The sequence below is a fragment of the Blautia sp. An81 genome (genome assembly GCF_002161285.1).
GTDB lineage: Bacteria > Bacillota > Clostridia > Lachnospirales > Lachnospiraceae > Blautia > Blautia ornithocaccae.
In genome coordinates this window covers 114,481-172,151 of sequence record NZ_NFHH01000002.1, presented here as the reverse complement: position 1 = coordinate 172,151, position 57,671 = coordinate 114,481, and the positions used below count along the sequence as shown (strand labels likewise).

Here is a 57,671-nt window from a genome sequence, read left to right as displayed (position 1 = left end):
AATGTTTCTCCCTCATATTCTACCGATTTATCCTCATTCACCACAGCCACGGGCAATTTGTCCATATTGCCGTAAGGGTCCCACATGGATCCCAGAAAAAGGGTGGTATAAATGGTAGGAATTGCAATAATCGCAACAATAACTACCAACATGAGTTTATTACTCAGCAGCTTTTTCCACTCTAGTTTCAGCATTCTCCTGTCTCCTTTCTGTCTGCGCAACTAGTTATTGTTTAATAGATATTATGTTGATTATTTACACATACCGCATTATACTAGGGTTATAAATACCTTACAACCGACAATAATCCTTCGTCATGTCTATTAATAGACAAAATGTCTATCTAGTGTCTATGGTTTATAATTTTTTTATATTTTCGAAAGGAGAAATCTATGAAAGAAAAAACTGACCGGAGAATCCGCAAAACAAAAGCCCAGCTTCGAGCCGGGCTTGCAAAACTTATGCAGGAAAAAAGTATTAAAGAAATTACTGTAAAAGAACTGGTAGAGGAAGTGGATATCAACCGTTCTACTTTCTATCTCCATTATACGGATATTTTCAATATGCTTTCCACCATTGAAGAAGAACTGCTGGAAGAGATCCGCCAGACCATTCAGAATCATCCGGTCAGTCCCTTTAACGAATCCAGCTTTCCTTTTATTGAGGATATTTTTCATATCCTGGCAGAAAACAAAGATATCTGCAGCGCCTTGCTGGGGCCAAACGGGGATATCGCGTTTATCCATCGCATTGAAAATCTGATTTCCACCCACAGTCTTAACGTACTGCGCCGGACTTTTCCGGACACTATTGAAGACCTGAAATATTCCTATTCTTTCTGTCTTTCCGGCTGCATCGGTCTGGTGAAAACCTGGCTGACCTCCGATACCGATGAAACGCCTCAATATATGGCCCAGCTCACCTTCCGGCTGATCATGAACGCCCTCCGTCATATGTATCCTGATAACACGCCCTCACAGACACCTCTGTCAGGTTCCAAAAGCCCTCTGCCGGAATAGATCCGGCAGACACTTCTTCAGGATCTGTGTCTGACCGGGATTTTTATTGCTTTTCCAGAGCTTTCTGGTACTCTTCCTTCAGTTCTTTGATTTTTTCCTCCTTTTCCCTGTCATAAAGCTGATTGTCCTCTTCAATAACTCTCCTTTCTCCCTTGTCGGGTAGTAATCAGCGCCGGATACGGCGCATAAGCTTTGTTACTTTCGTCGAAAGTAACGCAAAAGCACTTTCGACAGCCGTTCCGTCCGTCAAAAGCTGCCTTTGCGCCCTGCCGGGAGCTTATCCGTCCTACGGACGGAGCGGCTGCCCCAGCCGCCTTGCTTCCGCCGCTATCGCTTTTCGTATTGCGGGCACCACATTTGCCACTGTGCTTTCCCCCCCATCCCGCAAGCCATACCAGCGTCCGCATTTCTCCTTTTGTCAGTTCTACCTCTCCAAAAATTTCATTGAGCATAGCAATCTGTCTCGTCTCCATCTCATAAAATTTTTCATTAACATTCCGTGTTCCACGTTCCGGCTGGATAATCATAAAATCCCTCCTTCCGCCTTGTCCGCTATCACAGGAGCGTGACACGCTCCTGTCTTATATCATCAAAGAAAACTTTACCAGCGGAAACTGTTCGGTATCCCCCGCCTGTCCAAATATTCCTGCCGGGCTTTCTCCCGTTCTTCCTCTGTCAGAGCAGTCTTAGACTTCCCATATAACTCACGTAACACCAGTGCATCCAGTTTCTTCTCCAATCCTATCCTTATCTCACCCTCATGGTTGTCGTCCTCCATCAGATGATAATGAATCAGTTGCACAAACAATTTCTGCGGTATCTGTACCTGTTTCATCCAAATCTCCTTTCAAGGTGGCAACATTACCTGTTCCTAAAGAAATGGTAATCTTGCCATGTTGATTTATTGTTCCGGCAATACCCACGACCAGTGTCCGCCGGGTTTTATCGACTGGACGCCAAGAGCCTTCTTCGCATTCCAGAGTGTCTTCCCTTTAATCCCACGGTTTTCCGCCTCTTTAAGGATTACATTCTGTTCAACTGCCCCGTCTGCCAATATCTCAAGCAGGAACTCTTTCGCCTCTTTTATCTTCTGTCCACGGTTATTGCCACTCAGCAGATCATCCGCACTGATGTCATATTCCCCGATCCATTCAAATCCGTTCTCTTTATCCAAGCGAAAAGCGATTGATTTTCCCTCTGGTGCAAGGGAGCTTTTTACATGGCAAACTACTCTTGTTTCCGGCTCGTTCTTCACACGCCCTACGATCAGAACGCTCCTTGCAGCTGCCTGAAAGTCAATAGAGCCAAGCCCCCTATATGAAGATTTTCCGGTGCTGTTCTTGTTCATATGACCGATCAGGACAACCGCACAGTGATATTTTTCCGCCAGCACAGACACCCGTTTCATCAGTGGACGGATTTCATTTGCCCGGTGCATATCTACTTCCGCCCCAAGGAAACTCTGGATCGGATCTAAAACTACAAGACGGGCGTTTGTCTGCCGGATTGCCTGTTCCAGACGTTCATCTAACATAGTCAACGGCTGTTCACTGTCATCAATGACAAGCACTTTAGAACAGTCTGCCCCTGCCGCCAGAAGACGGGGCTTTATAGTATCTCCCAGCCCGTCTTCTGCGGTCTGGTAAATCACATTGACTGGCTCGTCTGCCTTTTCTGTGGGTTCTTCTTCTCCGTCCTTTACCGGCAGCACAGGCTCGCCTTTTGTCAGCTTTGCTATGATCTGCAGCACCATTGTTGTTTTCCCCTCTCCGGGATCGCCCTGTATGATTGTGACTTTCCCATATGGGATAAACGGATAGAGCAGCCATTCTACCTGCTCCACCGCAACATTCTCCATATTGATCAGCCGGAGTCCCGGCTCTGCTTTTCTGTTTTTCAAATTTACCTCCATTTCTGGTTGAAAGCATTATGGGACTCTGGTAGAATACAGATAGATTGATTTTGGTATTTTACCAAGTCCTTGCCTTTAGGTGTTTGCCGACACTTAAAGGCTTTTTTCATCTTTCATACCCTGCATTGTCTTTGTAATCAGTTCAATTGTATCTAATAAATCTCTGGAAACGCCGGCGCCTGCCTCTATGCGTTCCAACTGCTCCAATACCTTTTCCAGTTCATTTTTCAAAGCCTTGTACACTCTTGGATTTCCCACCACTACAATCTCTTTTTCCTGCAGGCGGCGGACAATATAATCCTGCTTTGTTAATCCCGATAACCTTACAGCTATCTCAAGCTGCTCGTCTTCTTCCGGCGATACCCGGAACGCTACAATCTTATTTCTCCAGCGCCCTTGCCTGTCCAAAACCTTTACTGACATAATTTGTTTTCTCCTTTCTCTGTCTCACTTCTAATCCTTTCAATATTGAGCTTGTCTGCCATTTCTGTCTGCTTTGAAGGAAACAGGTGTGCATATCGGTAAGTAATCTTTTCGCTTTCATGCCCCACCCGATCTCCAATCGCCAGTGCAGTAAAACCCATATCTATCAACAAGGAAACATGGCTGTGACGAAGGTCATGGATTCTGATCCGTTTTACCCCGGCAGCTTTGCATCCCCTGTCCATCTCATGAGATAAATAGTGTTTTGTAACCGGAAACAATCGATCTGTGGGTTTCAAACTGTAATACAATTTCATACAGTCCTCCATTTCCTCCGAGAGAAACTGGGGCATTTTTATTATTCGATTACTTTTCTTTGTTTTTGGACTGGTAATTACATCCCTGCCCTTTAATCGCTGATAGGATTTATTGATCGTGACTGTCTGGTTATCAAAATCGAAGTCCGCTGGTGTCAATGCCAACAGTTCCCCCTCCCTGATGCCACACCAATACAACATTTCAAATGCATAGTAGGAAAGAGGTTTATCCATCATCTCTTCAGCAAATTTCAGATATTCTTCTTTCGTCCAGAACAACATTTCTTTGTTTTCTTCCGCTCCCATGGTTCCTGCCTTTCTCGCCGGATTGATATTCAGATCATAGTAGCGGATCGCATGGTTGAAAATAGAACTCAACTGTCCGTGGATTGTTTTCAGATAGGTGGGAGATACGGGCTTACCTGTTTTCCCTTTCTGGCTCCGCATTTCATTCTGCCAGTCGATCACATCTTTTGCCGTGATCTCAGACATTTTTCTCTGCCCCAGATAAGGAAGAATTTTGCTTTGAATAATGCTTTCCTTAGTAAGCCATGTGTTTTCTTTCAATCGTGGACGCACATCTGCCTCATACAACTTGCAGAAACTCTCTAACGTCATATCCATATTTGCCTGTTTCTGCAACTGAAACTGCCGTTCCCACTCCTGCGCCTCCCGCTTAGTAGCAAACCCACGCTGGCATTTCTGCTTACGCTCCCCTTTCCAGTCTTTATAGCGCACCATTGCATACCAAGTTCCATTTTTCTCAGTTTTGTATACCGGCACTTCTAATTCCTCCCTTCGTATGACTGTGTACCGTAAAACTGTTCATAAAAAAACTTGCGGTCAATCCTGCCGGGAATTGTAACACACCCTGTCTTTTCCAGTTCTTTGTTGAGTTTTCGGATCAATTTGTAAGCATAAGACTCGGAAACATCCAGCGCCTCCATGACTTCGCTCACTCGCATAAACATTTTCTCCATAAGCTACCTCTCTTTCTTATTTATTCTATACATTTTTGTATAGTCACATATTACTATACTTTTCTGTATTGGTCAAGTGGTTTTACAGAAATTTCTATACTTTTTTGTATTGGTTTTTCTTGATTGTTCCTATACTTTTATGTTATACTCAACCTATCAAAAGACTTCAGATAGGAGAATGGTTATGGCTATTGGCGAAAGAATCCATTATTTCCGGCTGCTCCGTGGCTTTACACAGAAATATCTGGGCAAACTTCTGGGTTTTAGCGACTCTCAGGCAGACGTCCGTATCGCCCAGTATGAAAAAGGCGCACGCAGCCCGAAAGAGAAATATTTAAACGCACTGGCACAGATTTTTGAGGTATCGCCTCACGCTTTGAATGTTCCCGATATTGACACGGATATTGGACTTATGCACACTCTCTTTACACTGGAAGATACCCGTGGTCTGAAAATCGGAAAACTGGACGGCGAACTCTGCCTCCGACTGGACAAAGACACCGGAATGACCTACCACAGTATGTGGGATATGTTTAACGCATGGTATCAGCAGGCAGAAAAACTGGAGTCCGGCGAGATCACCAAAGAAGAATACGATCAGTGGCGTTATACCTATCCTAAAATGGAGGCTGAACAAACCCGCCAGGAATTGGACGCTCTGCGTGAAAAGCGAAAAGCTGAAAACAATACAGATTAAAAAAAGCCAACAAAAAAGGTCTTGCCAAATTGATTTCACTCAATTCAGTAAGACCTTTTCTATCGGTTTCAGTTGGATTTACCTGATAACCTCTGACGAAAAGTGAATAAATGCTTTTCATCCAGTGTTATCATTTTGTTATCAAATAGACCCCTAATGCGTCGCAAACGCCCTGTTTATGCGGGTTCTCAGATTTCTTTACTTACTCAAACTCAATCGTCGCCGGTGGTTTCCCCGTACAATCATACAGTACTCTGTTAATGTGCTTCACTTCATTAACGATCCTGCTGGTTGTCCGTCCGATTACTTCCCATGGGATCTCTGCGCTCTCTGCTGTCATAAAGTCTGTTGTGGTCACTGCTCTCAGTGCAATGGCATAGTCATAGGTTCTTTCATCTCCCATAACGCCCACAGACTGCATATTGGTCAGGGCTGCGAAATACTGGCCGATTTCCCGGTCAATGCCGGCTTTAGCGATCTCTTCTCTCCAGATAGCATCGGCGTCCTGTACCATCTGTACTTTCTCAGCAGTTACTTCGCCGATGATACGGATACCAAGTCCCGGGCCTGGGAATGGCTGTCTGAAAACAAGGTATTCTGGTATTCCCAGCTCCAGGCCTGCCTGGCGGACCTCGTCTTTGAACAGGTCACGGAGAGGCTCGATGATTTCTTTGAAATCAACGTAATCCGGCAGTCCTCCTACATTGTGGTGGGACTTAATTACGGTGGATTCTCCGCCTACGCCGCTTTCTACTACGTCGGGATAAATAGTTCCCTGTACCAGGAAGTCCACGGTGCCGATCTTCTTTGCTTCTTCTTCAAATACACGGATAAATTCTTCACCGATGATCTTACGTTTCTTCTCCGGTTCTGTTACCCCTTTTAATTTTCCATAGAATCTTTCCTGAGCATTTACACGGATAAAGTTCAGGTCATAGGGGCCTTCCGGACCGAATACAGCCTCAACCTCATCGCCCTCATTTTTACGAAGAAGGCCATGGTCTACAAACACACAGGTAAGCTGGTTCCCTACTGCCTTAGAAAGAAGGACTGCTGCCACAGAGGAATCTACGCCGCCGGAAAGAGCACACAGGACTTTTCCATTGCCCACTTTCTCACGGATAGCTTTGATGGTCTCCTCCACAAAGGAATCCATTTTCCAGTCGCCGGCACACTGACATACATTATAGACAAAGTTGGAAAGCATCTTTTTGCCTTCTTTTGTATGCAGAACTTCTGGGTGGAACTGAGTTGCGTAAAGGTTCTTTTCTGTATTCTCCACAGCCGCTACAGGACAGTCATCTGTATGAGCGATGATCTCAAATCCCGGAGCTGGTTTGGAGATGTAGTCGTTATGGCTCATCCAGCAGATGGTTTTCTCAGACACATTCTCAAAGAGTTTTGATTTCTGGTCTACAGTAACCTCAATCTTTCCGTATTCTCTTACAGGAGCCTTTTCTACTTTTCCTCCCAGAAGATGCATCATAAGCTGAGAGCCGTAGCAGATTCCCAGGATGGGAACACCCAGCTCAAAGATTTCCTTTGAATAAGTAGGAGAATCCGGCAGATACGCACTGTTGGGGCCGCCGGTAAAGATAATACCTTTGGGCTGGATCTCCTTTATCTTTTCAATATCTGTTTTATAAGAATAGATTTCGCAGTAAACATTACATTCACGTACACGTCTTGCGATCAGCTGATTATACTGGCCGCCAAAGTCAAGTACAATAACGGTTTCTCTCTTCAAGAAAGTGTCCTCCTGTTCTTCTTTATCTTCATTTAAAAACATTTTATCCAGCTTCCTTAGATATCAGCCTGGATTGTATACTTCATTATAGATTATCCCTATCCATTTTACAAGGAAAAAATCCCTGGGGCTTGGAATGCAGAAATCCTCCAAACCAAATGCCGTACTCTTCCTGCCTTATAGTCTGCTGTGCCTGCTGCTGAACTGCATCAGTCTGCCCTCTATATTCTCATCTATCCAGCTCATCCACATATATGATTATTTCTCCAGCTCTTTTATCACAATTCCCAGTCTTTTTGCCAGGACAATGGCCTGTTCCAGATTTACGATCACTTCCCTCAGTTCGTCCTTTGCATCAGAGATCACAATGCCTGTAATATCACACTCTGTAAAGTCAATATCCTTCAGCCAGGTCTTAAAGAAGCTGGCATTTTTAAAGCAGTCGTCCTTCCAGTCTACATTGGTGATATTACATTTGCTGAAGCTGGCGTCGGTAAAATCTGAATGGTAGATTTTCACATAGCTCATACGTACCGCATCCATGCCTGCATCTCTGAAATTGCAGTTTTCAATGGAGATATGGCGGATATTGCTTCCGTAAAAATCTGTTCCCAAAGCTTTACAGTTTTCAAAAGCACAGCTTTTAAAGCAGACATCATTCATACTGGAATTGGAAAAATCACAGCCTATAAATTTCACATCTGTGAAGCTGGCTCTGTCAAAAGAGCAGCCTAAGAATTTACAGTTCCGGAACACTACCTGCTGAAAAGAAATATGATTTCCGTCAATTCTGGACAGAAAAGTCCCTGTAAACTGTCTTCTGAAGATTTCCCCTTCTTCTTCCCTGGCTGTCCGGATAAGCTCTGCTCCATCCTTTACCTCTGTCAGTTCTTCGGGAATCTTTGGTTCTTTAAATACTTTTTTGTTCATACTTTTTTCTCGTCCTATACCAGTGCCGCATGTTTCCATTTTCCTCTTATGTATCTTGTAACGAAACATATAGACCGGAACAGCCAGTCAATAGTCATGGCCACCCAAACTCCGAATACTCCCATATCCAAATATACTCCCAGCACCACGCTGAATCCTATCCGGAATATCCACATAGAAAGGATGGACATTCCCATCGTAAACTTTACGTCTGCCGCCGCTCTCAGGGTATTTGGCAGGGAAAAAGACAGAGGCCAGATAGTCACTACACAGGCAGAATGGTAAAACAAAATCTGTCGCGCATAGCTGCTGGCTTCTTCTGAAAGTCCGTAAATACTCACCACAAAAGGCACAGCCAGTACCACAAGAATATTAATTGCCAGGGCGGAAATATAAATGATCCTGATCAGCTTTTTGGTGTAATATTTTACCTGTTCAAAGTCCCCGGCTCCCACACATTGAGACACCACGGTAAGCATGGCAAAGCCAATAGCCATTCCCGGAAGAGTCGCAAAAGTAGCCACATTGTTGGAAACCGCATTCGCTGCAATAGAAGCAGTTCCGAATCCAGTCACAATGCTCAGCACCATGATCTTACCCAGCTGGAACATACTGTTCTCCAGGCCATTGGGGATTCCGATATACAGGATCTTTTTCAGCAGAGACCAGTCTGTTTTAAAGGAAAAGGGATGATAAATGTGAACCATATGCTTCTGATTGTTCAGCATAAACAGCATCACAATACAGGCTACGGTTCTGGAAACTAAAGTGGGGATGGCAACTCCCTCCACTCCTCTGTGGAACCCATAGATCAAAACGGCATTCCCGCAGATATTAATGGCATTCATCAGCAGAGAAGTCTTCATAGCAATCGAGGAATTTCCCATTGCCCGGAAAGCCGCTGCCCCTGCATTATACAGGGCGATCATAGGAATGGAGGCAAAGACGATCATCATATAGACATTACAGTTATAAAGAACGTCTGCCTCAATATTGCCGAAGATCACATGTGTGATCAGATTCCGTCCCAGATATCCCAGGATCATCACTGCCAGAGAAGCTTTAAGGGTAAAAGCCAAAAGCTGGTTTGTGGCTTTGCAGGCCATTTCTGTCTTTTTCTTGCCCAGGAACTGGCCGGCGATGACTGCTCCGCCTGTGGCAAGGGCCGTAAAGATATTGATGATCAGAACCATCACCGTATCAATGAGAGAAACCCCCGATACTGCAGCTTCCCCTACGCTGGACACCATGACAGAATCTGCCAGTCCCACAAAGGCCTGAAGGAACTGATCCACCACCAGAGGAAGGATCAGTTTCCGTAGGTCTGTATTGGAAAAAAAGAGCTTTTTCCTGTCCATTTTTCTTTTTTCTCCTCCGTATCTTTTTGATATCCCACATTATACGCTCCCGGTTTCTGGTGTACAAGAGAGATTCTCAACTTTTTCTCTTCCACATAAAAAGACGGAAGCCTTCTCTGTCAAAAGACTTCCATTAGTACATCGTCCCCTAAACAATCGGACCGATCACCCAGGATATTTTTTCGAGATGATATACTTGGCAGCTATGTGAGGATAAGGGCCTCACAGATAAGGATCCCCAGGAAAACAAGGTTCCACACCGTAAAGACTGCCATAAATCTTCCCTTTCTCTGTGGATATTCCACTGTATAAAATTTAAAGGAGATCAGACTTGCCAGTGAAGCCACCAGGGTTCCCAGGCCGCCCAGATTAACCGCTGTAAGGAGAAGTGAAAAATTTCCTGCAAATCCCGACAGCAGGATGGCCGCAGGCACATTGCTGATGATCTGGCTGGTGAGGATCCCTGCCCACAATTCTTTTCCCTGGACAAGAGAAGCCAGCGTATTGCTGATCTCCGGGATCCGCTTCATATTTCCAATGAAAATGAAGAAACACAAAAAAGTCAGCAGCAAAAAATAGTCTACTTTTCCAAATAATCTCCGGTTCACTGCCAGCACAGCTGCCGCCACACAGATCAGCACCGGAATATATGGAAAGACCCGAAATACTACCAGCAGGCATAATAAAAGCAAGGCCGCAAATGCCAAAAGCTGGAACAGGTTTTTTCCTATCTGGACCTCTTTCTGCCCCTTTACTGCAATACTCTTTAAAGCTTCATTTTTTTCTGTAAAAAGGATACATACCAGAAGGATCAGGGAAAGGCCGGCATAGGGCCAAACTGCCTGTGCAAACTCTCCCAGAGTAACTCCCGACATAGAATATAAATAAAGATTCTGGGGATTTCCTATAGGAGTAGCCATACTTCCCAGGTTGGCGGCAATGGTCTCCAGCACCACGATCCTCAGGATCCTGTCTTCCCGCCCTACCATCTGATATACCAATATGGTAAATGGTACAAAAGTGATCAGGGTCACGTCGTTTGTGATGATCATACTTGAGAAAAAGCACAAAAGCACCATAAGCACAGACAAGTTCCGCAGGCTGCTGGCCTTCTTCAGCAGGGTCTCTCCCAAAAGGGAAAATATCCCCAGCCATTGAAATCCGGCTACAATGATCATAAAACAAAACAACAGGGCAAGCGTCCGGTAATCCGGATAAGTCAGATAGGCCGGATCCGGTCTCACCACCGCTGCCGAAATAAGAGCAAGAAGAAAAGAGACGCAGAAAACCGTCTCTTTTCTAAAAAATTCTTTCAGAGTTTTCATGTAATGGTCTCCCTGCACATCATGCGAAATTTTTGCGCTGTCCTTGCCGAAAATCCCGGGGTCACGGGCCTGGACTTGGACAAACAGCCCTATTATACATCTTGTTTTTCTGATATGCAATCATAACCCTGGCAAAAATTTCCCCTTCTTTTCATCCACAGGGCAGCTATGTCTCAGACTGTTTCAGGCCAGCTCTTTTACATAAACTCCATTTACTTTTTCAAATCCCATTGTCTGCAGATAAGATTCATGAGGACCCGGCGTTCCTGTAAAGATCATTTTGCGGATTCCATGATCTTTTAATTTTGAATAGAGATAATTTCCCACGGAACAGTCTCTGTATGCCGGCACAGAGTAGTCCAGAAGGACCTCCAGATCACCCTTTTCCCCTTTCTTTCCAAGAAACAGCCCGGCAGGTGAAGCATCCTTGCAGACTACGTATGCAGTATCACATTCCGGCTGTTTTTCTTTAAATATTGGAAAGTATTTCTGGATATCTGTGTGATAAAAATCCATCATATACTGAACCATAGACTCTCCCGGCTTTCCTTCAATAAAATCATAATTTCTATCTGATTTCCGGAGGCGGACCAGATAATAAATATTAATCCCTACCAGGCAGAAATTCATAAGGGCTGTAGGATAGGATTGAATGATCATGGCGTAAACTGCAAAAATCGTTCCTCCCACTGCATTGATAATCCGAAGTTTTACTACGGAAGTCATAAGAAATGAGATCAGCACCAGTATGGAGCCAATATATCCCACCAGCTCCACCATCATATGTGTACTCACACCGTCTCCCCCTTAGTATCCATTCCCGGCATCCGGGCTGTTTTTCATGATCTTCACCAGCCTGCTTGTACCAAGTCTTTCAGCTCCCAGGCGGATAAATTCTTCTGCGTCGTCAAAGGAAGAAATGCCTCCGGCAGCCTTTACCTTCACTTCTTTTCCCACATGTTTTTTCATCAGTTCCACATCTGCAAAGGTGGCTCCTCCGGTAGAAAATCCTGTAGATGTTTTAATATATTCTGCTCCTGCCTTTGTGACGATCTCGCACATTTTTATCTTTTCATCCTCAGTAAGAAGGCATGTCTCGATAATAACCTTCAGGATCCTGCCGCCGCAGGCCTGGTGGATCTGGCGAATCTCCTCTTCGATTTCTTCGTACTTCTTATCTTTCAGCTTTCCGATATTGATGACCATGTCGATCTCGGAAGCTCCATTTGCAACAGCGTCCTTTGTCTCAAATACCTTAGTGGCTGTGGTGCTGTAGCCGTTTGGAAAACCGATAACCGTGCAGATTGGAAGCTTTTCCTCTACATATTCGGCAGCCTGCTTTACATAGGAAGCCGGAATACATGCAGAGGCTGTTCCATATTTTATGGCGTCATCCAGAATCTGACGGATCTCCTCCCAGGCTGCAGTCTGTGTCAGTAAAGTATGGTCTACATATTTCAAAATTTCTTTTTTATCCATCTTAAATTCCTTTCCATTTCTTCTCAAAGATTTCTCTGATTTTCGGGTTAAAGGCTGTATCAGCAGCATTTTGCAGCAGGGTAAAGATCAGTTCTTCATCCCGGCCATACTGTTCGTAAACCCGTATCAGCTCTTTTGTCATAGTAGTACCGCTGACAGTCCGGTTATCCGTATTTACGGAAACCTTAATTCCTTCCTCCAAAAACTGACGGAGAGGATAATCCTGCCAGCTTTGCGCTGCCTTAGTCTGGAAGTTGCTTGTAGGACACATTTCCACGCCGATCCCTGCTCTGGCATATGTTTTCATCAACTCCGGGTCTTTTTTCAGTGCAATTCCATGACCGATCCTGGCCGCTCCCAGTTCCCAGGCCTCCCGGACATTTTCCAGGCTTCCGGTTTCCCCGGAGTGAATAGTATAGGGCATGCCAAGTCTTTTTGCCTCCTGAAAAATGTTCCGGTACTGGGCCGTAGGAAAGGCGGACTCATCTCCGGCCAGGTCCAGGGCGCATACCCCTTCTCCCAGATATTCTCTGGCACATTTCAGCATGGCCAGGTTCTGTTCCTCACTGTGGTTTCTCATAGCGCACACTATGATTCCATAATGCACATGGAAATCTTCTTTTCCCCGTTCCATACCTCGCCTCACCGCTTCGATCACCTGTCTGCAGCTTAAACCTTCATGTACGGAAAGCATAGGGGCGAATCGTACTTCAATATACTCTACCTTGTCTTTTGCGATTTCTTCCACAAAGGTATAGGCGCCTTCTTCCAGTCCTTTCTCGTCCTGAAGACACTGAAGAGGCAGGTCAAATTTCTCCAGATATTCCGTAAGGCTTTTGCAGTCCTGAGATACGGTCAGAGCCTCCCTGGTCACTTCTTTCCCCAGATGTTTCTCTATCATAGACTTTGTAAGAGAACCGTCCAGATGACAGTGGAGGTCAAGTTTTGGAAGCTGTTCTATATCCATATAATCACACCTTTTCTATAATTTTAGTAACCAGTTCTTTGAACTGCACGGAAACTCTGTCCGCAGTTTCCTGCACTTCTTTGTGATCCAGTTTTTTGTCTGACAGTCCTGCGGCCAGGTTAGTGATACAGGAGATTCCTCCAATCTCCATTCCCATATGGCGGGCAGCCATAGCCTCGCAGGCAGTACTCATTCCCACAGCGTCTCCTCCCCAGATCCGGCACATCCGGACTTCTGCAGGAGTCTCATAATTTGGTCCGGTAAGCTGTACATAGACCCCTTCCTGGAGATGGATTCCGCATTCTTCGGCAGATTTCCGGATTACCTCCCGGATTCTTTTGCTGTAGACTTCGCTCATATCCGGGAACCGGTCTCCAAGCTCCTCCAGGTTTGGTCCTATCAGGGGGCTGGGGACGCCTGTTGCGATCTGGTCAGTGATCATCATAAAATCTCCCGGCTGGAAGTTCTCATTGATTCCTCCTGCTGCATTGGTAAGGATCAGTTTTTTTGCTCCTAAAAGGCCCATTAACCTTGTGGGCAGCACCACATCAGACATATAGTATCCTTCATAATAATGAACTCTTCCCTGCATGATCACCACCGGGACATTTCCTACATATCCGAAAACAAAACGTCCTTTGTGTCCTTTTACTGTAGACACGGGAAATCCTTCAATATTTGAGTAATCCACAGTAGTTTCTATCTTAATACCTTCCGCATAGTCTCCCAGTCCGCTTCCCAGGATCAGGGCAACTTCTGGTTTGAAATCTGTTTTTTCTCTGATACTTGCCAGGCAAGTCTTTAATTTATTTTCCATATTTCCACTCCTCTCATAAATCTTCCGCCAGGATTTCCGATATCATTTTTTCCATCCGGCAGTACTGTTCATAGTTAATGAGAATATAGCTTCCCTGGGTGGTGATCAACCCGCTTTCTTTAAATTTCTTAATGGAACGAGTGATGGTCTTTACACACAATCCCGTAAAATCCGACAGTTCCTGCCGGTCTCCTTTCATCTTCATGACCCCATTCTCGGCATATTTCCGATACCGTTTCATTAGAAGAAAGGCCACCCGGTCTGCCCCCTGGAGGAATAAAAGCATCCGGCTGTCCCGGGCCTGCTCCAGAAGGTATTCTCCCATCAGTCTGCTTTCCTGCTGAAGGGCTACAATGTCGGAATCCAGCCATTTTTTAAAGCCTTCTTTGGGAATTTTCAACACTGTACATTTTGTCACTGTCTGAAGAGTTGTCTGGTATTTGTCCAGATTAATGATCACTTCCATCCCGCCGAAAGCATAGACTTTGTCGAAAACTGTAAAGTCATAGTTAATACCGTAAATTCTGTAATCTGTGGCTTTGATAAGACCCTTTCCTATCAGGTAGATCATGTCCGCAGGCTCACCCTCCTGGACAAATATGGTTCCTTTTTCCAGTTCTTCCACCACAAAGGTGTCCATCAGCCACATGGGAGCTGTCCGAAAATACCCTTCAAACTGCTCTCTTCTCTCCTTTTCTATTTCGTTTAAAAAAGGCAGGATCTTTGCCAGATATTTGTTTTCCATCTTTCGTCACCTATAGTCCTTTTATATAGGAAGCACCTGTTTTCCTTTGATATATTTTGCTTGGATCTGTCTGTCCTCTGCCAGGTAGATCAGCCGCTCCAGCCGCTCTTTTGGAGAAAGTTTCCGGGCGTGGCGGAGCATTCCGTCATCAATGACTACTGCGTCAAATTCATAGCCAGGCTCCAGACTTCCCACCTTTCCGAAGAATTCTCCTCCCCCTTTTGTAGCAAGGTAGAATACTTCCTCTACAGTCAGAGGAGCAAGGCTTTCATCCTGTATCCTCCACCGGAGCTTTGAGCACTGAATGGCTGCAGCCATGGCCCGGAACATGGAAAGGGAAGTGCCTGCAGCTACATCTGTGCCCAGTCCCATCTTCAGTCCCTGATCTAAATATTTCCTGGCCGGTGCGATTCCCGACGCCAGATTTGCATTAGACTCCGGACAGTGAGCAATAAACACTCCCTGCTCTTTCATCATCTGGATTTCCTCTGCATTGCTGTAAACACAGTGAGCCATGACAGTTGGACAGTCTCCCCCGAAGAGACCGTGAAGCCGGTAAGCATCGCCATAGCATGTAGCTTCAGGACAGAGCTCCCTCACCCATTCTATCTCACTGAGATTTTCTGAAAGGTGAGACTGGGCTGGCAGCCGGTATTTTTTCTGGAGTTCAGAAAGTCTCTCCATCAACTCCTCTGAGCATGTGGGGATAAATCTTGGAGTCAGAATCGGCCTGACATTGGAAAGACCTGCCGATGCCAGGAGCCACTCTTCCGTGTCCTTTGCTGACCTTTCAGCGTTTTTCTCACAGAGTCCTTCCGGGCTGTTCCTATCCATATTTACCTTACCCACATATCCTGCCAGTCCTGCTTCCTCCATCTTTTCCATCAGCCATAAGGTAGCCTCCTTATGGCAGGTGGCAAAGACACAGGCCCTTGTAGTGGAGCTGTGAAGGAGGTCGTCTATGAATATCGAATACGCCTTTTGGGCATATTCTGTATTCTGATATTTCTCCTCTTCCGGAAAAGTATGGGTATTCAGCCAGTCAATCAGCTCCATGTCCATCCCCAGTCCCCGAAAGGTGTATTGGGGAGCATGGACATGAAGGTCAACAAGCCCCGGAATGATCAGTTTCTCCCCGTAGTCCACACAGGGAATCCCTTTCCATTCCTCCGGGAGGGCCTCAAAGACTCCCAAGCATTTTCCATTTTCGCATACTGCATACCCATGCTCTGTGGTCCGTATTTTGTTCTTATCTTCACTGTAACAGATATGGCCTCTGATGGCAAATCTTTCCATGGGATCTTCTCCTTACTGATTTTTAATTTTCTGTCCCCAGACAACGGGGATATTCCTTATCGCTGTCCTTTGTCGTAGGGGATGCCTTCCGCTTTCGGCGCTCTGGAGTTCCTTGAGAACAGTGCCAGCACCACAAGAGAAATAATATAAGGAAGCATGTTGTAAACTGCACTTGGTATGTTCAGTGCTTCCAGAATGTCGAATCCTGAATATACATTGGACAGAGCCCGGAATAGTCCAAAAAGGAGGGCCGCCAGTCCGATGAGTTTTGGTTCCCACTGACCAAAGATCATAACTGCCAGAGCAAGGAATCCGAAGCCGGCAACGCCGTTCTCAAACTTCCATTCACTGACTCCTGCTGTAATGTAAACGATTCCTCCAAGGCCTCCGAAAGCCCCGGAAATCAGAACGCCTGCATAGCGCATTTTATATACGTTGATTCCCACAGAATCTGCTGCCTGAGGGTGCTCGCCGCAGGCCCGCAGGCGAAGGCCAAATCTGGTTTTATAGAGAACAATATGGGCAATGATCAGAAGGATAACTGCCAGGATCATAAACCAGCTCACCTCAAAATTTCCAATCTTAAAGGCGGAAAACGCTTTTCTCTGTTCGATGTACTGGATCGAGGAAGAAACGTTGTTTACATTTTCTGACATATTGATTGCTTTTACAAATACTGTAGCAGCCGCTGTTCCAAGAAGGTTCATGGCCGTTCCGATAAGGGTCTGGTCTGCCTTAAAATTAATTGCCGATACTGCCAGCAGAAGGGAATAAACCATACCGAAAAGGACACTTCCGATCACAACTGCCAGGATCATGAGAGCCGCCGGAAGATTCCCCATGTATTTCATTACCAGAGCTCCGCCCAGGGCGCCGATGACCATGGTTCCCTCTAAGCCCAGGTTAATTACGCCGCTTCGTTCTGAAAAGCATCCGCCCAGGGCTACCAGCATCAGTACTGAGGCATAAATTAATGTATATTGTAATAATAGTGCCATCCTTTTCTTCCTCCTTTCCTACTTTTTCCCTTTTCTGTTCATGCAGTGTTTAAAGAATAATACAAAGCCGCAGAAGTAAATGATGATTGCTGAGATCAGGTCAGAAATCTGGGCACAGTATACCATCTTATCCACATAAGAGCCGCCGCTTGTAATGTGCTGGATGAAAAATGCGGAGAAAACACTTCCGATAGGATTCAGTCCCCCAAGGAAAGCTGCTGCGATTCCGTTAAAGCCCATAGCCGGAACTGCTGTCTGGGCGCAGGACCACTGCTCGATGCCGCTCAGATAAAGGAATGAAGCTCCCAATCCGGAGAGGCAGCCTGCGATCACCATGGTAAGGATCATATTTCTCTTCTCTTTCATACCTGCATACTTTGCCGCATTTTTATTCAATCCGGTAGCTTTCAGCTCGTAACCCAGTTTTGTTTTGCTCATCAGGAACCACACCAGAATGGCAATGATAATCGCCAGAGGAATGGCAATGGTCACATACCGGTTGTTGGAAAACAGCCCGTCCAGGCCCAGACTTGGGATCAAGGCTCCGGGAGCATTAGTCTTCAGAGCCATTGTATAGGTAGTGCTGGACTCCTTTACATTGGTCAGAAGCATGTTCACACTGTAAAGGCTGATCCAGTTCAGCATGATTCCCGCAATAACTTCGTTTACATTTAAGTAAGCCTTCAAAATTCCTGCAATCCCGCCAAGGATGCCTCCGCCGATCATGGCTGCGATCATGCAGACATACCAGGGCATCTGGAAGGCCAGTGCCAGGTAAAGGGCCAGCCCTGCTCCCACCGCATACTGTCCGGAAGCTCCGATATTGAAAAGTCCTACTTTATAGGCAAATAAGATAGACAGCGTACACATAAGAAGAGGGGCAGTCTTGGCAAGGGTACTTCCGAAATATTCCAGAGCCACTTCTGGTCTGGGGAAGTATAAAAAGTTTTTCAGGATTGCGGTCATTGCACTCCAGGCTTCTGCCGGGTTAATGCATAACAGCACAACATATCCTACCAGCAGCCCCAGGATAATACAGATCAGAGAGGCGATCACAGTCTGCACACCGGCGATTTCCAGGAATCCTTTCTTTTCTTTTTTCGTATTCATATCCTACACCTCCTGTTTTTTAGCACCGGTCATATAAAGTCCCAATTCCTCAACCGTCACCTCATCGGGTTTGAATTCTCCGACCAGTTTCCCTTCGTACATTACCAGAATCCGATCCGGCACGTCCATAACTTCATCAAGTTCCAGGCTGACTAAAAGCACGGCTTTTCCCGCATCTCTCTGTTCAATAAGCTGTTTGTGAATGAACTCAATAGCCCCGATATCTACTCCTCGTGTAGGCTGCACAGCGATGAGAAGATCCGGATTCTTATCAATCTCCCTGGCAATAATGGCCTTCTGCTGATTTCCTCCGGACATGGAACGAACAGTAGTTGCCGAGCCCTGGCCGGAACGAATATCATACTCTTCGATCAAACGATCTGAATATTCCCGGATTTCTTTTCTCTTCAGCACTCCGAATTTATTCGTAAACTGAGGTTCAAAGTATCTCTGCAGCACCAGGTTATCCTCCAGAGAATAGTCCAGGACCAGTCCATGTTTATGCCGGTCCTCTGGAATATGGCTCATGCCCATAACAGAACGCTGGCGGATAGGAGTATGGGTAATGTCTTTTCCATTCATAAGGATATTTCCGCTTTTCAGAGGCTCCAGGCCAGACAGTCCGTAGACCAGCTCCGTCTGACCATTTCCGTCAATTCCTGTTATGCAGACAATTTCTCCTTTTCGTACCTGGAAATTCACATCCTGAACTGCGTCTTTTTTGTTCTGTCCGCCAACGGTCATATGCTTTACGTCCAGCACTACATCCCCTGGTTTGGCAGGTTTCTTCTCTACTTTAAAGCTTACATTTCTTCCTACCATCATAGCGGACAGCTTCTCAGGAGTGGTATCTTTTGTCTCTACTGTACCTACATATTTTCCCTTCCGAAGTACCGTACATCTGTCAGAAACTTCCATGATCTCGTTGAGCTTGTGAGAAATAAAAAGGATACTCTTTCCCTCTTTTGCAAGGCCTTTCATGATCTGCATCAGCTCTTCGATCTCCTGTACAGTCAGCACTGCCGTAGGCTCGTCAAAAATCAGGATTTCATTATCCCGGTACAGCATTTTCAAAATTTCCGTTCTCTGCTGCATTCCCACTGTGATATTTTCCACAATAGCATCGGGATCGATCTGGAGATGATATCTGGAAGACAGGTCCATCACCTTTTTTCTCGCTTCGTCTTTCTTTAAAAATCCTCCCTGTACCGGCTCTGCGCCAAGGATAATATTATCCAGTACAGAGAAACATTCTACCAGCTTAAAATGCTGATGCACCATACCGATCCCCAAGGCGTTGGCATCATTGGGATTCTTGATCTGTACGGTTTTTCCGTCTTTCCGGATCTCTCCTTCCTCCGGCTGATACAGGCCAAACAGCACGCTCATCAAAGTAGATTTCCCTGCTCCGTTTTCTCCCAGGAGTGCATGGATTTCCCCTTTTTTCAGCTGCAGGGTGATGTTGTCATTTGCCACAATGCCAGGAAATCTCTTGGTTATATTCAGCATTTCAACTGCATATTCTCCCATTTTTGTTTCCTCCTTTCTGTATTTTCCTACATGATCGATCCTTGTCTTTCGTTTACCTTGACAGATACCTCCGGCATCTTGTCAATAGAGTTGTCAATCTGGATCTCTCCGTCATAAATCTTCTGTACCAGCTGGTGATAATCTTCTACAGTAAAGTTTTCATTCCACTGAGTTGTATCCTCCGGAAGTCCCACATAATTTACAGATGTATCTGTTCCTGATACCAGACCCAGGTTCTCAATTTTTCCTACATGTTCTTCCCAGGTACCGTCTACAATAATCGAATTCAGCATAGCTTTTACAGTAGCTCCCAGGCCTTTCATAGCTGAAGTCACAGTCATTCCTTCTCCATATGCGTCAATAATAGGAGACTGGTCACTGTCTACGCCGATCATTTTGCCCCCTACTTTCGCCGCAGCCTCTGCTGCTGAAGTAAAGATTCCGCCGCCGCAGGCAAATACGATCTCTGTGCCCTGGCTGAACCAGGTATCCATAGCTGCCGTAATCTCTGTAGAACCATAGAATTGTCCTCCATAGGCATATTCCACTTGAATCTCATCTACAATTCCCAGTTCTTTGGCCGCGTCATTAATTCCCTGTACATAACCGAATCCAAACCTCATAACCGCCGGCACTGCCTGTCCGCCCAGGAATCCCAGGTTCCGGTATCCCAGTTTTACCGCTGCATATCCTGCCATATATCCCGGTATTTCCTCCTGGTAGACTGCACAGTATGTGTTTTCCGTATTATAATAATCGGAAGCCTCATAGGAATCCGGATCATCATAATATTTGCTTCCTACAGCTGCCGCAATGATATCTCCCGCCGTCATATCCAGGGCGATAAATTTCACATCCGGGTATTTATAAGTCACTTCTACCAGTGCCGGTGCAAAGATATATCCCGGCATAACAATGATGTTATATCCTTCTGCCACGGCCACATCGATCATGGCAATCCTGGCATAGTCTGTATCTCCATCTGGTTTTTTATAGGTAAAATCAATGTTGTTTTCTGTACAATACTCCAGACAGGCTTCATAGGTCGTCTGGTTAAAAGACTGGTCCGTGATATCCCCGCTGTCTGTAATCATGGCCACACGATATTCTGAGTCGCTGGTACTTTCCTGTGTTCCCGAAGGTCCGCATCCCAGGGCAGTAACCGCTGTGCATACTGCCAGAAGCAATGCGGCAAGCCTTTTCAGTTTTTTCATCTCTTCATTCCTCCTTTGTCAAAGTTTTATTTTATATATGAAAGCAATGAGGTTCCGATGGTCTGTTCCGGCATATCCAGTCCGAAGTTCTCAACAATAGTAGCTCCGATCACCGCAAAAGTATCCTGTTCCGGCAGCCTTCCGTTGCCTTCCATGGATTTGGAGTATGCCAGGAAGGGCACTTTTTCTCTCGTATGGTCTGTTCCTGTATAGGTAGGATCATTTCCATGATCTGCCGTAATGATCAAGAGGTCATCGTCTTTCAGATTTTCCAGTAAAATCTCCAGTTTTTCATCAAACATTTCCAGCTCTTTTGCATAGCCTTCCGGGTTTCTTCTATGTCCCCATTTTGCATCAAAATCCACCAGATTTACAAAACAAAGTCCATGAAAATCCTTCTTGGCAATGTCTATGGTCTGTTCCATACCGTGAACAGAAGATTTGGATTTATAGGCTTCTGTAATCCCTTCTCCATCAAAAATATCTTTGATCTTTCCTACAGAAATCACATCCAGTCCATGATCTTTCAGCACGTCCAGAGCGGTTTTCATCGGTGGTTTCAGGGCATAGTCATGTCGGTTGCTGGTCCGCTCAAACTCTCCTTTTTTCCTGCCCACATAGGGTCTTGCAATGACTCTTCCCACTCTCCACTCTTCTTTCATGGTCAGCTCTCTTGCAATCTCGCAGCACCGGTATAATTCTTCCAGGCCAAAGGTCTCTTCATTCCCGCAGATCTGGAGCACAGAATCCGCAGAAGTATAGACGATCATATGTCCGGTGGCAATCTCTTCTTCTCCCAGCTCATCAATGATTTCCGTTCCGCTGGCGCTTTTATTTCCGATTACTTTATGGCCGGTTCTCTTTTCCAGCTCCTCGATCAGTTCCTTAGGAAAGCCATGCTCTGTAAATGTTTTAAATGGCTTCTTAGTCTCAATTCCCATGATCTCCCAATGGCCGGTCATGGTATCTTTCCCGTTGCTCCGCTCTCTCAGAGCAGCCTGATATCCAAGAGGTTCATCCACAGCAGGCACCTGACGAAGGGGCGTCAGGTTGGCCATTCCCAGCTTCTGAAGGGTGGGAATCCGGAAGTTTTCTACGGATTCCGATATATGTCCCAGGGTATTCACTCCAACATCTCCAAACTTTTCTCCATCAGGCATAGCCCCGATTCCCAGAGAATCTATTACGATGACAAATACACGTTTATATTCTTTCATTTCTGTCCTCCTTGCCTCTCAGTCTGCCAGATTACCAGGGCCGAATCCCTGGGGCATCAGCTCTTCCAGCCTGTATATTTTATAATCTTCTTTCCCTTTTGCCAGTATGATCTGGAATTCCTTTGGACTGCAGAATTCCATCATAACCTGCCTGCAGACTCCGCAGGGAGGGGTATAATCATTAAGCTGTCCCTCCGGGCCTCCCACGATACAGATGGCCTCAAAATCTCTGACTCCTTCACTGACTGCTTTGAAAAAAGCCGTTCTCTCTGCACAGTTTGTAGGAGTATAGGCTGCATTTTCAATGTTGCATCCCGTGTAAATCTGTCCATTTTTCCCAAGGAGGGCCGCTCCAACTTTAAAGTGGGAATATGGTGTATAAGAGTAGGAAAGCTGAGCAACTGCTGTATCGATCAGCTCCTGTATCTTTGCTTTTTCCATAATTTCCTCCCTTATTTCTCTGCCTTTTGGTCTGCCTTGATCAGATTTCGGATTGCCTGTACCGCCACCCGTATAGCCATATCTGTATCATGGACTACAGGGTTCTCCATGCCTTCTTTTTCTCTCTCCTGATTTGCCATAACCAGGAAACAGGAACCTGCCCGAACTCTCAGATGGCTTGCCACAACAAAAAGAGCCGCTGATTCCATCTCCGAAGCAAGGCAGCCCAGCCGTTTCCAGGCCTCCCATTTATTGAGAAGTTCATAACTCACCGGCATTCTTTCCGGAGAATGCTGTCCATAGAAAGAGTCCTTACACTGTACCACACCCACATGATAAGGGCTTTCCAGCTCCTCTGCTGCCTGGATCAAAGCATTTGTCACCCGGATATCTGCCACCGCCGGAAACTCAATAGGCGCATATTCTTTACTGGTACCTTCCATGCGGATAGCGCCGTTTGCGATGACAACGTCTCCGCTCTTCACATCCAGCTGCATGCCTCCGCAGGTTCCGATCCGGATAAAAGTATCTGCTCCTGACATGGTCAGCTCTTCCATGGCGATGGAAGCAGACGGTCCGCCGATTCCTGTGGAAGTAACGCTTACCTTCACACCGTCCAGATATCCGGTGTAGGTAACATACTCCCTGCTGTCTGCCACCATCACCGGGTTGTCAAAATACTTGGCAATCTTAGCACAGCGTTTGGGGTCCCCCGGAAGGATCACATAACGTCCCACATCTCCTTTTCCTACCTGAATGTGATATTGTTTATTAGCATCTTCTGAGTAATTCATAATCATACCTTCTTTCTTTTTTGTTTTCGTTCTTTGTTCTACCTGCATCTTACCTTTAATTTAACATCTGAAAAAGGACTCGAGTCCCTTTTTATATATTTACGTGACTTTTCACAATTTTCTTTTTTATTTTTTATCTATTTTTACCAAATATAAAAAAGCTATCCTCTATGTGTTTTGTCGTTTTGAATTATATAAGCGATCTTCATTTATAAATCCAGGCATAGAAAAAAGTCTGTGTTCCGGGCTTGGGCCCTTTCACAGACTTTTCTCAATATTTCTTGAAAAATGACCGGCTATGCATGCTGATGCAGGTATTTCTCCCTGGTAGCCAGTCCGCCCCGGATATGCCGTTCTGATTTGTTTACGTCCAGCACCACTCTGGCCCGGGCCGCAAGAGAGGGGTTGATCTGGAGAAGACGTTCGGTGACATCTTTATGTTTGGTCATTACTATTTAGAACTGTTTTATTTTCACATTCGTCTTCCACTAAAATGCTTTCATTTAATCCCAAATCTCCCAATAATCGAAGGTAAATATCCACATTTCCATCTTTGTCTACTTCTATTTTCTTAATCAGTCTCTTTAACTGTACATTGGTCATCTCATGAACATCTGTAATATCCTCAATCTGCTTAAAGGTATCATTTAAGATTTTTTCCATCTGATCTCCTTTTGTCAAATTACTGGATACCATTTTCAATTCATTTTCCAGACGAGCCAGTTCTTGACGAGTACCACCCAACTTATCATTCAATTCTTCTCTTGAAATCAAATCATCAGTATACATGTCCATATATTTCTGTCGCATTCTCTGTAATCTGGCAATCTGCAAATTCAATTCCTTCTCGTACTCTGCATTTTCATCTTTTGCTTTGTACACTCTTTGAAATTCTTTCACTACATAATCAATCACTTTATTTTTTTGCTGTAGAATCCGATTGAAATATTCCTGTAAAACCTGGATTAATTCTTCTTCATCCACGGCAGTTTTATTTGGACAACTGTCTGCTCCCTTTCCATTTCTTCCGGAACAAACCCAACGCACATACGTATTTTTGTAAGTACGGACTGTTCTTCTAAACGACCATCCACATTCTTTACATTTAATCAACGTAGAAAATAAATATTTGTTGCTTTGACGTTCATGATTCAAGTTAAATGCATCGTTTCTTCCACGAAGAATTTCCTGTGCTTTTTCAAACACCTCATCTTCAATCATACGAAGCTCCGGACGTTCCACAACAAGCCATTCCGTTTCATCCTTCTCTCTTCTCTGACCAGTCAGAAAATCACTGATTTCCTGCTTTCCATTGATAATCTTTCCCGTATAAATCTCATTGGTCAAAATCCGACAGATGGCATTTTGACTCCATTTGCAGTTTCTCTTTGTCCGATACCCCTTTTCATTCAGCATATTGGAAATCTTGGCAGCACCGTAACCCTCCTCTGTGTACCACTTATAAATTTGCTTTACAACCTTCGATTCTTCTTTGTTAATCTCAAGATTGAAATAATCTCCGATTGTTTTATCGTATCCGTACACAATGTTGGGAACTCGTCCTTTTTCTGCATTTAGTTTCTTTCCAAATTTCACTCGCTTAGATGTATTGGCACTTTCTTCCTGAGCCAATGCTCCAAAGATGGTGAGAACAAACTCACTATTTCCCATACTTGTCATATTCGCTGTAAGGAACTGTGTTTCAATACCTAACGCTTTCAACTTGCGAACATTCTGTAAAAGATCTACGGTATTTCTGGCAAAACGAGAAATATCCTTTACAACGACCATATCAAACATTCCCTTTTCTGCATCAGACATCATACGAAGAAATTCTTTACGATTTTTTATTTTCGTTCCGGAAATACCTTCATCTGCATATAATTTTACTAACACATCTCCGGTACGCTGCGTATATTCGGAGAAAAATTCCTTTTGAGCTTCTAAACTGTTAAGCTGGTCGGCTTTATCTGTGGAAACACGGCAATAGGCTGCTATCTTCATAGTGTTACCTCTCTGTATCAAATTAATTTTCTGTTACATCTATATTATATATCAAAATAAAGATTCTTAAACAGAAAAAGAGAAAATTATTGAAATTAATCCCATCTCAAACTACTCTACTTTTATTTATCTTTTAATCTCTTGAGCGGACCGCAATCGGAAGGAATATAAATAAATACTGCCGTTTTCTCAATGAAAAATTAAAGAAGTTTGAGGGAAAAACACCGAAAAAAACAGCTTGATCAAAAGTGTGGCTGTAAAAATCCAGACAAGGGATTTTTGCGGCCAAAAATAAATTTCATCTTTCATAGAAAAAAGGATCCTACGCAAGGTGGAAGGCTAACAAGCCTTGTCCTTGCAGGGATCCTTTCAATTGCTACTGAGGATGCCGAAATGTGATATTAACCGACAGCCCCTTCTGCTTTACTTTATTCTATATCTTTTTGTAATCCGTTCATTCGACAACCTCTATCTGGCACGCTTTCATAACCTTCAGTGCAGTCTCATGACTTTCCGGTGTTACCCCTGCGTATCTCGTTTAAATACGAGCTACACCGGTTCTCTTTGCTGCCTCAGCAACCGCTTTGGCTACCGCTGGTCCTACTCGCTTATCAAATGCCTTCGGAATAATATACTCCGGAGAAAGTTCCTCATCTGTGATCAGATTTGCAAGTGCTTCAGACGCTGCCAATTTCATTTCGTCATTGATTTCTTTTGCTCTCACATCAAATGCACCACGGAAGATTCCCGGGAAAGCAAGTACGTTGTTGATCTGATTCGGAAAATCACTTCTTCCTGTGGAAACAACTTTTGCTCCGCCTGCCTTTGCATCATCCGGGAAAATCTCCGGAGTCGGGTTCGCACATGCAAAAACAACTGCATCTTTGTTCATGGTCTTAACCATCTCTGTTGTAACAGCACCCGGTGCTGAAACACCGATAAATACATCAGCGCCAACCAGCATCTCTGCAAGAGAACCGGATTTTTTAGCCAGGTTAGTAACTTTAGCCATTTCTTCTTTGATCGGATTCATGCCTTCCGGGCGTCCCTCGTAGATTGCACCCTTTCTGTCGCAGAGAGTGATATCTTTGAATCCTGCTGTCAGAAGGAGACGTGCAATAGAAATTGCAGCAGCTCCTGCTCCGTTCATAACGATACGAACATCTTCTTTTTTCTTTCCTACAACCTTCAGTGCGTTGGTCAGACCGGCAAGAGTGATAATCGCTGTACCATGCTGATCGTCGTGGAAAATCGGGATATCACATTTTTCTTTTAATTTCTTCTCAATTTCAAAACATCTCGGTGCTGAAATATCTTCCAGATTTACTCCGCCAAAAGAACCGGAGATCAGATAAATTGTATTAACGATCTCATCTACATCATTGCTCTTGATACAAAGAGGGAATGCATCTACATCGCCAAATGCCTTGAAAAGTACACATTTTCCTTCCATTACCGGCATTCCGGCCTCTGGTCCGATATTTCCAAGTCCAAGAACAGCTGAACCGTCAGTTACTACCAGACACATGTTCCATCTTCTGGTAAGATCATAAGATTTATCCACATCCTTCTGGATTTCGAGACAAGGCTGTGCAACACCTGGTGTATAGGCAAGTGACAGATCATCCTTATTTTCTACAGGTACTCTTGTTACAACTTCAATCTTACCTTTCCATTCTCCATGCAGTCTTAAAGATTCTTTTGCATAATCCATTTCTATTGTCCTCCCTGGTATCTTAAATTTTGCGAAACCGTATCATTCGACTCTTCTATTGTTGCTGTTCACTCCGTTCACAGCAATCTTCTAATCTATTAATAATTACCGGTAAAGAATTTGCTTTCTTTTGGAAGCTCATATCCATCAAAATATTTATTAAAGTCAAGTCCGAGATATCCACACAGATTAGCAAGTTCGACCATCGTATTATCGTTTACAGGTAATCCATGCTCTCTTCTATCTTTTTCTGCCAAAACTTCTTTTTCACCATGTGTATAAATACGATCTTTGCCTTCTGCCTTCGGACTTTCTCTCAAAGCTTCCAGGTATTCTGAAAAGTGTCTGCGGATTGCTTGAGGATCACCAAATGCAGCCGGATCGATTGCCATAAATCCATGACAGATTCCTGTTTTATCCGGGAATGTGCAGCAATGATCCGAAGTAACACCCATAGAAAGAATGGAACTGAATAGTTCACACAGCATACCATATCCATATCCCTTGTGGCTTCCTGTAACCTCTTCATTTCCACCAAGGGGCATGATTCCACCGCCCTTCTTTGCAACAATATTGGAAAGGACATCCGGTGCATCTGTACTTGCATGACCATCTTTGTCCAGGGCCCATCCATCCGGAAGTGGTTTCTCCATTTTATTGTACATTTCGAGTTTTCCTCTTGTAACTACCGTGGTAGAACAGTCAAAGAAAAACGGATACGGGTCTGCCGGCATAGCTACTGCGATTGGGTTTGATCCAAGCATGGCTTTTTTGCCAAACGTAGGAACCATAATAGCCTCTGAATTTGTACAGGCCATTCCCAGAAGTCCCTCATCGCATGCCATCTTTGCATAATATCCAGCGATACCGAAATGATTAGACTCACGGACAGTTACAATTCCAACTCCGGTCTTTTTGGCTTTTTCGATTGCTTTTTTCATTGCATAAACGGAAATAAGCTGTCCCATTCCATTATGACCATCAATCACTGCAGATATCGGTGTTTCAAATACAATTTCAGGCTTTGCCTGCGGATGGATCGTTCCCTTTTCGATTCCCTTATGATAACGCACCATTCTCTGCATGCCATGACTTTCTATTCCATAAAGGTCAGCCGTAAGAAGCACATCCTTGATCTGATTGCTTTCTTCCTCTGTAAAACCAAACGCCTTGAATACGTCTCCGCAAAAATGATTCAGTGTCTCATGTGACCATTTCACATATCCCATTGTTTCGTCCCTCCTTCTGGTGTTGCCAGTTTTATTTATCGGCATTACCAATTTACATTTTAATTATACCGCCGGTATTACCAAAACGCAATAGAGGTCATATCAATTTACCCTGTAAAAATGCCCAAAATTTCTCAGGATTTTTTTTGCATTTCTTCCATATAACGTTCAATCGTATCCATATGTTCGGACATACATCGTTCCGCCTGTTCTACATCTCCGTTGATGATTGCCTTAACAAGCCGATGATGCTGGTCATCAACCTCTCTGACAGAATTATTCTTTTTCATAATGTAGTCTCTCGTCCCGGAAACAATATTCTCAGTAAGCTGATCTGCTGCCGCAAGGACACTGTAAACCATCGGGTTATCTGCGATCTTTGCAATCTTCTTGTGAAGTTCGCGATCCAGTTCACCCCGTATCTTTTCATCTTCTGCGGCGTCCAGCCGTGCAAGAATCACCCATAATTCTGCTGCATCCAGCGGTGTGCACTTTCGTGCCGCAAGAATTGCCGCTTCTCGCTCCAGTGCCGCACGGAACTGCTGATTCTGGCGCAGATATCCATTATTTAATTTAAAAAGTATGGATAAAGGTTCGATCAGCCAGGTATCCAGGTCCTCCGTAATATAATTTCCGCCTCCCGGCACCGGCTTGACTATTCCCAGCAGTTCCAGTGCTCTCAAAGCTTCTCTGACTGCCGGTCTGGATACTCCCATGATCTCCGCCATTGTCCGCTCCGCCGGAAGGGCATCGCCCGCTTTGAGACTGCCATTCTGAATGTTCTCTATAATCTGATTTAAAATCCCGTTGAAAGCCCGTTCATCTCTAATTTCTTTAAACATGCTCCATTCCTCCACATCCCATTTCCGTCCGTGTATTCTTACAGGCGGTATCATTTTTTCACCGTCTTTCCCATACATTTTATTTTTGGTACAACTGTACAGTACGACAGATATTTCTTATAATATAGCATTCCTGACAGTTTACAGCAAGTGGAATGGATTTTGACCAAGTCATATTTTTTATGACTCACGCCTGTCTTTATATCTACTCCATTAACCAATAAAGTTTCTATTTTTTGTCTGGTTGTGCAGCTTCCATTGCCTGATATTCCCTTTTTAACTCTTTCAGTAATTCTTCTTCTGAAGGAAGATATAATTTACATTTTGAAGCCAAAACCTGTGTTTCACTTTCTGGCAATGTATATCGTACAACTGCATCACTCTTATCTGCACATAACACAATTCCAATCGGCGGATTATCTCCTTCGTTCATCAATTCTCGTTCATAATAATGCACATACATTTGCATCTGTCCTAAATCCTGATGTGTCAAATCACCAATCTTCAAGTCAATAAGCACAAAACATTTTAAAATATAATTGTAAAAAACAAGATCTATTCTAAAATGGCATCCATCAAACGTAATTCTTTTTTTCCTGGCAACAAAAGAAAATCCTCATCCTAATTCCAATAAAAACTTTTGTAAATGTGTAATAAGAGCCTGTTCCAAGTCACTTTCATAAAAATCATCATTCGGAGACAATCCAAGGAATTCCAGCACATATGGATCACGAATAATATCCTCCGGTGTTTTTCCCTGTTCTAATGTTTGAATCTCCTGTGCAACATTTTCTACACGCATTAAAAGTCGATAATGCGTCCAACTCAATTCGCTACGCAGTGCGTAGCTATTTGGGAACGTCAGATAAAACTGCCGCATATTTTTCAGATTTGCTACCGTAAAACCTTTTCCAAAATCTCGTGTCATCTGATTCGACAGTTCCTTGAGCAATCCTGTTCCGTATTCTGCACGTTCTTCTCCGTTTTGTTCTTCAACAATAGACTTTCCAATCTGCCAGTAAGCTTCCACCATGGCAAAGTTGGCAGTCTGATAAACTTTATTTCTTGCATCTGAAAGTATTTTCTTAATTTCTCCATAAAACGCTTTATTCATCAGAAAGCCCTCCTTCCTGTTAACAGTGATAATATTGCAATTTTTCAATCCAAAATTACAAACTGATATTTCTATTTTACCCTTTTTAGACCGTTCTGCCTACTGCAATTTTATATTCTCATACAACAATGAGGTCGCATTCCACGACCTCATCACATTCATTTAGATATAAATCAATTCCTTCAGGATGATCTCTTCCGCAATCGCTCTGTGTTGATTGGCAGCTCTTACCCATGCCATCTGATCTTTCTCTTTATCCGGCAAAGGCTCTTTTTTCTCTAGCTGTTTCAGAATAATTTCTTCCCGTTCTCTGGCTGCCTGTCTACTTCCAGCAGATGCTCACTAATGCTGTCTTGCAGGAGCATTACCTGATACAGCGAATTTCTGTGATTCTTCAAATAGTCTCTGCGTAAAAATCCATATTTCCCAAGTTGTTCCATCTGCTCACCGGATTTATAGGTGAGATTAGGAATCAGATATCCATTCACATTTGTATAAGTCAGCTTCATTTTATTAGCACTCTCCTTTTTTCTCTGATTTTTTACACCAAATTTACACCATTTGCAATTCATTTGACGCTATTCTACGATACTAGACAAAATGTCTGATCACTCCGAAAGCCTGTAAAATAGGCATTTCTGAGATACACAAGACAGGACAAAAATCAACTTCCATTATCAAGAGGTGAGTGCTAATTTTTTTAATTTTCCCTCATATTCTACATAAACTAACATAACAAATATATAAAACATAGCCAATCGTATATACTAATTTAAAGCAGTATTTTTATCAGTATATTTATTGACTTTATATCTGCCCTTTTTGAAGTCGGTTCTTTTTCACATATTCTTCTGCCATTCCGATCACACGCATGGTCTCCGCCTGACAAGACTCTATTTCAATCAAAAGCCCCCATTCGCTTTCTTTACTTCTCTTCTGTTATCTTCTCTATATTTATCGAACTGTGAAATATCAAATTCTTTTCTCATAAATAATCAAGGTCTCCCTTCAAAATCGCAACTTCTTATTCATCAGTTTACCCTTTTTCCATCAAGAACACAAGTAAACTTGCAGCTCAAAATCTTTTATTTTCTCTCCTGCTTGTCCTCTTCCAAACCTTTTTCAGCCACCTCCTGCATAGCCCGTTCTACTTTCTTCATATTCGCCTCAATAAATACTTTCAATATGTAATCGGCGGTCACTTCCGCAGTATTCGGATTATGAAAACGATAATTCAGTTTTTGTTTCTTCATAGCGGTGCTCCCACCTCCCTTTTCTCTTTGTCCATTACTATGAAAATGTCTATTGAAATAGACCTTAACCTCACTTCATTTTTAAGCGTTTTGAATATCCCTCTATATAACGAAAGGAAAATGAACTCTTTTACAGGGTTACTCCATATTTCTTTTATTTTTTACAGAGCAAAATCCACCTATGTTTAACATTATCGTTTTTCTCTCCATGTCATCCCATGATTTTCTTCTTACTGAGGACACCTCAAACCCATTAAAACATCTTGGTTTTTACCAAAATGTAAAAGCATCACTTCATGAAAACTTGTATTAAATGTAAAAAACAAAAACAGCCATCTGATTTCATCTCTGAAACCATATAGCTGTATTTATTCAAAAATATATATTTTTTGTTGCGAAGCCAATTAGCGGGTATGGGGATGCTCCCCATCAATTCAATACTCCGAATAAGAACATGCAAGAAATTGCAATATGGTAATACCGGGGTGGATCTTGCTCTATTCTTTAGCCTCTAAATATGTAATTGGATTCTGTGCACTCTGATTCACTTTCAAACTAGCAATGGACTTATACAAATAAAACTTTTCTGCTTTGTCCATTAACTCATGATTCTCAAATCCTTTATCTACAAAAAATACTCTGTTCTCCGTTTTCGAAGTCAACTGTGTAACATGCTTTGGCAATTTTTCTAATGCTTCTTTACAGACATACCACGTTGTCGGTTTATATACCGCAACTATTAACGAATTATAAACCCCAAAAACATATTCCACTGTCTTCACACGTTCTAGTGATGCTCGCCAAATACCACGTACCGAATCATACAGAGCTTCTTCCGTCATTCCTTTTTGATAAAGTTTATTTATCTTGATAATCATTATCTTGTGTCGGATATCTGATTCTTGTAACTCTTCTGCTCCATATATCTTTTCAAAATCATCTACTGTCAAAGCCTCTGCCGAATGATGTCCTGCAACAATGTTTGTTAACCGGGTGTCTTCAACATAATTAAACGCATTAATCAGTGACGCTTCTGCTGCAAATGCTTCCGCTTCTGTCAGATTGCAGTTAATAATAACTTTTTCAACTTCCAAACCAGCTGCTTTAATCTCGACTATCATCTTTAATTTCAACTTTTCGCTCTCAGGATTTTCTTGACTTTCCAATTCATGTTCAAAAACTCGATTCCCGGTTCCCTTGCCAATATAAAATATTTTCCTATTCCTAGGATCAATCAGACCATAGACATAATAATCTCCAAGCGATAATAAACTTTTCTCTGAAAATTTCTCCACATTCTTCTCCTTCTCATTCGCATTCATCCATTATCTTACCCTGCAATAAGATATATTTTCTTATCATCAAAACAAATTCTGTCCGTATGATTATAAATCTGAATCATATCCTCCATTTTTTCCATAAAAACACCAGTTCCCGGATTATGAAGGGTTGCAAATGATTCTAATATATTCTTCTGCATATCCTGGGCATTTTCTTTCAAATGTGCTCCTCCATCTTGTAAGAACTCGTCCACTTGCCCTTCTTTTACAACTGGAATACTTCCTATAAACTTTCCTACTGCCTTACTTGCAACACCAATACCTTTCATAACATTTGCTTCTACAGATCCTGAAGCCATTTTCTCAAGATACATGGAACATTCTGTAAATAAATCTCTGTATTCCAATGAAATTTTCTTAATTTCTGTCTTTATATCAGAAATATATGCCTCTTTGAAATTACCACTAAGCATAATTTCAATCAATGAAGCCATAGAAAAAGTATATAGCGACAATCTGTAATATTTGAATTTCTTCTGTAAATCGCTCAAAATTGATTTTACTTTTGCCTGAGCAACAATCATTTTTTTGGAATCTAGTAGTTCTGCAACCTTCTTTTTATATGAAAGCATATTCTTTCTGGCTGTTCTTTGAATATCCAACACCATCTTATGATTGCTTGCAATAAAATGCTCATTATTCCAATTATGCTTATATGTAGTAATCATCTTTGACAGAATCTCTACATCTGCTTCAGTCTCTGATTCTTTCTCAATTTCAAGGAATGACAGAATCTGCTTCTGTTTTTCCTCTATACCTTTTAACTGTTGCTCTATTGCAAACAACGCTACTGCCATCATTATTGCCGGATCAATAGGCATTACCGCAGTACTGGTAGTTGAAAGAGGCTCTGCCGCTTGAAGCTGTGCAAATTTCGATGACCCATCTGCAGTTTTGAATGCTCCCCAAAAATTGCCATTCTTTGATATCTTTAAAGTGTCTCCTACTCCTGCATTTGCAAGCTGATATAATCCCTGAGTATTAAATGTTGTTGTTTGTGTTACTTTCCTTAAAGCCGGGATTAAAGACGCTACTCCAGTTCCTAATAAAGCCAGTTCAGCAATCGGCGCACTAAGTGTTTTAGTATTTGCAATTTCTTTTCGTGCATCCAGCAACATTTCTTCTGTCATCTCGGCTAAATCATTGCATTCTCTTACGATTTCACCATTCTGTTCTGTAACTATCTCTCTGTCAGAATTAAATTTAATTATATCGCTCATAGGCCCTCCCCCAATATTATTCTTAATATCCTTTGTAGAATTTGCGAAAAATCTTATTTATCTACCTAAACCTGATAATAATCAATTAGATTATTGGTGTTAGAATATAAATAGTACAAGTCAAAATGAGAATTCCTTATAAGAAAAATGGCTAAAACGTGTTCCTTCCAATACAGAAAAAAGACGTGAAGCCGTAAAAGCTAAAATTCAGGATATTTACGATGAATCAAAACAGAATTATGGTGCCCCTAAAATCACCAAAAAATTACGTAAATCAGGAGAAATCATCTCTGGAACGTGGGATTGTCAAGTTTTTTGTGTAAGTTTTTGAAAAATATTTTGTGGAGGGAAACCTCCCCAGTCTTATACTCAAGTACTCTTTTGAGTTAATTTGTTAAAGCATCTTTCACAAGGCCTTCCATTTCATCGTTTAATTCACGGGCTTCCTGATAAGCAGAAATCAATCTCTCATGCATCGCTGCACCGTCACATGCGGAAAAATCGCTTTGGCTCCTTCTTCCAGTCCGCTTACACCATCCATAGAAAGGAAAAGAACATCTTCCACGCCGCGATTTTTGATCTCATCAAAGATCTGCATCCACTGATGTTTACTTTCGGACTCACTCAGCCATAATCCCAAGATATCTTTTTGCCCATCAACATCGTATTCCAGAATCACATAGACGGCATAGTTCTTTGTTTCGTATTCCTTTCGGATTGCAACGTACAGGCAGTCTACAAACAAAAAGGTATAGAAGCGCTTTAATAGGCGGTTTTGCCATTCTTCCAGCTGCTCCAGAACGCTGTCTGTAATCTCTGAAATTGTCTCATGAGAGATTTCGAATCCGTAGATATCTTCAATGGTATCTGCATTATCGCGCCGGCTCATTCCCTTCGCATACATGGAAAGTACTTTGTCCTGAATATCTGAGACATCCCGCTTTCTTTTCGGTACAACCGCCGGTTCAAAAGTACCTTCCCGATCACGTGGGACTTCAATAGGGACATCGCCAACTGTTGTTTTCAATGTTTTTTTTGTATAACCATTTCTTCGGTTAGTAGTTTCTTTTTCGCTCCGCTCGTTATTCGAGTATCCCAGATGGCTGTTCATTTCGTCTTGCAACATTGCTTCAAACATGGAGCCAAAAATATCTTTCAGCGCATCCTGCATGTCCTCCACACTTTTAGGCTGGTACTGATTAAGAATGGCCTGTGCCAATTGTCTGTTCGGAGCAACATCTTTTTTCTTCTTGTCATAGTGAGTGTGTTCATCCTTTTTTAGTAAGCGCAAAATATTGCTACGCTGCCCATGAATCACGCTTGCACCAAAATGATAGATGCAAGCGTTTTGCTCTATGTTTAGTTTTGACAGTTCGCTTTCGCAGTCTCGCTCCATGGGGCAAGCTGTTCCAGCTGTTCATCTGACATTTTAGCGTCTGGCCGCTGTGATAAGAGGTATGTCAGATATTTGTAGGTATTCAGGTCATTCGCTTTTGCCATCTCAACCATTGTATACACAATAGCGCTAGAGGCAGCTCCCTTCGGACTGGCACTGAACAGCCAGTTTTTCCGGCCAACAGTGAATGGTCTGATTGCATTCTCGCTAAGATTATTGGATAAACTGCAATGACCGTCTTCCAGATAGGTCATCAGAGTGTCTTTCCGATTTTGGGCATAGTTCACCGCTTTCGCCAAACGGGTTCCCTTGTTTGGACGCTGTTGATCCAGCCAATTCCAGAATGCCTCCAGTATCGGCTTCTCCTTTTCAAGACGGAACTGTTTTCTCTGCTCCGCAGTATGATTTTTTGCTTTTGAGTACCGCTCACAATCAAACAGCTTGGAGCAGAATTGTACTCCCTGCACCGACGGAATCTTTCCATAAAACAAAAAATTTTAATTCCTACGGATTTTTCTACAAAGCATATAACCACATATTATTACACTTCATCAGAAAAACTTTCTCACTAAAAAAGACTAGAAGAGACATTTTCTCTTCTAATCCTTTATACTTTATCACAGAATACTTTTTGCTTTTATTTTCCTCATGGTCACGAGGCTTTTTTCGCTTAAATCGTACCTTTTGAACACGTGTTGTTACATATAAAAGTCTTAACCCCACTAAACACTCTTACCTCACCTCATAAACAACCTTCACAAAAACACCTCTTTTGTTACATCTATATGTACCGTAGATTTCGACACCCCAAATTTCTTTGCTGTCTGCCTTACCGTGGCTTTCTCTTCAATAATATAATTTGCAATTTCAATAGCACGCTCTTCAATATAATCTTTCAAGGAAAATCCCCCGAAATCTCTGCTTTTTACAATCTATGCAGAATAGTTCCGGGTCATGCCCCCATACTTCGAAGGCATTACTTCATCTTCTATACGTCCATCCATATTCTTTTTTCAGCCTCTCATATATCTCAAATGCCACCGGACAGACCTCGATCACATCCAGTACACTGTAAAGGCTCGCCCATCTGTCCGGCTGATCCGTATATGGATATTTCTTACAGCTTTCCGGCCGGCAGTCGCCCAGCTGGCAGTTTCCGTCTGCTCCCAGAAAATCACAGGGAGCGTTTTTTGTCTGGTATCTGTTTTCCTCATCGCTTTCCAACAGATACTTTTCAATAAATTGATCTTTTGTAAGCCCCATATACTCTGCATCCCGGGCGAGATCTTCTTCCGGGATACTGCCCCGGTACATCTTGCAGCAGTTTCTACATCGACTGCAGTCATATCCTGCAAACAGCTCTTTGTGCAGCCTGTGGAACTGCTCATCCAATTCTTTTTCATCTGCATTTCCTTTCAGGAAAATGCGAAATTCATAATTTTCGTTTCTCTTTTTCTTCGCTTCAAATTTTATCTTTCTCGGTGCGATCATTTTCGGTCTCCTTTCCCTTTTTCCGTCCGATTATCTCTATTCTTAAAACCCTGCTTTCTGCATTTCATCCATCATGGCCGTCCTTCGGTAATACACCGCCCGCCAGTTCTTCGCAATCTCGGACGCTTTTTCTTTCCCTCTCGGATATCTTCGGATCTTTTTCAGATATTTCATTAATTCTCTGTACCTGTTTCGATTACTTGCTCTTTCCGCTTCATGGCGCAGATATGAAATATAAATATCCCGTACCTGCTCCGGGAATTTCTCTTTCAGCACTTTTTCATATCTATCCAGGTTATAGATGAACGTTTCTTTCTTAAGGCATTCAAGCATTGGTTCATACATGCCCTCTTTCTCCATAAATGGATACAGGATGTTGTAATTTTTAGGGCTTTTCAGAATCTTTTCCCTATAACCATCCCACTCCTTATCTGTGCAGACCTTTTTGAGTTTATAAATATGTACCAGATTATTTTGCGGACATTCAAAGACATAATACAGCAGTTCTTTTTTGTACACCTCTTTATCCGGCTGTGTTTCATATATGGAAATCAATTGCTCGCTGTACCTGGCAATCAGCCCTGGGTACTCTTTATCCAGAATTTTACTTTCCTGCAATATCCGGATTGCCTCATCCAGATTCCCATTGTTAAGGTTCTCCTGTATTTCCAGCTCTCTTACCACCGAAAATCTCCAATGCTGCCTTCTATATTCCCTGATTTCTTCCGCCGAGAAGCCCAGTCGCTCCATGAGTTCCAACCGCTTTATAATATTATTCTCGTAGCCGTATCGAGCGCTCCATGTACTTCCACAATCCGTGGACGATGTCTGCATCTCAATCCTTTCATCCAAATCCTTTAGCATCTTTTCTAACATTTCCCGATTCTGAAACTCATGAGTCAGGAAATCTTCCATATAGTCTTCCATGTAATCTACCACATAATCGCATGACAGATGGCTCATAAACCAGGAAAACATTTCGTTTTTTTCTTCTTCACTGCAGTTCTCCAGTATTTTTTTCCATTTATCATAACACACATTTGCGACCTGGGATATGCCGCCGTCAGAATCATCTATATCTATATTTCCGATGGTTTGGAAAACATAGTTTGTCAGAGCAAACGCCTGCCCATAGCATTTTCGTTCAATCAATGTATCCACTTTATCTTCCAGATAATTTTCTAGCGCCCAGCAAAAATCCAGGGCATTCCGGTAATCAATATAACCGCTCCTGTCTCCGTACTCCCATACAAGCTGATCTACTCCCTGTTTCAACCGCTCCATCTGTTTCTCATCTATCTTTACCGCATATCTAGTCATAAGTATGTTACGGATTTCACTATCCTGTGCAGCTATCCCCTTTACAAAGGAGCGTAATTCCTCTTCCGAGATCCTTTCAATAATTTCTTCCACTTCTTTTTCCTGATCGTCCGGGCAAGTCCCTTCTGCCAGAATGTCCTCTTCATTCTGTTCCTCAATCTCAAAAAGAACCGCTGCCATATGCTTACAGTTATTTCCATTTTCTGCGTAGGGACAGGAGCAGTACATCTCACAGACCCGTCCCCCTTCCATCTCAATATCTACTTCGTAATCCTCCGTCCCCTCTACAACAGCATGATACCCGTGTTCTGTTTTATGGAGTTCCAAAACTGCGCCTTCAAAGTAATACGCCTCTCCACGAGCAAGAATATGCTCCTGAAATAAGTCTTTCCAGTTACTCATAAAATTCCCCTCCGGTGTAAGCAAATACATACTACAATTCCCACATTCACAACATAGCCGCGGCCGTAAAGTTCATTATAAATAAATATTTTCCATAAGATGTGACTCAATAATATCCTTCAGATAAGTTTTTTCAAACAATCTTGTCAGATAGGATTTTCCCGATCTTCTAACGCCCGTCACAACTTTAATCATATGATTGTTCATCCGATTAATCAAATCCTGAAGATATTTACCTCTTTCAATTTCCATCCTCCGCTCTCCTTATATTGAATCTTTTTGGCATTTCTTCCATTTTCATTCAGCAATTATCTCACAGCCATCGGGACTCCAACAGGAACCGTACGGTATCGAACTGTTCTTGCCGCCTTCCCATAAAAGTACACTGAGGGTATTCAAAACAGATCACGAAAAGCTGGAAAGATAGTCCTGGAGCAGTTCTGCCAGTTTTCCGATATGTACTCCGTCTACAGAGGAGTTGAATTGTCTTTATTGTCGGAATCTGTATGGGAGATATGGCGGTATGATACCTATGGAAAAGACGAAAACTGATAGATATCGTTTCCCATTGGACCAGTAAAATATGCTTTCTGGTTCTCTTCTGTCTTCTTTGTCAATGCCACATATTCTTCCATAGTGTCCTGCATTGGTACGTTGACAACTTTGAAAAGTTCTGTCCCTGTTCTGCCGAATCCCCTCTTCCACACGCTTCCCGTAGAGTTGTCGACTCACATTTAACTCCTCTGCCAGTTCTAACTCATTGAGAAGCTTATCGCCAACAGAAAAACGTTTTTCAACGGTTATCATAGTCATTATATTATCTGTAACGCTTTGGGAAAGCATTTTATTCTTCATAGAGTTATCACCTCAATATTGAATTATTACGAAAAAATTTTATCTTTCGACAACTTTATTTTACAATTTTTCTTATAAAAGGCGATTCCATAACACAGAACCTCCTGCTATCCGTCACGAGCCAAGTCCGTTTCATACTGTTTTCCCAAAATCTGTTTTAATGCTTCATCGCTCCGCTCCTCAAGTTCTACATAACTTGGTGCCACTTCAGTTCTATGATCACAGCCGGCTTTGCCACATCCATGCATTTCAGACAAATATCATATCTTCCTGTACCAGATTCTCTGTTAGAATACGCATAGTAATCCTCCAATCCATTCAACAGCCCCATAAGGAATCCATGGTAAAATGCTTCCTTAGTATCATAAAAGCTGATTCCTTCTCTGAACATTTGAGATATGGCAGTCTCAAGCTCTTCTACATGCCCTGCAGAATACCTTATACTATTATTTTTTCATAACTACATCCAACGTTCTGCTAAGGGCCTTTTCCAATTTATCCTTCCAGTCAAAATCTGTTGTTTTATATATAATTGCCCTCCTATGTCTGTAATCAAAAGGAATATCATTGATATCCTGCGTAATAATAATCACCTCTTTACCCAGTGCATGGGCATATCCTAATTCGTAATTTACATTTGGATTTTTGCCTGTAACATCTGCAATCAAGACATTTGCAGTTCGGATTTCCGTTGTAATGTCCTCAATAATCGGCTGATTCCCATAAATTTCATCAGATCTTTTTACTTCATATCCCTTTTTTTCCACAGTTGGTTTTATCAAACGATGATAAACTTCATCCAGATTCTTTTCAAAAGGCATAATCACAAAACACTTTTCCACTTTTGTTCTCTCCTTATTCCTCCAAATGTTCCACAGTTCTTTTTATTTTCCGGATACACTCTTGAATTTCTTTCATTTTCTTCTTTTCATCTTCATCAATTTCCAAAAGGACCATTGGATTCACTGATTCTTTACTCGTCTCTTCTAAAGTTCTCTTAAAGATGTTGAGATATCTAGCACTAATCTTATTCGAAGACTTCTCTGAAAGTTCAACCTTCTGATATATGCCTCTGCCCATGGACTGGTATATATCTGAAGAATCCACAAGAGATTTTAATGCTCCCGTCAACATTCCAATAGTATACGCATTTTCTTCCACATCTTCTTTTGCATAGGCAAATAGTTCTTTCCTGCTGTGAGGCACACCGTCGTCCAGTAATTCCTTATACCTGTCTCTTATCTGCTTTGCATTTGATTCCATATTATCTCTCCCAATCTTTTTAATTCATTTAATTCATTTAATCCATCTAATAATTTTCGTTTTATCATTCTATTATCACATTATACTTTAAATGGTTGTGTTTGTAAAGTTTATAACCATTTATTTTAAAAATTAATTTTATCTCTACCTAATTCACCCATAAAAATCCCCCAAAACCTCTGCCTTCTAATTTCGTCAGAGATTTTGAGGGATTCCTCTTTTTCAATATTCTATTTTAGAATAAGAACACTGCCACTCCATAAGCCGGCAGAGGATATGCAAAGGAATATGGTCTTCCGTCGCATTCTTTTTTCACTGCTTTGTAAATGGTCTGTTCTTTATGTTCATGGCCGCCAAACTCCGGCTCCCGGCTGTTCAGGATCAGTTTATACTGTTTCCGTTTTGGCACGCCAACCCGGTAGTCATCCCTGGCCACAGGAGTATAGTTGATCACAAAGAGAAGATTGTTTCTTCCTGTAGGTGACATCCGCATAAAACTGTATATACTTCTTGTAGCATCGTCTGCATTGATCCACTCCAGGCCCTGAGGATTTGCGTCATTGGCGTACAGAGCAGGGTATTTTTTATAAAGGGCAAAAAGCTGTTTCACATAGTTTTGGAGCTGCTGGTGGCTCTGCTCTCCTAAGAGGTACCAATCCAGTTCTCTCTCCTCGCTCCATTCCTGATACTGGCCGAAATCCTGTCCCATGAACAGCAGTTTCTTTCCCGGATGACCGATCATGTAAGAATAACCTGCTTTCAGGTTTTCAAACTTGTCCTGTCCCAGGCCCGGCATTTTATTGATCATCGAGCATTTCAGATGGACTACCTCGTCATGGGAAAGTACCAGGACATAATTCTCGCTGTAAGCGTAGGTAGTGGAGAACGTCATCTTATTGTGGTTATATTTTCTGAAATAGGGGTCCAGCTTCATGTATTCCAGGAAGTCATGCATCCAGCCCATATTCCACTTCAGGCTGAAGCCAAGGCCTCCGTCTTTTGGATCTCCAGTAACCATAGGCCAGGCGGTAGACTCCTCAGCGATCATAACGGCGCCTTTATTTTTCCCAAGAACCACGGAATTCAGGTGACGGAAGAATTCAATCGCCTCCAGGTTCTTGTTTTCTCCGTACTGATTAGGAACCCACTGTCCCTGCTGCCGTCCATAGTCCAGATACAGCATGGAAGCCACAGCGTCCACTCTCAATCCATCCACATGATACTCCTGGATCCAGAACAGAGCATTTGCAATAAGGAAGTTCTTCACCTCATTCTTGCCATAATCAAAGACCTTGGTGCCCCAATCGGGATGTTCCCCTTTTCTCGGGTCTGCGTATTCGTAAGTAGGCGTACCGTCAAAATCTGCCAATCCATGGGCATCCCTGGGGAAGTGGGCAGGTACCCAGTCCAGGATAACGCCGATTTTATTTCTGTGCATATAGTTGACAAAATAGCGGAAGTCCTCAGGAGTACCATAACGGGAAGTAGGCGCATAATAGCCTGTTACCTGATAGCCCCAGGAGCCGTCAAAGGGATGCTCTGCAATCCCCATAAGTTCTACGTGAGTATATCCCATCTCTTTTACATAGTCTGCAAGGGCATGGGCCAGTTCCCGGTAATTGTAAAAGCCTTTGTCTTCCTCGTCTTTCCGGGGATGTTTTTTCCAGGAACCGGGATGTACCTCGTAAATGGCCATAGCGTCTTTTTTTACATCAAACTCCTGACGTTTCTTCATCCATGTAGCGTCTGTCCATTTGTAATTGGTAATATCCACTACCCTGGAGGCTGTACCTGGACGTACTTCTGAAAAGTTTGCATATGGGTCCGCCTTATACAGCTTTTCTCCTTTATAGGTGGTAATACAGAATTTATACAGGTCTCCCACCCGGACTTTGGGGATAAAAAGCTGATAAATTCCCATGTCATTGTCACAGTTCATTACATTGGCTTCCGGGTCCCAGTCGTTGAAGTTTCCTACTACGGAAACCGCCTTTGCATGAGGGGCCCAAACTGCAAAGAAAACCCCTTCTTTCTTTCTCTGAGTCCCCGGATGGGCCCCCAGAAGCTTATAGATTTCATAATGTGTCCCCTGTCCGAAAAGATATCGGTCCAGCTCTGTTATTTTCATATTGTTTCCCATAAAACTCTTCCCCTTTTTTGCCATATTCAGGAATGTACAGCATTCCCGCACCTATTATTTTAACGTATTTCCAGGAATGCGCTTCCTGCAGCTTTCACAGTGATATGCAGCCTGCCGTTTTCCACCGCCACTTCCTCTTCTGTTTCTAGATTTACATAAGTCTTATCCTGGAAAGGAGCTGGAATGAACAGCTCTGCCTCCTGCTCGTCATTGTTTACAGCAGTCAGAAGTCCCTGTTCCTCTGTAAATCTTGCGAAAGCATACTGCCGGTTGGTCAGCAGCAGCTCCCTGTAACGGCCATAGGCCAGGCACTGGCTGAACTTCTTATGGACTTCTCCAAGCTTCTTTACCCAGTCCATCACTGGAGAATCCTGTTCTTTCTCCAGGTCCTCCATACTTAAAGCAGGTCTCAGGAAGTCATCATTGCTTCCTTCTTTTCTGCCTTCAATCCCCCATTCAGAACCATAATAGAGAGAAGGGATTCCCGGTAAAGTATATAAAAGTGTATATACCGGATAAATATGCTCTTTCTGGTTCAGCTTGCTCATGATCCTGTCTACATCATGATTATCTACAAAAGAGTAAAGTTTCATACCTTTGTAGATGCCGCCGTTTTCATCAAATTCTCTCCGGATAGTATGTGCAATTTCAAAATAATTGTGATCATTGTGTCCGGAATAAAGACCTTTATGGAGCTCATAGTTGGTAACGCTGTGGAGCATCTTCTGTCCGTCCTGGATATAGCGGCTGTAGTCTCCATGGATCACTTCTCCCATAAGCCAGAAATCTTTTTTCTTCTCGGACGTCCGCCGCCGCATCTCTTCCATGAAGTAAAAGTCCAGACAGTCTGCACAGTCCAAACGGATACCGTCGATATCAAAAGTATCGATCCAGAAATCGATCACATCCAAAAGATAATCTCTTACTTCAGGGTTCTGAAGGTTCAGGTTAACCAGTTCAAAGCAGTTTCTCCAGGCTTCATAGCCAAAACCATCATTGTAGGGGTTGTTCCATCCAAAGTTAATACCCTTGTACCATCCGCAGTAAGGAGAATGTTCCCGGTTCCTCTGAATATCCTGGAAGGCAAAAAATTCTCTTCCTGTATGGTTGAAAACTCCGTCTACCACTACCCTAATATCCAGGTCATGTGCTTTTTTTACAAATTCTGCAAAGTCCTCATTGTCTCCCAGTCTTCTGTCTACCTTTTTGTAGTCTCTGGTATCATATCCGTGAGTAGTGGACTCAAAAAGAGGTCCTATATAGATAGCGGTGCAGCCCAGCTCTGCCACATGAGGGAGCCAGTCATTCAGAAGTTCAAATCTGTGGACCACCTGCTCCTCTCTGTTCTCCCTGGGTGCCCCGGTCATGCCAATGGGGTAAATGTGATAAAATACTGCCTCTTCATACCATGCTGCCATTTTCATTTCCTCCTGTTAAGAATATATTCCGTATAAAAATTGATGTACGATCTCATAAGTAGTCTCATTAGAGATTTCAAAATTTTCATTTTCTGAAAGTCCGTAGCTTACTGTCATAATATGGTGATTGAGAGTTCCTGTGAATCCAACTGCAAACAGCCTCTGCCTCCCTCTCATATTGCCCAGCTGAGATGCTGCGTTTTCAAAAATCCCTACAATAAGATTATAATAATTCTCAATGAAAGGCGCCACTGTTTTATAAGCTTCATTTTGTCTCCCAGAGTAAAACAAAGCCAGCATAAACAGATAAAATTTTTGGTGGTCTGCCGCATAGTCAAAAAATTCTCTTGCGACTTTATACAAGACCTCCGGCAGATTAGCCTTCATCCTGGTTGCCTCCAGAACTCCTTTTTCCAAAACTCTGTATCCCCGCTCCAGGAGATTCTGTAAAAGCCCTATTTTGCTTCCGAAATAATAGTAAAGAGTCGGTTTTGTAACTCCCGCCCTGTCTACAATTTCCTGAACCCCCACTGCGTCATATCCTTTGGCATAAAAAAGATCCAGTGCGGCATCCAGAAGCAATTCCCTGTTGTCTATTCGAATCACCGCCTTTGCTCTTAATGTCTGCGATAGGTCTATTATACCAATCGGTATATAAAAAATCAACACTTCCTCGGCAAAAAAACACCTTTCCTCATATAAACAGAAAAAGCAATGAAAACAGCCTTTTTTCTTCAGCTGTTCCCACTGCTCTCCCTGTTTATTCTTTTTATTTTATTTTGATAAAGCTTGCACTTGCAGGAGGAACGGTCAGAGTTCCGTCCTTCAGTGCAGACTCACCATTGTTGGAATACAGAATGTCTATTCCATCCTTGGCATTTATCTTACACGTAACCTCTTTATCAGAAGGGTTCAGGGCCACTACTATTGTTTCCCTCTCTCCTGTTCTCTTATAAACCAGAGGATATGCGTTATCCTCTGCATAAAGGAATTCCAAAGATGCATTGCTCTGAAGGGCCTCATGGTCAAGACGGATTTTAATCAGTTTCTGAACTTCATGGAACAGAGAATCTTCATCTTCCATCTGAGCTTCCACTGTAGGACGGTTCTTGTCCGGATCGATCATAATATAGAGATCCTCTGGCTTAGCGCTGGAAAAACCTGCATTAGTGGTCTTATCCCATTGCATGGGAGATCTTGCTCCTGTCCTTTCATATCCTCCTTCTACAGAACGGATACCTGCCAGATAATTCATGCCGATTTCGTCTCCATAGTATATAAAAGGCGCTCCCGGCATAGAAAGAAGAAATGCAAAAGCAATCTTTACTTCTTCATCATCCAGTTTTTCCTTGATACGGCTCATGTCGTGGTCACCGGAGGGAATACAGATCAGTCCCTTTCCGTTGGTCTTGTCATAATTAGCCTGGTAGGTTCTTACAAAATCTCCAATATTTCCTTTCCCATCCCGCTTAAAGTATGGATGCTCACTGCGGAACAGGTCCATGTAATAAGAAGGTCCAAAGTGGAGAAGGAAGTCCATATGATATCCTCCCTCCAGAGATTTGTCCGGCTGTCCCCATTCAGAAATCATGGCCGCCTCCGGGAACTCTTCATCTAAAAATTTACGGAAATCCTGCCACAGCTCAATGGTTCCCTTTCCCTCTTCATCATTCTTTACCAGGGAGCCTGCCATATCCACACGGAAACCGTCGCATCCCATTCCCAGCCAGAAACGCATGATATCTTTCATAGCCTCTCTGGTAGCCATTGCTTCAGGAGAATGCATATCTTTCTGCCAGGATTCTGTCACCTTATAGAAACCATAGTTCAAAGCCGGCTGAGTAGTATAATAGTTGGCTGCGCAGGAGCCGTCTCTGTCTGAAAGACCTCTGATACAGCCCTTAATATTTCCTACATTTTCAAATCCCTTCCAGGCTTTATCCGTCCAGATATAACGGTGGCTAAACTCATTTTCCTCTGGGCTTAAAGAAGCTTTAAACCAGGGATGTTCAATAGATGTATGTCCCGGGACCAGGTCTAAGATCACGTGCATATCTTTCTCATGAGCCTTTGCGAAAAGCTCTTTCAAGTCCTCGTTGGTTCCATATCTGGGCGCAGCTGTATAATAATCCGCCACGTCATAACCTGCATCTGAGAAAGGAGAAACAAAGCATGGATTCAGCCAGATGGCATTACATCCCAGTTCTTTTATATAGTCTAATTTTCTGATGATTCCCTGAAAATCTCCGATGCCGTCTCCATTAGTATCCAGAAAAGTCTGAGGGTAAATCTCATAAAAAATTGCATTGTCCAACCATTTTGGCATAAGAAAAATCCTCCTCTATGTTAATTCTCTATTTAACATCTTATTATAGATTTCGGATAAATTCCTGCAATTATTTGATTGAAAATTACGATATTTTGACTTTTTCTGCTATTTATATTCCAAAGAGTCTTTCTGCATTCCTTCTGGTAACCTCAACCACTTCCTCATAAGACGCGCCCTTTATCTGTGCAATGGTCTGAGCCACATAGGTAAGGTAGAGAGAACAGTTCCGCTTTCCTCTGTAGGGTTCCGGAGCCAGATAGGGCGCATCGGTCTCCAGCAGCAGATAATCCAGGGGCGCATATTCTACCACTTCTTTCAGCCGTTTTCCATTCTTAAAAGTAACCACGCCGCCTACCCCCAGATAGTATCCCATATTCATATATTCTCTGGCATGTTCTTTGGAGTAGGAATAGCAGTGGATCACTCCCTTTAAATTATCCGCCCGCTCTGCTTTCATGACATCCAGGGTATCTTTAGCTGCGTCCCGGCTGTGGACGATAATGGGCAGCCCGGTTTCTTTGGCCAGGTCCATCTGCCGGACAAACCATTTTTTCTGAACATCATGATTTTCTTTGTCCCAGTAATAGTCCAGACCGATTTCTCCTACAGCCACGGTTTTTTCTCTGTCACACAGACTCCGCAGCCACTTCATGTCTTCTTCGGTGAGACTTCCCACCTCATCCGGGTGAATACCTACTGCTCCATAGACAAAAGGATATCTTTCCATAAGATCCGCCGTATCCTTTACTCCTTCCAAAGAAGCTCCCACATTGATGATTTTCTCAATTCCATGGGCATGCATGGTCTTCAAAAGTTCATCCCGGTCTCTGTCAAAAGCCTCATCATCATAATGGGCGTGTGTCTCAAATATCATGGATCTTTCTCTCCTTTAATCTCCTATGGACGGTCTGGCGGAACAATGCGTAAATGATAGAGGTCAGTGGAATAAACACCAGCATTCCTACTACTCCCATCAGGTTTCCGCCTACTGTCACGGCCATCAGCACCCAGATAGAAGGCAGTCCTACCGAGTTTCCTACCACATGGGGGTAAATCAGGTTTCCCTCAATCTGCTGAAGGATCAGAAACAGGATAACAAAAGCCACCGCCCGCATAGGGTTCACCACCAGGATCAGGAAGGCCCCTACAACACAGCCGATAAAAGCTCCGAATATAGGGATCAGGGCGGTACAGGCGATCACCACTCCAACCAGCATCGCGTAAGGGAATTTCAGAATACTCATTACCACAAAAAACATGGTTCCCAAGATCACGGCTTCCAGGCACTGGCCTGTAACGAAGTTAGAAAATGTCTTATAACTCAGAGAAGCCACTTTTAACACCTGACGCACAACTTTTCCAGGGAAAAATGCGTAAAGGACTTTCCGGATCTGGACAGATAACTTTTCCTTTTGGAGCAGAATATAGCAGGCAAATACAAAACCGATCACAAAGTTCATCACAGAGTTGATCACAGTTACTGCCACATTAAATGTAGTTCCCAGTACATTTCCGGCTCCGTTTTTCAGAAAGTCAATACCAGTCTGTATGATCTGGTCCCAGTTAACCTCCAGAGAATTAAACCAGTTATTGATCTGCTCTTCAATCAGGGGATTGGCCTGGAAATTATCTGTAAACCATTTCTGCATCCTGGGGATTGCCAGCTCGATCTGGCGGCTCAGGCTCACAATGGTGCTTCCGATTTCCGGTATTAATACTACCAGAACAATCCAAATGATCACGATAACCAGCAGGATAGAAAGTATGAGACTTGCCGGCCTTGCTAATTTTTTCGCTTTTCCCTGCTCCTTCAGTCTGCCGAAAAGTCTTTTTTCCAGAGCATGCATAGGCACATTAAGGATAAAAGCAATGGCCCCTCCCAAAATAAAGGGGAATACCAGATGCCAGACAAACACAACTCCCGCTGCCACGCTATTAATCTTTTGTACGCCTATATAGAAGAGCACTGCAAAAACGATCAACAGCATAATGTTCTTCATATCCTTTTTGTTCAAATCCATACGCATCCTCCCATTTTCAAGAGCAGCCCCATTTAACTGGCATAACGACAACTTCGTTTATGTTTTGTGTTAAATGGGACTGCCAAAATATCATATTATTTTTTAATCTTCATACGGATCCATTTAATAAGCTGGATTATCGGAAGGTTGGCGATTGCCAGCCCATACATGGTCAGAAGCTGAGTAAAGCTCAGAGTCTGTACCTGGAAAATAGAATCCAGACCTGGGATCATCACTACAGCAGTGATGAGAGCAAGACCTAAAAGGAAAGCCCCAGCCAGGTATTTATTGTTGAAAAATCTCTTTGTAAATAATACAGGTTTGTCTGATTTACAGTTAAATCCATGGACCAGACGTGAGGTACAAAGTGTACCGAAAGCCAGAGTCATAGCAAGTGCAGTATTTTCCTGGTATCCGATATAGAAGCCGATCATGGTCATAATACCGATAACCAGACCCTCAATTCCGATCTTGGAAAGGAAATCTTTGGTAAGTATAGACTCGTTCATTGGTCTCGGCTTATCGTTCATTACATCAGGATTGTGAGGTTCCAGTCCCAGAGCAATAGCCGGAAGACTGTCTGTCAGCAGGTTGATAAACAGCAGATGAACCGGTGCGAAAGGTACCGGCAGACCTGCCAGTGACGCATAGAGTACAGACAGGATTCCTGCAAAGTTACCGGAAAGGAGGAACTGGATAGAACTCTTTATGTTCTTGTAAACATTTCTTCCGTTTTCTACAGCTTTTACGATGGTTGCAAAGTTATCATCGGTAAGTACCATGGATGCTGCGTCTTTTGCAACTTCTGTACCGGTGATTCCCATAGCCACACCAATATTTGCCTGCTTCAGAGCCGGGGCATCGTTTACTCCGTCTCCTGTCATGGCTACGATGTTTCCTTTATCCTGCCATGCCCGGACAATACGGATCTTGTGTTCCGGTGAAACACGGGCATATACAGAAATACCTTCCACGAAGTCCTGCAGCTCTTCATCTGTCATATTTTCAATAACCGCACCCTCACAGGCTTCTGATTCGTCTTTCAAAATCCCGATTCTCTTAGCAATAGCTGCCGCTGTTACCTTATGGTCACCAGTGATCATAATAGGCTTAATGCCCGCCCGGATACACTCGGCAACTGCTTCCTTGGACTCTTCTCTTGGCGGGTCCATCATAGCGATCAGACCCAGGAATGTCAGGTCATTTTCATCTTCCACAGATAAGGTTCTGGCTTCTTCAAATTTTTTATATCCAAAGGCCAGGACACGAAGACCGTTTCTGGAAAACTTCTGGTTCTGTTCTTCAATGATCCTCTTGTCTTCCTCTGTGATCGGACATACTTCTCCGTTTTTCTGGATATGGGAAACTCTTCCCAGAAGAACATCTACGGCACCTTTTGTAACCATAGTACAGCCGTTTTTCAGATTGTGCAAGGTAGACATTAATTTTCTGTCACTGTCAAAAGGAACCTCGCTGCATCTGGGGTATTTCTCACGGATGGTCTCTGCGGGACATCCCAGTTTGTCGCCCAGATTGATGAGAGCAGTTTCCGTAGGATCTCCGATCTCTTCTCCGTTTTTGTTTGTAGAGTCATTACATAAAATGCTGTGGCGGAGAAGCTGTTTCTGAGCTTCATCTCCCAGGTCAATAGATGCTGCAGGAATTTCTTTCCCTTCTACATAATAGTCTTCAACTGTCATTTTATTCTGTGTCAGAGTACCAGTCTTATCAGAACAGATAATTGACACACTTCCCAGACCTTCCACTGCCTGAAGCTTACGGATAATAGCATGCTCTTTTGCCATTTTCTGTGTACCGAAGGACAGCACGATGGTTACGATAGAGCTCAGGGCCTCAGGAATTGCAGCTACTGCAAGAGCTACGGCAAACAGGAAAGCATCTCCCACGCCCTCTCCTCTGAATACGCTGATACCAAAAAGGATTGCGCAGAATACTAAAATCAGGATGGACAGCTTCTGTCCGAAATTATCCAGATTCATCTGCAGAGGAGTCTTTTTCTCAGAAGTGCTCTTTAACAGACTGGCGATTTTTCCTACTTCGGTATTCATACCGATTCCTGTTACCAGGAAGGAACCTCTTCCGTAGGAAACAAAACTTCCGGAAAAGACCATGTTGGTCCTGTCACCCAGGGCAGCTTCTCCCTCAATGGCGTCTTCCATTTTTTCCACTGCAAGACTTTCTCCTGTCAGTGCGCTTTCGTCTACCTTCAGACTGGCGTTTTCAAGAATACGTCCGTCAGCAGGCACATAATCTCCTGCTTCCAGCATAACGATATCACCTATAGTAACCTGAGAAGATGGTATTTTAATCACATCTCCTCCTCTGACTACCTTGGCTTCCGGAGCCGACATAGCCTTCAGACTGTTCAGGGACTGTTCTGCCTTTACAGTCTGGACAGTGCCCAAAATCGCATTAATGGTAATAACGATCAAGATAACAATGGCGCTTTCTGTTTCACCCAGAATACCAGATACGATAGCCGCCACGATCAGAATGATCACCAGGAAATCTTTGTACTGTTCCAGAAAAATCTGGGGAACGGTTTTCTTCTTGCCTTCTGCAAGAGCGTTTGGACCATACTTTTCCTGGTTCTTCTTTACCTGTTCTTCTGTCAGAGGCTGGGTACTGCCATTAACGGCTTTCTGAGCCTCTGTCCTGGACATTTGGTAATACTCTTTCATGCTTCTTCCTCCATTCGTTTTCCGAGCCGCATTTTCAGACTCTTTCTAAGTAGTTTGCTTAGTAAAGGTCTTTATATGCAAAAAGCGAGACCTTTACTGCACAATTGATCATGCAATAAAAGTCTCGCTGTTTCATCACGACACGGATGAGAGTTCCCTCATCGAGATTGACGCTGTCGCAAACACCTTTTGGTGCCAGCTACTCCCTTTCATTTAAAAAGATAATAAACGATTAAAAAAGTCTTGTCAACCCCTAATCAGCAGATTTCCGCACCTGCCGGCATATCCTTGTCAGGAGTCATAAGGGCCAGTTCTCCGTCAAGACCTTCTGCACACAGGATCATTCCTTCAGAAAGAACTCCTGCCAGCTTAGCCGGTTTCAGGTTCACCAGGACCATAACTTTCTTTCCAACCATACCTTCCGGTTTATAATTTGACTTAATGCCGGAAACAATCTGTTTTACCTGGCTTCCGATCTTTACCTGGGAGCAGAGAAGTTTTTTGGACTTTTTCACTTCCTCACAGGCGATGATCTCCCCTACCTGGAACTGCATTTTCATGAAATCATCAAAGGTGACTTCAGGTTTTGCTTCTATATCTATAACAGGAATTTCCTCTTTTTCTGCTTCCTGGTCTTTTGTCTCTTCAGCCCGCATAGCTTCCACCTTTTCCATAACCTCTTTTACGTCCAGACGGGCAAAGAGGATCTCCGGTTTCTCTGTTACCTTGTTTCCGGAAGGATATAAACCGAAGGAATCCAGCTCTTCATAACTTCTCTTTGGTGCGTTAAGCTGAGCAAGGATTTTCTCTGTAGTAGTTGGCATAAATGATTCCAGAAGAGCAGCGCCTACGCAGATTCCCTCTACCAGATTGTAGAGCACTTCCGCCAGACGGTCTTTCTTTTCATCGTCCTTTGCCAGCACCCAAGGCATGGTCTCATCGATATATTTATTGCAGCGTTTAAACAGGGTAAAGATTTCTGTGATCGCATCTGCCACACGAAGGTCTTCCATCTTGGCTGCCACTTTTTCTTTTGTTCCCTGGACAACCGCTTTCAGTTCCTGGTCTACCGGCTCTGTGACGCCAGTGCTCTTTACCACGCCGCCGAAATACTTGTTAGACATGGAAATGGTCCGGTTTACCAGATTTCCCAGAGTATTGGCAAGCTCAGAGTTTAATCTCTCTACCATCAGCTCCCAGGTGATCACGCCGTCATTTTCAAAAGGCATCTCATGGAGCACGAAATAGCGGACGGCATCTACCCCAAAGAAGTCTACCAGCTGGTCGGCATAAAGCACATTTCCCTTAGATTTGCTCATCTTTCCGTCTCCTTGGAGCAGCCAGGGATGTCCAAATACCTGCTTAGGCAAAGGAAGTCCCAGAGCCATCAGGAAAATAGGCCAGTAAATAGTATGGAAACGGATGATATCTTTTCCGATCAGATGCAGGTCTGCCGGCCAGTATTTTTCAAACTGCTCTGTACTGTTTCCATCACAGTCATAGCCGATTCCGGTGATGTAGTTGGTCAGCGCATCCAGCCATACATAAACCACATGCCTGGGATCAAAGTCTACCGGAATTCCCCATTTAAAGGAGGTTCTGGACACACACAGCTCCTGAAGTCCAGGCAGAAGGAAGTTGTTCATCATCTCATTTTTCCTGGATACCGGCTGGATAAACTCCGGATGCTCATTGATATACTCGATCAGCTTGGGCGCATATTTGCTCATTCTGAAGAAATAAGCCTCTTCCTTAGCCGGAGTTACGGGACGTCCGCAGTCAGGACACTTTCCGTCCACCAGCTGAGATTCCGTAAAGAAAGATTCACAGGGAGTACAGTACAGACCTTCATAATATCCTTTGTAAATATCACCCTGGTCATAAAGCTTTTTAAATATTTTCTGTACCTGTTTTTCATGATAGTCATCTGTAGTCCTGATAAACTTGTCATAAGAAGTGCCCATTAAATCCCAGATATTTTTAATCTCACCAGATACCTGGTCTACAAACTCCTTACAGCTTACACCAGCCTCTTCCGCCTTCAGCTCAATCTTCTGACCATGTTCATCCGTTCCCGTCTGAAAAAACACATCATATCCCTGCTGCCTCTTAAACCTGGCAATACTATCCGCCAAAACCGCCTCATAAGTATTCCCAATATGGGGCTTCCCTGAAGTATAGGCAATAGCCGTAGTAATATAATACTTCTTCTTATCCATTTCATCGTCCTCCTAACTTGTTACTATCTTTTATGCAAATTTGTCGAGCACAGTTTGAGACCAAGGCTCGAACCTGTACACCTCCACACCAGCCCTCTAACGGCCTTTTCTTTTTTCGAGCAGCCGCAACTTTCAGGGGAATCTTGGTATCTTTTATGCGAATTTGTCGAGCACGGTTTGAGACCGCTAGGGCTCAAACCAGTGCAGACTGAGCAATAAAAGATACCAAGATTCCCTCAACACCTGCAAAGCACCTCTCAAAAAAAGAAAAAGCCCGTCTTCCCTGTTTCCAAAGAAGACGAGCGTCAGCCCGTGTTACCACTTCTGTTCGTCTGTACCTCACAGCACAGACCTCATCAGGTACATCTGCCGATATACCTTACCGCTGTAACAGGCGGACCCTGTCGCAGCCTTGGCACAAGACCTGTGCTTCGGTGCGCCTCTCAGAAGCCATCTTCCCTCTATCTCTGTCTGTCTCCTCTCAGCCATGGGAGACTTCTCTGTGAACACAAAATACAGGTACTCTCTTCGTCACTGTGTTTTCTTATGTGCTATGTTAGCATATACCAGAAAATTTGTAAACCGTAAAATATGTCTAAGCCACTGCGTATTTTCCCAGCATTTCCTCAAAATAAGGTTCTGTTCCATCATATTTCACATGGAGCTCCTTGTCGCAGTTCAGGCTTAAAACTCCTAAAATAGATTTTCCATCAACCACAAGACGGTCACTGATGATATCGATGTCGAATTCACAGCGGCATGCGGCGCTGACGAAATCTTTCATCTCTTCGATATGACGAAAACGTATTTTCTTTTCCTTCATATTTTCTTCCTCCTAAGTCATTCCTTCATAACCTGGGTTAAATCTATCAGCCCTTAGGATAAAACAAATTTCCGGAAATTTCAACACCTATTTTTTTATTTTTTCCTGCTTCTCCAGGCTCTTATTTCTACTGATTTTTTCCCATGTTTTCATGTTCTCTGCTCAGTTTTTTTACTATACCCACTGCTGCCAGAATCGCAATAAGGTTAGGGATTACCATCAGTCCGTTAAACATGTCTGACATATTCCATACCAGGTCTACCTTCAGAGTAGAGCCTATGAGGACAAAGATGACCACCAGAAGTCCATATCCCCGCACAGCTTTCTTTCCAAAAAGATGGCGGACATTTACTTCACCGAAATAGTACCAGCCGATTATGGTGGTAAAAGCAAAAAACAGCATGCAGATAGCGATAAATACATTTCCAAAGGAGCCGTAGGAAGAATTAAATGCAGCCTGAGCCAGAGCCGAGCCAGTCTCTCCTGTAGAAAGAGCCCCTGTAGAAAGAATTACCAAAGCGGTAAGAGTCAGTATCACAAAGGTATCGATAAACACACCTATCATGGCAATGATTCCCTGATCTGCCGGGTGCTTTACGTCTGCTGTGGCATGAGCGTGAGGTGTAGAACCCATACCTGCTTCATTAGAAAACAGACCTCTGGCAACACCAAACCGCATAGCTTTCTGGACAGTAACTCCCGCAGCTCCTCCTAATACGGAAGAAGGTGAGAACGCCGCCACAAAAATATCATGAAAAGCTTTTCCCAGACCATTCAGGTTCATGATCAGAATGATCACACAGCCCACAATATAAACCAGGGCCATAAGAGGCACGATCTTCTCCGTCACTCTGGCGATCCGGTTGATTCCTCCCAGGAATATTATCGCAGAAATCACAGCAATTATAATTCCCATTATATAAGGTTTTATTCCAAATGCAGTATAAAAAGAACTTCCAATAGAATTGGACTGTACCATATTTCCCATGAATCCCAGTGCCAGGATAATCGCTACTGAGAAAAATCCAGAAAGGAATTTTCCGAATTTTCCTTTAAACAGGTACTGTATATAATAAACTGGTCCGCCTACAATGGCACCATTCTCTCTTTTTCTGGTATACTGTGCCATAACTGCCTCTGCATAGATGGTAGCCATTCCAAAAAATGCACTGACCCACATCCAGAAAATAGCCCCCGGTCCTCCTGAAGCAATGGCTGTAGCAGCCCCCGCAATATTTCCCGTACCTACCTGAGCCGCAATAGCCGTAGCCAGGGCCTGAAAAGAACTCAGCCCCTTCTCTGTACTTTTTCCATGAAGAGAAAAGTTCCCGAACATTCTCTTCATTCCCTCTCCAAATTTTCTCACCTGGATGAACTTCAGGTTAATGGTATAAAAAATTCCCGTTCCCAGAAGCAATACCAGCAGGGCCCCATCCCACAAAAAAGAATTAACCCCTTCTACGATCTGCGATAAGATTTCCATTTGTTGACTCCTTCTTTCTGGTTATTTTTCTTTTCATGCTTCTCCCCGGAAACCGCCGCCAGAACTATGTCCCCCAGACGTTTTTCGCCCGCCTGGAAGGCTTTTAATTCTACAGGACTGTCGCATTAAACATATGTCAGGAATATTTATACATTTTATGCGAATTTGTCGAGCATAGCTTTGAGACCATAGGCTCAAAGCGGCGCAGGCTGAGCAATAAAATGTATAAATATTCTCGATTTTGATTAATTCGACAGTCTCGTAGAATAAAAAAGGGCTATCGCATAATTCCAATGCAATAACCCTCTGAAACTCTAAAAAACGTCAGCCGTTGTTTAGTTTCCTGATCTCACTGTCCTTTTGCCTGAGAGATTCACAGATAAACTCTTATCTGCTTACACCTTCGGCACCCTTAACGGGATTCTCCAGAGAGCCATCCAGATACAGTCCCGTCTCCATTTAGGAGACCCCTGAGAGTATTACTCCTTCGGTGGGCCTTAGCCGCTTTCCTGCACCCTTCAATTGGCACGATATGTTGTCGGAATTTTCTCCGACTTTGTAACAACGGTATTCATTATAGCACTTGTTTTCCCTTTGTCAATCTTATTTCCTGCTTTTGTCACCGTTTTCGGATATAAAAAATATTGCACACCAAAAAACTGCTGTGTTTTTTCCCATAGTCCATATATTCCTGCATGTCTATATAATACTCTTTTCCCCAGGAAGAAATTTTCAGGTATTTTCCCTCCATGGCGGTGACTGTCACAAAATGAGCTGCTGTCTGGCAGGTGCAGGTATATTCCTCCCCTTTTCTTACATAGAAATTCAGCTTGTATTTTCTCCGAAATATAGAGAAGTTTGGGCCTATAGCAAGAATTACCGGAATATCATGGGCCAGCATAGCCGCTGTCCGGTTCCAGATATTCCTCCTCAGGACACCGAAAGAAACCTTCAGAGGAATCCTGCTTCTGCGGAAATAATAATTCATTCCCCCTGCCAGGAGCCACCCTGGCATGCCAAAGCCGGGAATTACCGGAAAGTATCTTCGGTTCATGGTCTTTATAAGTTCCTGATACTTTTCTTCTCCCCAGATTCCGTTATCGTCCTCTTCTTTTTTGAATTCCCTTCCCCTGCAGTATTCCTTATGTAAACTTAAATATAACAGCAGATCTGACCCTGCCACCACTCCACAGCCATATTTCTTAATGGTATTACTCTGAAACCAGCCCTGGTTTCCCCCATAAGAAATACTTCCGTCTTTCATCACTGCTACATAGGGGTGTTTCAAACGAACCGCCCTCATATTATGTCAACCTCATTATCCTCTATTTCTAATTCCATCTCCTGGGAGATACGAACCGGTCCTCCCATAGTGCATCGTACAATTTCGCCTGTTTTTTTGGAGACCGCAGCTCTGATCTCTCCTCCTGGCTGGTAAAGTGTGTAAAAATATTCACCGTCACCCTCTCTCTGGGATAAATACACCGCCGCTGCCATACTGCCGCTGCCGCAGCTGCTCTCCCAGACAAGAGAGTCTGTACTCTCTACATAAACTGCCGGCGTCATATAGTCTCCTTTTAAAAACATGATTCCCCATGCGCCGCAGGGACATATTTCTTTTGCTTTCTTCAGAATATTTTCCACAAATTCCCCTTTTCTGGGTTCTCCCTCTACGATCACATGGCAGATGCCGTCAAATACAACCATGGGATAGGTTTCCCCTGTTTCTGTCTCCAATACCATTATTTCTTTAGGCAGAGGCATTTCCACCTGACTG

Annotated in this window: 52 protein-coding genes, 7 pseudogenes and 1 riboswitch (2 of these 60 only partly in view); of the genes and pseudogenes, 3 read left to right on the top strand and 56 right to left on the bottom strand. The window is 43.3% G+C overall.

The features are described 5' to 3' along the window. A protein-coding gene (locus tag B5G33_RS02705; protein ID WP_087416641.1) for a YhgE/Pip domain-containing protein crosses the window boundary here: on the bottom strand, positions 1-194 show its 5' portion. 2,953 nt of this gene lie to the left of the window's left edge; the window shows 194 of its 3,147 coding nt (coding positions 1-194); the start codon lies at positions 192-194; its stop codon lies beyond the left edge, outside the window. A gap of 198 nt (positions 195-392) precedes the next feature. Here B5G33_RS02705 and B5G33_RS02700 point away from each other — a divergent pair, with 198 nt between their 5' ends. Next, a complete protein-coding gene (locus B5G33_RS02700; protein ID WP_087272393.1) occupies positions 393-1,019 on the top strand; it encodes a TetR-like C-terminal domain-containing protein in 627 nt (208 codons plus the stop codon). A 131-nt stretch (positions 1,020-1,150) separates the two neighbouring features. Here the strand turns inward: B5G33_RS02700 and B5G33_RS21845 are convergent, their stop codons facing one another. The 6 genes from B5G33_RS21845 to B5G33_RS02670 form a co-directional block, all read right to left on the bottom strand. Then, on the bottom strand, positions 1,151-1,546 hold the full coding sequence (locus tag B5G33_RS21845) for a hypothetical protein (RefSeq protein ID WP_242974451.1): 396 nt from the start codon (positions 1,544-1,546) through the stop codon (positions 1,151-1,153). 74 nt (positions 1,547-1,620) lie between these two features. After that, entirely contained in the window at positions 1,621-1,854 is a 234-nt protein-coding gene (locus tag B5G33_RS02690; protein WP_164496693.1) for a complexin-2, read from the bottom strand. Between the two features lie 66 nt (positions 1,855-1,920). Then, positions 1,921-2,931, bottom strand: coding sequence for an AAA family ATPase (locus tag B5G33_RS02685; protein WP_087416640.1), 1,011 nt, complete (start codon positions 2,929-2,931; stop codon positions 1,921-1,923). 93 nt (positions 2,932-3,024) lie between these two features. After that, positions 3,025-3,354, bottom strand: a complete 330-nt coding sequence (locus tag B5G33_RS02680; protein WP_087416639.1) for a plasmid mobilization protein — start codon at positions 3,352-3,354, stop codon at positions 3,025-3,027. Beyond that, the gene (locus B5G33_RS02675; RefSeq protein WP_087272378.1) at positions 3,345-4,454 is read right to left on the bottom strand and encodes a site-specific integrase; all 1,110 of its coding nucleotides are present in this window, start codon (positions 4,452-4,454) and stop codon (positions 3,345-3,347) included. The genes B5G33_RS02680 and B5G33_RS02675 overlap by 10 nt, the downstream gene beginning before the upstream one ends. Positions 4,455-4,456: 2 nt before the next feature. Next, positions 4,457-4,651, bottom strand: a complete 195-nt coding sequence (locus tag B5G33_RS02670; protein ID WP_087156620.1) for a MarR family transcriptional regulator — start codon at positions 4,649-4,651, stop codon at positions 4,457-4,459. Positions 4,652-4,835: 184 nt separating this feature from the next. Here B5G33_RS02670 and B5G33_RS02665 point away from each other — a divergent pair, with 184 nt between their 5' ends. Then, complete coding sequence (locus tag B5G33_RS02665; RefSeq protein ID WP_033125141.1) at positions 4,836-5,348, top strand: helix-turn-helix domain-containing protein; 513 nt, start codon at positions 4,836-4,838, stop codon at positions 5,346-5,348. A 202-nt stretch (positions 5,349-5,550) separates the two neighbouring features. Here the strand turns inward: B5G33_RS02665 and guaA are convergent, their stop codons facing one another. From guaA to B5G33_RS02535, 27 genes and pseudogenes are all read right to left on the bottom strand, one after another. After that, positions 5,551-7,095, bottom strand: coding sequence for a glutamine-hydrolyzing GMP synthase (gene guaA, locus B5G33_RS02660; RefSeq protein ID WP_087416757.1), 1,545 nt, complete (start codon positions 7,093-7,095; stop codon positions 5,551-5,553). 258 nt (positions 7,096-7,353) lie between these two features. Continuing rightward, complete coding sequence (locus tag B5G33_RS02655; RefSeq protein WP_087416756.1) at positions 7,354-8,025, bottom strand: pentapeptide repeat-containing protein; 672 nt, start codon at positions 8,023-8,025, stop codon at positions 7,354-7,356. Between the two features lie 14 nt (positions 8,026-8,039). Then, positions 8,040-9,383, bottom strand: coding sequence for an MATE family efflux transporter (locus B5G33_RS02650; protein WP_087416638.1), 1,344 nt, complete (start codon positions 9,381-9,383; stop codon positions 8,040-8,042). Positions 9,384-9,586: 203 nt separating this feature from the next. Beyond that, positions 9,587-10,708, bottom strand: a complete 1,122-nt coding sequence (locus tag B5G33_RS02645; RefSeq protein ID WP_087416637.1) for an SLC13 family permease — start codon at positions 10,706-10,708, stop codon at positions 9,587-9,589. 183 nt (positions 10,709-10,891) lie between these two features. Next, positions 10,892-11,503 carry a YgjV family protein gene (locus B5G33_RS02640; protein ID WP_087416636.1) on the bottom strand — a complete coding sequence of 204 codons (612 nt, stop codon included), beginning with the start codon at positions 11,501-11,503 and terminating at the stop codon, positions 10,892-10,894. A gap of 12 nt (positions 11,504-11,515) precedes the next feature. Then, entirely contained in the window at positions 11,516-12,187 is a 672-nt protein-coding gene (gene deoC / locus B5G33_RS02635) for a deoxyribose-phosphate aldolase (RefSeq protein ID WP_087270607.1), read from the bottom strand. 1 nt (position 12,188) lies between these two features. Continuing rightward, positions 12,189-13,154 carry an adenosine deaminase gene (add, locus tag B5G33_RS02630; protein ID WP_087270509.1) on the bottom strand — a complete coding sequence of 322 codons (966 nt, stop codon included), beginning with the start codon at positions 13,152-13,154 and terminating at the stop codon, positions 12,189-12,191. A 4-nt stretch (positions 13,155-13,158) separates the two neighbouring features. Next, positions 13,159-13,971 (bottom strand): purine-nucleoside phosphorylase, encoded by an 813-nt coding sequence (locus tag B5G33_RS02625; RefSeq protein ID WP_087416635.1) that lies wholly within the window; start codon positions 13,969-13,971, stop codon positions 13,159-13,161. A gap of 13 nt (positions 13,972-13,984) precedes the next feature. Then, entirely contained in the window at positions 13,985-14,716 is a 732-nt protein-coding gene (locus tag B5G33_RS02620) for a Crp/Fnr family transcriptional regulator (protein ID WP_087270503.1), read from the bottom strand. Between the two features lie 21 nt (positions 14,717-14,737). Further along, positions 14,738-16,012 (bottom strand): amidohydrolase family protein, encoded by a 1,275-nt coding sequence (locus tag B5G33_RS02615; RefSeq protein WP_087270500.1) that lies wholly within the window; start codon positions 16,010-16,012, stop codon positions 14,738-14,740. A gap of 56 nt (positions 16,013-16,068) precedes the next feature. After that, positions 16,069-17,010 carry an ABC transporter permease gene (locus B5G33_RS02610; protein ID WP_087270497.1) on the bottom strand — a complete coding sequence of 314 codons (942 nt, stop codon included), beginning with the start codon at positions 17,008-17,010 and terminating at the stop codon, positions 16,069-16,071. Between the two features lie 18 nt (positions 17,011-17,028). After that, positions 17,029-18,120: an ABC transporter permease gene (locus B5G33_RS02605; RefSeq protein ID WP_087416634.1), complete on the bottom strand. Its 1,092-nt coding sequence runs from the start codon at positions 18,118-18,120 to the stop codon at positions 17,029-17,031. A gap of 3 nt (positions 18,121-18,123) precedes the next feature. Beyond that, positions 18,124-19,650: an ABC transporter ATP-binding protein gene (locus B5G33_RS02600; protein ID WP_087270491.1), complete on the bottom strand. Its 1,527-nt coding sequence runs from the start codon at positions 19,648-19,650 to the stop codon at positions 18,124-18,126. 26 nt (positions 19,651-19,676) lie between these two features. Continuing rightward, a complete protein-coding gene (locus B5G33_RS02595) occupies positions 19,677-20,864 on the bottom strand; it encodes a BMP family lipoprotein (RefSeq protein ID WP_087270488.1) in 1,188 nt (395 codons plus the stop codon). A gap of 26 nt (positions 20,865-20,890) precedes the next feature. Then, positions 20,891-22,081 carry a phosphopentomutase gene (locus B5G33_RS02590; protein WP_087270484.1) on the bottom strand — a complete coding sequence of 397 codons (1,191 nt, stop codon included), beginning with the start codon at positions 22,079-22,081 and terminating at the stop codon, positions 20,891-20,893. Between the two features lie 18 nt (positions 22,082-22,099). Continuing rightward, on the bottom strand, positions 22,100-22,522 hold the full coding sequence (gene cdd, locus B5G33_RS02585; RefSeq protein ID WP_087416633.1) for a cytidine deaminase: 423 nt from the start codon (positions 22,520-22,522) through the stop codon (positions 22,100-22,102). An 11-nt stretch (positions 22,523-22,533) separates the two neighbouring features. Then, positions 22,534-23,319, bottom strand: a complete 786-nt coding sequence (gene udp, locus B5G33_RS02580) for a uridine phosphorylase (RefSeq protein ID WP_087416755.1) — start codon at positions 23,317-23,319, stop codon at positions 22,534-22,536. 293 nt (positions 23,320-23,612) lie between these two features. Beyond that, positions 23,613-23,762, bottom strand: a pseudogene (locus tag B5G33_RS02575) (sporulation transcriptional regulator SpoIIID); the annotation flags it as partial. Further along, entirely contained in the window at positions 23,752-25,320 is a 1,569-nt protein-coding gene (locus B5G33_RS02570) for a recombinase family protein (RefSeq protein ID WP_087416632.1), read from the bottom strand. The gene B5G33_RS02570 and the pseudogene B5G33_RS02575, both read right to left, overlap by 11 nt. 538 nt (positions 25,321-25,858) lie before the next feature. Then, entirely contained in the window at positions 25,859-27,034 is a 1,176-nt protein-coding gene (locus tag B5G33_RS02565; protein WP_087270472.1) for an NAD(P)-dependent malic enzyme, read from the bottom strand. A gap of 98 nt (positions 27,035-27,132) precedes the next feature. Continuing rightward, the gene (locus B5G33_RS02560; RefSeq protein ID WP_009247458.1) at positions 27,133-28,263 is read right to left on the bottom strand and encodes an Ldh family oxidoreductase; all 1,131 of its coding nucleotides are present in this window, start codon (positions 28,261-28,263) and stop codon (positions 27,133-27,135) included. 134 nt (positions 28,264-28,397) lie between these two features. Continuing rightward, positions 28,398-29,105 (bottom strand): FadR/GntR family transcriptional regulator, encoded by a 708-nt coding sequence (locus tag B5G33_RS02555; protein WP_087270468.1) that lies wholly within the window; start codon positions 29,103-29,105, stop codon positions 28,398-28,400. Between the two features lie 229 nt (positions 29,106-29,334). Then, a pseudogene (locus B5G33_RS02550) lies at positions 29,335-30,219 on the bottom strand (PDDEXK nuclease domain-containing protein). A gap of 162 nt (positions 30,220-30,381) precedes the next feature. After that, positions 30,382-30,728, bottom strand: a pseudogene (locus B5G33_RS02545) (TnpV protein). Between the two features lie 576 nt (positions 30,729-31,304). Further along, positions 31,305-31,472, bottom strand: a complete 168-nt coding sequence (locus B5G33_RS21570; protein ID WP_204247324.1) for a hypothetical protein — start codon at positions 31,470-31,472, stop codon at positions 31,305-31,307. A 497-nt stretch (positions 31,473-31,969) separates the two neighbouring features. Next, the gene (locus B5G33_RS21565; RefSeq protein ID WP_204247323.1) at positions 31,970-32,767 is read right to left on the bottom strand and encodes an LEM-3-like GIY-YIG domain-containing protein; all 798 of its coding nucleotides are present in this window, start codon (positions 32,765-32,767) and stop codon (positions 31,970-31,972) included. Positions 32,768-32,802: 35 nt separating this feature from the next. Beyond that, entirely contained in the window at positions 32,803-34,032 is a 1,230-nt protein-coding gene (locus B5G33_RS02535; protein ID WP_204247322.1) for a hypothetical protein, read from the bottom strand. 193 nt (positions 34,033-34,225) lie between these two features. Here B5G33_RS02535 and B5G33_RS22545 point away from each other — a divergent pair. Further along, positions 34,226-34,363: pseudogene (locus tag B5G33_RS22545) on the top strand (transposase); the annotation flags it as partial. Between the two features lie 138 nt (positions 34,364-34,501). Here B5G33_RS22545 and B5G33_RS02525 read toward each other — a convergent pair. The 22 genes and pseudogenes from B5G33_RS02525 to B5G33_RS02415 all read right to left on the bottom strand — a co-directional run. Beyond that, positions 34,502-35,323: pseudogene (locus B5G33_RS02525) on the bottom strand (IS256 family transposase); the annotation flags it as partial. Positions 35,324-35,391: 68 nt separating this feature from the next. Continuing rightward, a pseudogene (locus B5G33_RS02520) lies at positions 35,392-35,904 on the bottom strand (IS66 family transposase); the annotation flags it as partial. 288 nt (positions 35,905-36,192) lie between these two features. Continuing rightward, a pseudogene (locus tag B5G33_RS02510) lies at positions 36,193-36,327 on the bottom strand (sporulation transcriptional regulator SpoIIID); the annotation flags it as partial. Positions 36,328-36,409: 82 nt separating this feature from the next. Beyond that, positions 36,410-36,919, bottom strand: a complete 510-nt coding sequence (locus tag B5G33_RS02505; protein WP_087416629.1) for a YkgJ family cysteine cluster protein — start codon at positions 36,917-36,919, stop codon at positions 36,410-36,412. A gap of 42 nt (positions 36,920-36,961) precedes the next feature. Beyond that, positions 36,962-38,641, bottom strand: coding sequence for an SWIM zinc finger family protein (locus tag B5G33_RS02500; protein WP_158229567.1), 1,680 nt, complete (start codon positions 38,639-38,641; stop codon positions 36,962-36,964). 75 nt (positions 38,642-38,716) lie between these two features. Beyond that, on the bottom strand, positions 38,717-38,893 hold the full coding sequence (locus tag B5G33_RS22705; protein WP_330396623.1) for a hypothetical protein: 177 nt from the start codon (positions 38,891-38,893) through the stop codon (positions 38,717-38,719). A 237-nt stretch (positions 38,894-39,130) separates the two neighbouring features. Next, a complete protein-coding gene (locus tag B5G33_RS22300) occupies positions 39,131-39,496 on the bottom strand; it encodes a hypothetical protein (protein WP_330396622.1) in 366 nt (121 codons plus the stop codon). A 187-nt stretch (positions 39,497-39,683) separates the two neighbouring features. Next, entirely contained in the window at positions 39,684-39,887 is a 204-nt protein-coding gene (locus B5G33_RS02485; protein ID WP_087416627.1) for a PD-(D/E)XK nuclease domain-containing protein, read from the bottom strand. A 55-nt stretch (positions 39,888-39,942) separates the two neighbouring features. Beyond that, the gene (locus tag B5G33_RS02480) at positions 39,943-40,338 is read right to left on the bottom strand and encodes a nucleoside 2-deoxyribosyltransferase (protein ID WP_087416626.1); all 396 of its coding nucleotides are present in this window, start codon (positions 40,336-40,338) and stop codon (positions 39,943-39,945) included. Between the two features lie 13 nt (positions 40,339-40,351). Then, entirely contained in the window at positions 40,352-40,759 is a 408-nt protein-coding gene (locus B5G33_RS02475) for a hypothetical protein (protein WP_087416625.1), read from the bottom strand. Between the two features lie 235 nt (positions 40,760-40,994). Further along, on the bottom strand, positions 40,995-42,899 hold the full coding sequence (glgB, locus tag B5G33_RS02470; RefSeq protein ID WP_087270588.1) for a 1,4-alpha-glucan branching protein GlgB: 1,905 nt from the start codon (positions 42,897-42,899) through the stop codon (positions 40,995-40,997). A 59-nt stretch (positions 42,900-42,958) separates the two neighbouring features. Further along, positions 42,959-44,317 (bottom strand): alpha-amylase family glycosyl hydrolase, encoded by a 1,359-nt coding sequence (locus B5G33_RS02465; RefSeq protein ID WP_087416624.1) that lies wholly within the window; start codon positions 44,315-44,317, stop codon positions 42,959-42,961. A 15-nt stretch (positions 44,318-44,332) separates the two neighbouring features. Beyond that, complete coding sequence (locus tag B5G33_RS02460) at positions 44,333-44,923, bottom strand: TetR/AcrR family transcriptional regulator (RefSeq protein WP_242971301.1); 591 nt, start codon at positions 44,921-44,923, stop codon at positions 44,333-44,335. A 163-nt stretch (positions 44,924-45,086) separates the two neighbouring features. Continuing rightward, positions 45,087-46,643: an alpha-amylase family glycosyl hydrolase gene (locus B5G33_RS02455; RefSeq protein ID WP_087416623.1), complete on the bottom strand. Its 1,557-nt coding sequence runs from the start codon at positions 46,641-46,643 to the stop codon at positions 45,087-45,089. Positions 46,644-46,755: 112 nt separating this feature from the next. Beyond that, positions 46,756-47,520 carry a TatD family hydrolase gene (locus B5G33_RS02450; protein ID WP_087270301.1) on the bottom strand — a complete coding sequence of 255 codons (765 nt, stop codon included), beginning with the start codon at positions 47,518-47,520 and terminating at the stop codon, positions 46,756-46,758. Continuing rightward, the gene (locus tag B5G33_RS02445; RefSeq protein WP_087270298.1) at positions 47,510-48,667 is read right to left on the bottom strand and encodes an AI-2E family transporter; all 1,158 of its coding nucleotides are present in this window, start codon (positions 48,665-48,667) and stop codon (positions 47,510-47,512) included. Before B5G33_RS02445 ends, B5G33_RS02450 begins: the two co-directional genes overlap by 11 nt. Before the next feature lie 95 nt (positions 48,668-48,762). Continuing rightward, the gene (locus B5G33_RS02440) at positions 48,763-51,369 is read right to left on the bottom strand and encodes a cation-translocating P-type ATPase (RefSeq protein ID WP_087270295.1); all 2,607 of its coding nucleotides are present in this window, start codon (positions 51,367-51,369) and stop codon (positions 48,763-48,765) included. Positions 51,370-51,626: 257 nt separating this feature from the next. Continuing rightward, positions 51,627-53,588, bottom strand: a complete 1,962-nt coding sequence (gene metG, locus B5G33_RS02435; RefSeq protein ID WP_087416622.1) for a methionine--tRNA ligase — start codon at positions 53,586-53,588, stop codon at positions 51,627-51,629. 595 nt (positions 53,589-54,183) lie between these two features. Further along, the gene (locus B5G33_RS02430) at positions 54,184-54,411 is read right to left on the bottom strand and encodes an HPr family phosphocarrier protein (protein ID WP_087270289.1); all 228 of its coding nucleotides are present in this window, start codon (positions 54,409-54,411) and stop codon (positions 54,184-54,186) included. Between the two features lie 127 nt (positions 54,412-54,538). Further along, positions 54,539-55,894, bottom strand: coding sequence for an alanine/glycine:cation symporter family protein (locus B5G33_RS02425; protein ID WP_087270286.1), 1,356 nt, complete (start codon positions 55,892-55,894; stop codon positions 54,539-54,541). 342 nt (positions 55,895-56,236) lie between these two features. Further along, positions 56,237-56,333: riboswitch (glycine riboswitch) on the bottom strand. A 180-nt stretch (positions 56,334-56,513) separates the two neighbouring features. Next, complete coding sequence (locus B5G33_RS02420; protein WP_242974449.1) at positions 56,514-57,182, bottom strand: hypothetical protein; 669 nt, start codon at positions 57,180-57,182, stop codon at positions 56,514-56,516. Positions 57,183-57,193: 11 nt separating this feature from the next. Further along, positions 57,194-57,671 carry the 3' portion of a hypothetical protein gene (locus B5G33_RS02415; RefSeq protein ID WP_087416752.1) on the bottom strand. The gene runs 326 nt beyond the window's last position, so the window shows 478 of its 804 coding nt (coding positions 327-804); its start codon lies off the right edge, out of view; the stop codon is at positions 57,194-57,196.

Coding starts and splice junctions, on each gene's coding strand:
- B5G33_RS02425 (WP_087270286.1), bottom strand. CDS start 55,894: ATGGAAATCTTATCGCAGATCGTAGAAGGGGTTAATTCTTTTTTGTGG.
- B5G33_RS02485 (WP_087416627.1), bottom strand. CDS start 39,887: ATGTTCAGAGAAGGAATCAGCTTTTATGATACTAAGGAAGCATTTTAC.
- B5G33_RS02650 (WP_087416638.1), bottom strand. CDS start 9,383: ATGGACAGGAAAAAGCTCTTTTTTTCCAATACAGACCTACGGAAACTG.
- B5G33_RS02605 (WP_087416634.1), bottom strand. CDS start 18,120: ATGAATACGAAAAAAGAAAAGAAAGGATTCCTGGAAATCGCCGGTGTG.
- B5G33_RS02655 (WP_087416756.1), bottom strand. CDS start 8,025: ATGAACAAAAAAGTATTTAAAGAACCAAAGATTCCCGAAGAACTGACA.
- B5G33_RS21845 (WP_242974451.1), bottom strand. CDS start 1,546: ATGATTATCCAGCCGGAACGTGGAACACGGAATGTTAATGAAAAATTT.
- B5G33_RS02610 (WP_087270497.1), bottom strand. CDS start 17,010: ATGGCACTATTATTACAATATACATTAATTTATGCCTCAGTACTGATG.
- B5G33_RS02450 (WP_087270301.1), bottom strand. CDS start 47,520: ATGATATTTGAGACACACGCCCATTATGATGATGAGGCTTTTGACAGA.
- B5G33_RS02590 (WP_087270484.1), bottom strand. CDS start 22,081: ATGAAAGAATATAAACGTGTATTTGTCATCGTAATAGATTCTCTGGGA.
- B5G33_RS02665 (WP_033125141.1), top strand. CDS start 4,836: ATGGCTATTGGCGAAAGAATCCATTATTTCCGGCTGCTCCGTGGCTTT.
- B5G33_RS02595 (WP_087270488.1), bottom strand. CDS start 20,864: ATGAAAAAACTGAAAAGGCTTGCCGCATTGCTTCTGGCAGTATGCACA.
- B5G33_RS02625 (WP_087416635.1), bottom strand. CDS start 13,971: ATGGAAAATAAATTAAAGACTTGCCTGGCAAGTATCAGAGAAAAAACA.
- B5G33_RS02505 (WP_087416629.1), bottom strand. CDS start 36,919: ATGATCGCACCGAGAAAGATAAAATTTGAAGCGAAGAAAAAGAGAAAC.
- B5G33_RS02690 (WP_164496693.1), bottom strand. CDS start 1,854: ATGAAACAGGTACAGATACCGCAGAAATTGTTTGTGCAACTGATTCAT.
- B5G33_RS02475 (WP_087416625.1), bottom strand. CDS start 40,759: ATGGAATCAAATGCAAAGCAGATAAGAGACAGGTATAAGGAATTACTG.
- B5G33_RS02600 (WP_087270491.1), bottom strand. CDS start 19,650: ATGGGAGAATATGCAGTTGAAATGCTGAATATAACCAAGAGATTTCCT.
- B5G33_RS22705 (WP_330396623.1), bottom strand. CDS start 38,893: ATGGAAATTGAAAGAGGTAAATATCTTCAGGATTTGATTAATCGGATG.
- B5G33_RS02645 (WP_087416637.1), bottom strand. CDS start 10,708: ATGAAAACTCTGAAAGAATTTTTTAGAAAAGAGACGGTTTTCTGCGTC.
- cdd (WP_087416633.1), bottom strand. CDS start 22,522: ATGGAAAAAGCAAAGATACAGGAGCTGATCGATACAGCAGTTGCTCAG.
- B5G33_RS22300 (WP_330396622.1), bottom strand. CDS start 39,496: ATGAAGAATAAAATGCTTTCCCAAAGCGTTACAGATAATATAATGACT.
- B5G33_RS02570 (WP_087416632.1), bottom strand. CDS start 25,320: ATGAAGATAGCAGCCTATTGCCGTGTTTCCACAGATAAAGCCGACCAG.
- add (WP_087270509.1), bottom strand. CDS start 13,154: ATGGATATAGAACAGCTTCCAAAACTTGACCTCCACTGTCATCTGGAC.
- B5G33_RS02430 (WP_087270289.1), bottom strand. CDS start 54,411: ATGAAGGAAAAGAAAATACGTTTTCGTCATATCGAAGAGATGAAAGAT.
- metG (WP_087416622.1), bottom strand. CDS start 53,588: ATGGATAAGAAGAAGTATTATATTACTACGGCTATTGCCTATACTTCA.
- B5G33_RS02565 (WP_087270472.1), bottom strand. CDS start 27,034: ATGGATTATGCAAAAGAATCTTTAAGACTGCATGGAGAATGGAAAGGT.
- B5G33_RS02465 (WP_087416624.1), bottom strand. CDS start 44,317: ATGGCAGCATGGTATGAAGAGGCAGTATTTTATCACATTTACCCCATT.
- B5G33_RS02700 (WP_087272393.1), top strand. CDS start 393: ATGAAAGAAAAAACTGACCGGAGAATCCGCAAAACAAAAGCCCAGCTT.
- B5G33_RS21570 (WP_204247324.1), bottom strand. CDS start 31,472: ATGAAGAAACAAAAACTGAATTATCGTTTTCATAATCCGAATACTGCG.
- B5G33_RS02455 (WP_087416623.1), bottom strand. CDS start 46,643: ATGCCAAAATGGTTGGACAATGCAATTTTTTATGAGATTTACCCTCAG.
- B5G33_RS02615 (WP_087270500.1), bottom strand. CDS start 16,012: ATGGAAAGATTTGCCATCAGAGGCCATATCTGTTACAGTGAAGATAAG.
- B5G33_RS02685 (WP_087416640.1), bottom strand. CDS start 2,931: ATGGAGGTAAATTTGAAAAACAGAAAAGCAGAGCCGGGACTCCGGCTG.
- B5G33_RS02620 (WP_087270503.1), bottom strand. CDS start 14,716: ATGGAAAACAAATATCTGGCAAAGATCCTGCCTTTTTTAAACGAAATA.
- B5G33_RS02535 (WP_204247322.1), bottom strand. CDS start 34,032: ATGAGCGATATAATTAAATTTAATTCTGACAGAGAGATAGTTACAGAA.
- B5G33_RS02560 (WP_009247458.1), bottom strand. CDS start 28,263: ATGGGATATGTGAAATGGTCACATGAGACACTGAATCATTTTTGCGGA.
- B5G33_RS02500 (WP_158229567.1), bottom strand. CDS start 38,641: ATGAGTAACTGGAAAGACTTATTTCAGGAGCATATTCTTGCTCGTGGA.
- B5G33_RS02440 (WP_087270295.1), bottom strand. CDS start 51,369: ATGAAAGAGTATTACCAAATGTCCAGGACAGAGGCTCAGAAAGCCGTT.
- B5G33_RS02670 (WP_087156620.1), bottom strand. CDS start 4,651: ATGGAGAAAATGTTTATGCGAGTGAGCGAAGTCATGGAGGCGCTGGAT.
- glgB (WP_087270588.1), bottom strand. CDS start 42,899: ATGGGAAACAATATGAAAATAACAGAGCTGGACCGATATCTTTTCGGA.
- B5G33_RS02555 (WP_087270468.1), bottom strand. CDS start 29,105: ATGTTTAAAGAAATTAGAGATGAACGGGCTTTCAACGGGATTTTAAAT.
- B5G33_RS02680 (WP_087416639.1), bottom strand. CDS start 3,354: ATGTCAGTAAAGGTTTTGGACAGGCAAGGGCGCTGGAGAAATAAGATT.
- B5G33_RS02445 (WP_087270298.1), bottom strand. CDS start 48,667: ATGGATTTGAACAAAAAGGATATGAAGAACATTATGCTGTTGATCGTT.
- deoC (WP_087270607.1), bottom strand. CDS start 12,187: ATGGATAAAAAAGAAATTTTGAAATATGTAGACCATACTTTACTGACA.